The organism is Streptomyces sp. MAR4 CNX-425 (genome assembly GCF_048656465.1).
Classification (GTDB): Bacteria; Actinomycetota; Actinomycetes; order Streptomycetales; family Streptomycetaceae; genus Streptomyces.
This window is the reverse complement of sequence record NZ_JBMDLF010000018.1, coordinates 1-57,671: the sequence shown is the minus strand read 5'-3', so window position 1 is coordinate 57,671 and position 57,671 is coordinate 1. Positions and strand designations below refer to the sequence as shown.

Here is a 57,671-nt window from a genome sequence, read left to right as displayed (position 1 = left end):
GGGCAGGGTGCGGGACACGGCGGGCAGCCCGCGGTCCGCCAGCCTGGCCAGCAGCACCTCCACCGCCTCCTCGCCCAGGCGGCCCATCGGCTGCCGGACCGTGGTGAGCGACGGGCTGACCGCCCCGCTCAGCGGGATCCCGTCGAAACCCGTGACCACCATGTCCCCCGGCACGGCGATCGACCGCTCGGCCAGCGCCTGCAGAGCGCCCGCGGCCATCTGGTCGTTGGCGCACACCAGGCCCCGCGGGCGCGGCCCGTCCCGGTCCAGCAGCTCCGCCACCGCCTTGCGCCCCGCGGCCAGCGTCAGGTCTCCCCGCGTGTCCGGCTGCTCCGGCAGCTCCAGCCCCGCTTCCAGCAGCGCCGCCTGGAACCCGCGGAACCTGGCCTGCGCGTCCGGGGAGTCCTCGGGCCCGCCGAGGAAGGCGAGCCGGTCGAGCCCGTGATCGGTGAGCAGGTGGCGGGTGAGGGTCAGCTGGCCGTCGAAGTTGGCCACCTCGACCCGGTCGAGCCCGGCGTGCCGCTGCCCGGCCAGCACCACGAGGGGCAGCCGGCGCGCGACGATGTCCAGCTCCGCGGCGGGCCACTGCTGGGCGAGCAGCGCCAGCCCGTCGACGCGGCCGGCGATCTCCGCCATCGACTCCCCGGCCCGGTCGGCGGCCGAGGCCGAGATCAGCAGGGCGTAGCCGCGCCGCCGGGCGGCCCGCTCCATGCCCCGGATCACCTCGTCGCCGTACAGGCTCAGCTCCGCGTCCGGGGGGCCGGCGGAGTCGTCGGCGGCGGGCTCGGCGAAGTCGGGAAAGCACAGCCCGAGCACCCCGGTGACCCGGCTGGCCAGCCCCCGCGCGCTCGCACTCGGCACGTACCCCAGCTCCCGGGCGGCGGACAGGACCTTCTCCCGGGTCTCCGCACGCACGGTGTCCGGGCTGCGGTACACACGTGACACCGTCGCGATGGACACGCCGACATGCTCGGCGACGTCGTACACGGTGGGACTGCCCATGGAGTCTCTATCCTCGGCCCGCGGACTGGTCGGATGGAAGCGCATTCAGGATAGCGCAGCCGCCCGGTGGCCCCGAGCGGAATCAACCCCGGAACCGGTGGGTGCCGGGGCCGGCCCGCTCGGCCGTGCCGCTGCCGGGCAGCCACACCTCGGCGGTGGTGCTGGGCGGGACGGTGTCGACGACGTCGGCGCGCCGGCGGTCGCGATGAACCTGCACACCGAAGGCGCCGTCGACCTCGTCGGGTTCGGCGTCAACGCGGACAGCGAGTGGGGCGTGCGCTGCGCCTCGGTGTTCCGCCACGTCTACGGCCTCGACTTCCCCGTCGGCGTGCGCGGCGGCATCCTCGACGAGCCGGACCGCCGCGACTACGTGCACGCCCGGGCCGGCCGAGCTGGGACCCGCTGACCGTCTACGCGGCCGCGTACCCGCACACCCGCCTGATCGGCTGGAGCGAACCGGGCCGGGTCACCGTGGCCGCCGACGGGACGAACCACCGGCCGCCGGACCCGGCCGGCCGGCACCGGTACGCCGTCCCCCGGGCGGGCCGGGAGGAGACCGCGGCGGTGCTGGACGGCATCCTCCGCCTCCCGCCCCTGGTCTCCGCCGAACGCGCCGCCGAGGTCCGGGCGATGACCCGCGCCTGGACATCGCTGCCCCGGAACGAGAGGTGGGCCCGCCGGTGACCCCGCCACGCACCCGCCGCCCGGCCGCAGGCCCACCGGGAGAGGCGGTGAGCGGCTCGTGATCGCCGTCGTCGGCAGCCTCAACCTCGACGCCGTGACCCGGGTGCCCCGGCACCCCGTCCCCGGCGAGACGGTCCTCGGCGGCGACACCTCCCACTACCCGGGCGGCAAGGGCGCCAACCAGGCGACGGCCGCCGCCCGGCTGGGCGGCGAGGCCGCCCTCGTCGGCCGGGTCGGAGCGGACGAGGCGGCGCGGATCCTGCTGGACGCGGCCCGGCGGGAGGGCGTCGGTACCGGCCACGTCACACCCACGCCGGGAGCGCGGACCGGCCGCGCCCTGATCACCGTGGACCGGGCCGGTGAGAACGCCATCGTGGTCAGCCCCGGCGCCAACGCCCGCGTCACGGCGGCCGGCTGCGAAGCCGCCGCGGCCGTGCCGGCCCCGGCCGCCGTCGTCCTTCTGCAACAGGAGGTGCCCGACGCGGCCAATCACGCCGCGGCCCGACTGGCCGCCTCCGGCACGGTCGTCTACAACCCGGCCCCGGCCACCCCCGGCGCCGTCTTCGCCGCCCGGCGCCGACGTGCTCGTCCCCAACCGTACGGAACTGGGCGCCCTCGCCGGCACGCCCGTACCCGGGTCGCTGGACGAGGTCGCGTCGGCGGCCCGGAAGCTCGCCCGTACGGGCGCGGTGGTCGTCAACCTGGGCGCGGAGGGGGCGCTCGTCCTGGACGGCCCCACGCTGATGCACATCCCCGTCTTCCCGGTACGGCCGGTGGGCACCACGGCCGCTGGCGACGCGTTCTGCGCCGCCCTCGCGGTCGCCCTGGCCGAGGGCCGCCCCCTGCCCGACGCCGCCCGCCGGGCCTGCGCGGCGGCGGCCCTCGCCACGACCCGCAGCGGCGCGCAGCCGTCGTTGCCGCGCCGGGACGACGCCGACGCGCTCTTCAACCGGTCCGCGTGACCGGCGCGTTGGCGACGGGCGCTGTTCACGCCGGGGGCGCACGGGCGTCCCGGAGAGCCACCTCCGCTTAAGATCCGGCGCATAGGAACAGACTCTCGTCGCAGGGGTGGAGGCCATGGACCGGGATCAGCCGGGGCGGGAGAACTTCCGGGTCGGCCAGCGGCTGGCCAGCCAGCGGCACATCGGCCACTGGACGGTGCTGGACGTGCGCCGCGGCGGGTTCGGCGTGGTCTACGTGGTCCGCTCCAGCGACACCGGCGGGCGCAAGGTGCTCAAGACCTACGACACCCGGCTGCTGTGGAGCGACGCGGACCGGGCCCGCTTCGAGCGCGAGGCGCTGACCTGGGTACGGCTGCGCCCGCACCCGCACGTCGCGCCCGCCGAGCACGTGGAGTGGATCGAGGGGCTGCCCTGTGTCGTCACCGAGTACGCCGAGGGCGGCGACCTGGCCGGCCTGCTGGCGGCCGGGCCGCTCCCGCCCGCCGGCGCCCTGCGGTTCGCCCGGCACCTGTGCGACGGCCTGCGCCACGCCCACGACCAGCTGGGCCTGGTGCACCGCGACGTCAAACCGGCGAACTGCCTGCTGACCGGCGACCTCACGCTGCGCGTGACCGACTTCGGGCTGGCCCGCGCCTTCGACACCGGCGACGCCGGTCCCCCCGCCGCCCCCGGCGAACCGCCGCCCGGCACGGGGGCGCCGCACACGTCGGTGGCCGGCACGCCGCACTACATGGCGCCCGAGCAGTACGTCCCCGGCGCCCCGCTCGACACCCGCGCCGACGTCTACGCGTTCGGCGTGGTGCTCTTCCAGATGGTCACCGGCGAGCTGCCGCCCGGCGGCGGGCGGGCGAGGGCGTACGTCGACCGCGCCACCGGCTGGCGCGCCCGCCGCACCCGGCTCCACCGGCTGATCCGCGCGTGCACCGAACCGGACCGGGAGAACCGCCCGCCGGACTTCGCGGCCGTACGCGACCTGCTCGACGGGGCGCACCGGCAGGTGCTCGGCCGTCCCGCGCCTCCGCCGCCCGAGTCACCGGTCCTGACCGCCGAGGAGTACGTCTCCCGCGCGGTGGGCCTCGTCCACCTGGGCCGCTTCGACGAAGCGCTGGAAGAGGCGGCCCACGGCCTGCGGACGGCCGGGCGGGACGGCGACGGCGACGTCGTCCACGGCAAGCTGTGGCAGGTGCGCGGCATGGCCCTGGGCAGGCTGCGCAGCGCACAGGACGCGCTGGCCGCGTACGACCGCGCCGTCGAGCTGAACCCGGACGAGCCGAGCGCCTGGCTGAACCGCGGCAACCAGCTCCTCTCCCAGCAGCGCCACGAGGACGCCCTCGCGTCCTACGACCGCGCCCTGGAGCTGCGGCCCGACATCGGCAACGTGTGGGGGAGCAAGGCCAACGCGCTGACGGGCCTGGGCCGCTACGAGGACGCCGAGGAGGCGGCCTCACGCGCCGTCGAGCTGCGGCCCCGGGACCCGAACATCCTGGTGATCCGGGCCCTGCTGCGGGGCCGGCAGTACCGGCACGCCGAGGCCCTGGCGGACCTCGACCGTGCCCTGGCCGTCGAACCCCGCTCGGTCGACGCGCTCGCCAACAAGGGCAACACGCTGCTGCTCCTGTCGCGCCCCGCCGAGGCCCTCGACGTCCTGCGCCGGGCGGACGACCTCCGCCCGGACGACCCGAACATCTGGTGCAACCTCACGCTCGCGGCCTACCGGCTCGAACGCTACGAGGAGGCCCGGGACTGCTGCGAGAAGGCACTGCGCCTGGCCGGGGACACGGCCGAGCTGCTGGTGCACCGGGGCCTGCTCCACGGCAGGCTGGACGGCCCCGGCGAAGACGAACTGGCCTGCTACGACCGCGCCGTCGCGGCGGCGGACGCCGACGACCACTGGCGGGCCACGGCGTGGGGCAAAAAGGGCGCCGCCCTGGCGGCGCTCGGACGTCTTCAGGAGGCGCTGGCCTGCTACGACGAGGGCCTGGAGATCCTGCCGGACACGTCCTGGCTGCGGGACGGCAGACGCGCCGTCGCCGCCCGCCTGACCCCCTGAGCGGGGCCGTACGGCGCGGCGGCCGGTGTGCGTGCCCCGAGTGCGTCGGGTCACCCGAGGTACGAGAATGGACGCAGCTGCGGAGGTGAGACGGATGGGGCTGGCCGAGGTGCTGGCCGCGGCGGCGGACGCCGCGCCGATGGCCTCCCTCAACGTCGTGGCCGACGAGCTGCGGGACCGGTTCGGCGCGCGGGACGTGTCGTTCCTGTTCGTGGACATCGTCGGCCGGCGGCTGGTGCGGGTCGGTGAGGAGGCGGCCTCCCGGGGCGGGCAGATCGAGCAGTTCCCGCTGGCCGGCAGCGACTACGACGAGGTTCTGCGCACCCAGGAGCTCACCGCGGCCCCCGGGGACGGCCCGCTGCGGCGGGTGCTGGCCCCGGTCAGCAACCGCGGCGACACCATCGGCATTCTGGAGCTGTATCTCCCCGACGTCCGCGCGGAGGTCCTGGAGCGGGTGGAGGAGGCCGCGCACGCGCTGGCGTACATCGTCGTCACCGACCGCCGCTTCACCGACCTGTACCAGTGGAGCCGGCGGACCACGTCGGTCAGCCTGGCCGCGGAGATCCAGCGCGAGCTGCTGCCGTCCGCCTCCTCCTGCGAGGCGGCCGAGTTCGCCCTGGCGGCCGCGCTCGTCCCGGCCGACAGCGTCGCCGGCGACACCTACGACTTCACCCTCGACCGCCACAGCCTGCACCTGTCGGTCACCGACGCCATGGGCCACGACACCGAGGCCGCCCTGACGGCCACCCTGCTGGTCAACGCCTCGCGCGGAGCCCGCCGCGCCGGCGCCGACCTGGCCGAGCAGGCCCGCCGGACCCACCGGGCCCTCCTCGACCACGCCCGCCACGCCTTCGGCACCGGCCTGATGCTGCGCGTCGCGCTCGACGGCGGCGGCGCGCGGCTGGTCAACGCCGGGCACCCCTGGCCGCTGCGGCTCCGCGACGGGCGCGTCGCCGAGGTGCCGCTCGCCGTCGACATGCCTCTCGGAGTCACCTACCAGGGCGCGTACCGCGTGCAGGACCTCGACCTGCGCCCGGGGGACCGCCTGGTGCTCTACACCGACGGCATGCAGGAGCGCCGGGCCGAGCACGTCGACCTGCCCGGCCTGGTCCGGGAGACCGCGGCCGGCCACCCGCGCGAAGTCGTACGCGACCTGACCTCCGCGGTCGCCGACGCCTGCCGGGACCGCATGGACGACGACGCCACCGTCGTCTGCCTGGACTGGCACGGCCCGGCCGCCGGGCGGCAGCACGCCGGCGCGGGCGCGTAGCAGGCCCGGCGCGCAACGCCCGCCGCGCTTGCAAGGGACCGGCGGCAGGCCGCCTAGGGCGTGTGGGGGGTCTCCGGGTGGGTGCGGGCGCGTTCGGGGTCGGAGCCGGTGACGAAGGCGTCGCGGGGGTGCTGGACGGACTGGAGGGAGACGATGTCGCGGCCGAAGAGGGCGGCGGTGCTCCACACGGCGAGGACGCGGATCTTGCGCTCCCAGGTGGGGACGGCCAGGACGTGGTAGCCGCGGTGCATCAGCCAGGCCGGGAACCCCTTGATCACGACGCGCTTGTACTGGAAGATGCCCCGCCCGATCCCCAGGGTCGCCACCGTCCCGAGGCTGTCGTGGCGGTACGGGCGGATCCGGCGGCCCCGCAGCGCGGCCAGGATGTTCCTGGCCAGCTGCTTGCCCTGCCGGACGGCGTGCTGGGCGTTGGGGATCGTCAGTGCGCCCGGCGCGTCCGCGGCCAGGTCGGGGATGGCCGCGTCGTCGCCGGCCGCCCACACGTTCTCGACGATCTCGCTGTCCGTGCCCACCCGCAGGTCGGGGCGGGTGATGAGCAGCCCGCGCTCGTCGACCGGCAGGTCGGTGCGGTTGTGCACGACCGGGTTGGAGGCGTTGCCGGTGGTCCACACGATCAGCGCCGAGTCGAACTCCTCGCCGTCGGACAGCACCACGTGCCCGCCCTCGGCGGACTCGACCTGCGTGTTCAGGTGCACCCGCGCGCCGCGTTCCGTCAGGGAGCGCACCACCCAGGCGCCGGGCTTGTCCGTCACCTCGGGCAGGATCCGGTCGCGGGCCTCGACCAGGTGGAACGACAGGTCGTCGGCGCTCAGCTCCGGGTAGGACTTGAGCAGCGCGTGGGCCAGCGACAACAGCTCCCCGAAGCCCTCGACGCCGGAGAACCCGCCGCCGACGAAGGTGACGGTCAGCAGCGCCCGCCGCCGCGGGCCCGCGGGCAGCGACGCGGCCTGGTCGAACGCGGTCAGCAGCCGGTCGCGGATGGCGACGGCCTCCTCCACGTGCTTCAGGCCGATCGCGTGCTCGGCCACCCCCGGGATGGGGAAGGTGCGGGTCACCGCGCCGGCGGTGACCACCAGCACGTCGTAGGAGAGCGGATAGTCCTCGCCCTGCTCCGGCCGGACGGTCACCGTGCGCTCCGCGTGCCGGATCTCCGTCACCGTCCCGGCGATCACCCGGCTGCGCCGCAGGTGCCGCCGCAGCGACACGGCCGCGTGCCGCGCCTCGATCGATCCGGCCGTCACCTCGGGCAGGAACGGCTGGTACGTCATGTAGGGGCGGGGGTCGACGATCGTGACCCGCGCCTCGCCCTTGCGCAGTTTCCTCTCCAGCCGCCAGGCGGTGTAGAAGCCCGCGTAACCCCCGCCGACGATCACAATCTCGCGCATGACTGCCTCCGGCCCTTCCCTCGGGGAGACGAGAGAGCGTACCCGGACGTGACGGCGCGTTCACCGCATCGGACCGCAGCCCGGTCGCCCGTCAGGGGCCCGGGCGGTCCTCCAGGTAGCGGGAGTGGGAGCGCTGGCGGCCGTCCTCCTCCGCGTGCAGGGCCGCCGCCAGGCCCTTCGCCTCCTTCAGCAGCAGCGTCAGCTGCCGGTCCAGGTGGGACTCCGGCGCGTCGGCGCCCGGGGACAGGCGGGACCACCAGCGGGCGCGCGCGTACGCGTCGACGGACTCCGGGAGGTCGCGGCGGATCATGCGGGCCAGGGCGTGCAGGGCCTCGGGGTGGCGGGGGAGGGCGTCCGCCGACCAGCGGGGGTCGAGCAGGGCGTCCAGGGTGGCGGTCAGGGCCCGCATCCGCCCGGCGGCCTCCGGCGGCAGGGCGGTCTCCGCGGCGTAGGCGGTGAGCGCGGTGAAGTCCCGGCGCAGCTCGCCCAGCTGCGTCGCCGGGTCCGGGAACGCCGGCGGGGCGACCCGCTCCGGCGGCGCGAGCAGCGCGCCCGCGCCGTACAGGCCCGCCACCACCGCCGGCCAGTACGGGCCGGCCGCGCCGGTGAAGGTCAGCGCCAGGCCGCCGAGTCCGGCGGTCGCCCCGGCCAGGTTCTTCTTCGAGCCCAGGTAGGCCAGGAGCCGGTCACTGATAGCCACGGATCTCCTCGAAGGCCGCGTCGAGCGGGCCCTTGGACGCGTCGAAGAGGCGGCCCCCGGTGAGGTCCGCGATGCCCGCCAGCTCGTCGCGGTCGGAGTCGCCGAAGACGATGGGGAACACGGGCGTGGCCCGCTGGTCGCGCGGCAGCGCGGTGTAGAAGCGGCGGAAGGCCGGCGCGTCGGCGCCGGTGGTGTTCTCGCCGTCCGTCATCAGGACGATCGTGGTGAGGTACGGGCCGTCGCCGGCCGCCCGCGCCAGGTGCCCGTACGCGGCCCGCAGGCTGCTGAAGATCGCGGTGTCGCCGTGCGCCGCCAGCGCGTCGACGTCGGCGCGGATCGCGGCGAGCGCGGCGTCCGGCCGGCCGGGGCGTACGACGTGGGTGCGGGTGCTCTTCACCGCCGAGCCGAACGGCATCAGCGTCACCTCCTCCCGGTCCCGGAACCGGCGCCCCGCGGGCGACGACGCGGTGCCGGTCAGCTCCGTCAGGGCCGCCTTCAGCGCCGCGAGCCGGCCGCCCGCCATGGAGCCGGAGGTGTCGAGCACGTACACGGTGCGCGCCGGGCGGCGCAGCTTGTGCTCGTACGACGCCAGCAGCGCGTCGGACACCGACCGGCTGCCCGGGTACGGCAGTTCGCGCCGCTTGCTCGCGGGCAGCGCGGGCGCGGGGCCGACCGCCGGGGACACCGGGCGGCGCAGGGTGCGTTCGGTGATCAGGCGCTGGGCGGGCTCGCTCAGCAGGTAGCGGGTCAGGGCGCGGACGGCGTCCCGGCGGCCGGGGCCGGCGGAGGTCAGCGCGGCCAGCGGGTAGTCGGCGGTGACCACCCCGTCGCGGGGGCGGATCACGGTGAGGCCCGCGTCATGGTCGCGGTTGAGCGACAGCAGCACGGACTCGTAGTTGACCAGCGCGTCGACCGTGTCGCCGCGGTGCAGGTAGGCGTCGGCCAGCCAGCCGGAGGAGCCCGAGGTCAGCGACTGGCCGGTGAAGAACTCCGCCAGCCCCGGCGTGGCCCGCCGCACGTCCGCGCCGGTCAGCGCCGACTGGGCGTCCGACAGGGCGGAGGCGACGGCGATGAGCGCGGAGTAGCCGGAGTGGGAGCGCAGCGGGTCGGTCATCCCGTACGTCAGCCGCCCCGCGGCCACCGCCCGCTGGATCCGCGCCCAGGTGACCCGCTCCGGGTCCGTCCAGCCGAGCCGGTCCGCGGCCCGCGCGCCGACCCCGAACGCGACCGGCGAGGTCATCACCGGCGTCTGCGACACCACCTTGCCGCCCGCGGCGGGACGCAGCCGCAGCTGGCCGGCCGACGCGGGCCAGACGGCGTCGTACGTCCCGTCCGCGCGGCCCGACGCGACGGCCTCGACGGCGTCGAGGGTGCCGCTGTAGGTGACGTCGACGCCGATGCCGGTGGCCCGGCGGGCGGCCTCCAGCACGGGCTCCATGTCGGCGAGTTCGCTGGCGGCCAGGACGCGCAGCGGCGCGCCGGGGTCCGCGGGCCCGTCCCGCCGGGCGCCGCCGTCCCCGTCCCCGTCGTCCCCCGTGCAGGCCGCCGCCGGCAGCACCGCGGCCGCCGCCAGGGCCGCGCCGAATGCGCGGCGGTTCACGCCGGCCCACCGCCCTCCGGCTCACCGCGGCCGCGGGTGCGCTCCAGGTGCGCGTTCGCCGCCTGCAACTCCTCCGTCAGCGACCGCACGGTCGCCGCCATCGACTCCGTCGCCTGCGCCTTGTACGCGTCGATCGCGTCCAGCGTCCGGTAGATCTGCTGGAACGCCCCGCGCAGCGTCTCCGCCCCCACCGCCGGATCCGCCGCGATCCGCTGGATCTCGCCGCTCTGCGTGGCCAGCATCTCCGCGTTGCCGCGGATCAGCTCCTCCGTCGTCCCGCGCAGCGCGTTCACCTGCTCGGTCACCTTCCGCTGGCTGTCCAGCGCGGCGGCCAGCGTCACCGCGATGCGCAGCGCCGAGACGGTGGTGGTCGCGGCCCGGTCGACGCCCTTGATCAGCTCGTCGTTGCCGCGGCGGACCACATCCATCGCCAGGTAGCCCTGGGCGCACACCGCCAGCTGGGTCAGCAGGTCCTGGTGCTTCTGCCGGACCGGGAAGAGGAGGTCCGCGCGCAGCGTGTCGGCCCGCGCCGGATCGGTGGCCTCCGCGGTGGCGACGCGCTGCTCGACCGCCGTGTCCAGGGCCTCCGTCAGCACCGCGGCCTCCTGGAGCTTGCCCATGGTCTCCCAGAGCCGGGTGCGCTCGGTGTGCAGCGCCGCGTTGTCGCGGCGCAGCTCGTCCTGGCCGCCGCGCAGGGCCGAGACGATGTGCTGCAAGGTGCCCTGGGCGGAGGCGTAGCGGGCGACGTGGTCGCGCAGCCGGTTGCCGCCGGGCAGCCGGGACAGCAGCCGGCGGGCGCCCCTGCCGGGCGTGTCGCGCGGGTCGAGGTCGTCGACCGTACGGCGCAGCTCCACCAGCGACGACGACACCCGCGACCGGGCGTCGCCGCCCCGGCCCGGCAGGGAGCGCAGGGTGCGGTCCAGCATCCGGTTCGAGGACTGGGCGGCGGCGCGGATCTCCCCCGCGCCCAGGGCGGCGACCTCGCCGACGCGCTCGGCGAACTCCGGCGAGCGGACGTCGAGGCCGGCGAGCCCGGCGAGGTAGTCGTCGGCGCGGCGCGCCAGCTCCTCCCGTACGGACTCCGCCAGCGGGACGAGGCCCGCGGCCCGCTCCGGCGCGATCGGCTCGACCGGCTCGGGCGGGGTGAGGGTGAAGGTCTGGTCGTCGGTCACGATCTACGCTCCTCACCGCGGGCCCGGGTCGCCATCTTGCGCAGCACCTCGGCCGTCGGGACGGGGGCCTGCCGGATGCCGGTCAGCTTCTGGTTGAGGTGGTCGGTGTGCGGGGCGGTGGCCGCGGTGAACTCGGCGGCGGCGCCCTGCGGGCGGAAGCCGTGCCGGACGGCGAGCGTGCGCAGCCGGTCGTCGGTGCGCAGGAGTTCGCCGAGCCGGCGGCCCTCCTCGGTGACGGGAACGACGGTGTGGTCGCTGGAGACGGTGGTGTCCGGGTAGAGGACGGTCAGGTCGCCCGGGTCGTACTTCGCCAGCAGCAGGCCGGCGACCTGCTGCTCGTAGACGAGCACGAGCGGGTTGCCGACGCCGCTGACGAAGTCCCGGAACGGGCCCTCGGAGCTGGGCTGCTGCGCCCCCTGAACCCGGGTCAGCTTGCGCAGCAGCCCCTCGGTGCGGTCCAGGCCCGCCGGGCCGGCCACCACCGTGCCGCCGTTGGCGACGAACGAGGCCGCGGCCAGGTACAGGGCGCCGGAGTTGGAGCTGAGCGGGTCGGTGGTGGAGACGAACAGCGTGCCGGTCAGCTCCTGCCGTCCGGCCGTGCCCTCCAGTTGCTGCCACGTCGTGTCCCGGCGCGCGGCGCGCAGGTACTCCGCCATCCGCAGCGTGCCGGTGGTCCGGTCCGGCCCGCTCAGCGTGGCCAGGCCGTTGTCGGCGAGGACTTCCGCGGCGGCCTGGTGGGCGACCACGACCAGCGGGGAGTAGAACGGCCGGATCAGCCCGCCGCGCACCTTCGTCCAGCGGCCCAGCTCCTCGGCCGCCGACGAGCTGGACGGGAAGGCGAAGTCGTACTCCTTCAGCGGCAGCTCCCGCATGCTCCACGAGCCGGCGGTCTCCACGCGCACGGTGAGGCCGTGGTCCGCCAGGGCCTCCACCACGTCGGGATCCTCGAAGAACGCGGCCTTCTCCGAGCCGATCACTCCGCGCACGGTCGTCGTTGCCGCGCGGGCGCCCTCCTCCTCGTCCCCCGTGCCGCGGCCCGCCACCACGGCGGCGGCGACGCCGCCGATCAGCAGGACGGCCAGGACGACTCCCAGAATTCGTCTCACGGGGGCACGATGCCCTCCGGAGTCAGCGATTCCGCCCGCCCCGGGTGAACGGCGGGTTGCCGGCCCGTCTCAGCTGCGCTGCGCGCCCCACGCGCGCGTGACGCGCCCGCGCCGCGCGCCCGCGGCCCCGATGTCGTACCCGCTGCGTAGCCTGCGTGACAGAACCCTGCGGGACAGAACGAGAAAGGACCCCGCCATGCCGCAGCCGCAGCAGCCCGTGACCGAACTGGACGCCCGCTACAGCGCCGCGCTCAACCCGCGCCCGGGCGCCGCGGACGTCACCGCGACCGACTGGGCCGAGACCCGGCGCCGGCTGGAGGACGCCGAGGTCTTCTGGATCACCACCGTCCGCCCGGACGGCCGGCTGCACGTCACGCCGCTGATCGCCGCCTGGTACGACGGCGCGCTGCACTTCAGCACCGGGGCGGCGGAACAGAAGGCGAAGAACCTCGCCGCCAACGCCCACTGCGCCCTCACCACCGGGGACAGCTCGCTCGCCGGCGGACTCGACGTCGTCGTCGAGGGCACGGCGGAGCGGGTGACGGACCCGGCGCGGCAGGACCAGGTCATCGCCGCGTTCGAGGCGCAGTACGGGGACCACCTCACGTCGCCGGAAGGGGTCTTCCACGGCTTCGGCGACAGCATCCGCACCGGCGCCGACCTGCTGTTCGCGGTGGCCCCCGGCACGGCGTACGGCTTCGGGCACGACGGCCAGGTGTTCAGCCACACCCGCTACACCTTCTAGCGGCCCCGCCGCTATCGCGGGTAGGCGCCCGCCTGGCCGCCGAGTACGTTCAGCAGCGCCAGCGCCTCCGCGCCCGGCGAGCCCGCCGGCGCGGAGTAGAGCACGAGGTGCTGGTCGCGGTCCGTGAGGGTGAGCTCGTCGCAGTCCACGGTCAGCTCCCCGACCGCCGGGTGCCGGATCGTCTTCGTGAGCGTCGGCCGCGCCTGCACGTCGTGCCGCTCCCACAGCCGGGCGAACTCCGCGCTGCCGTCGCGGAGTTCGCCGACGAGCCCCCGTACCGCCGGATCGGCCGGATAGCGGGCGAGGGCCGACCGCAGCCCCGGGACGACGTGCAGCCGGAACTCCGCGAGCTCAAAGGCGTCGTACCGCGCCGCCTCGGCGTCCCAGGGCCCGAGGAACGCCCAGCGCGCGAGGTTGCGCTCCTCGGGGGTGAGCGCCCCGAAGTCCGCCATGAGCGTGGCCGCGAGGTCGTTCCACGCCAGCACCTCGTACGCCGCGGAGAGCACGAACGCGGCCGTCTGCGGCAGCCGCTCCAGGAGCGCCAGGATGCTCGGGCGGACGTCGCGGCGGTGCAGCCCGCTGCGGCTCGGCGCCGTGCCCGCGAGGAGGTGGAGGTGGTCGGACTCGGCGTCCGTGAGCCGCAGCGCGCCCGCGATCCCCGCGAGGACCTCGCCCGACGGCCGCGGCGCCCTGCCCTGCTCCAGCCGGACGTAGTACTCGGTGGAGATGTGCGCGAGGACCGCCACCTCCTCCCGGCGCAGCCCCGGCGTCCGGCGCCGCGCCCCCGAGGGGAGCCCGACGTCCGCCGGCCGGAGCCGCTCCCGGCGGCTGCGGAGGAACGACCCGAGGTCCTTCTTGTCCATACGCCCAGTCTGCCCGCCGCACGGGGACGGATCCTGGTACCGGTTGTGCCTGTCTCCGGCCGCCGGCGCGGCCCGACACTGCGGTCATGACGTACGACACCGACACCACCACCAGCGCCCCCGCCACCCCCCTCGGCCTGCTCACCGGCAAGGCCGTGTTCGTCACCGGCGCCAGCCGCGGCATCGGCGAGGCCGCGGCCCGGCTCTTCGCCGCCGAGGGCGCCGCCGTCGTGCTCGCCGCCCGCGGCACCGACGCGCTCGACCGCATCGTTTCCGGTATCCGCGCGGACGGAGGCGTCGCCGACGCCGTCCCGGTGGACCTCGCCGACCCGGCGAGCGTCCGCGCCGCCGTCGACCGCGCCGGGGAGCTGCACGGCCGCCTCGACGGCGCGTTCAACAACGGCGCGGCGGTCCAGCGGCCCGGCCCGCTCGACACGACGAGCGACGAGGACATCGACGTGCAGTTCGCGGTGAACTTCCGCGCGCACTGGACCGCCATGAACGCCGAGGCCGCCCTCATGCGGCGAACCGGCGGCGGCGCGATCGTCAACACCTCCAGCGTCGGCAGCCGCCGCGCCAACCCCGCCCTCCCCGCCTACGGCGCCATGAAGCGCGCGCTCAACAGCCTCACCGAGACCGCGGCGGTGAGCTGGGCGGGCGCGGGCATCCGGGTCAACGGCATCACGCCCGGCGGCACCGCCACGGAGATGATCGACAGGTGGGAGGAGGCGACCCCCGGCGTCGTCGAGCGCATCAGCGCGTCGACGCCGCTCGGCCGCATGGCCGAGCCCCGGGAGGTCGCCGAGGCGGCCGCGTGGCTGCTCAGCGACCGGGCGTCGTTCGTGACCGGCGCGATCGTGCCGGTGGACGGCGGCGCGGGGGCGTGACCCGGTGGCGCGGTGACGCCGTGGGGCGCTGACGGTGAGGGGTGGCCCGGCGCTCAGCCGTCGCCGGGGGCGGGCATCCCGGCGCCGGCGAAGGTCGCCTGCGCGGCGATGACCCGCCAGTCCCCGCCGTCGCGGAGCCAGGTCCGGGTGTAGCGCATCCGCGCGGTCAACGGCCGCCCGCCGACCGAGCCCTCCAGCGCGCCGAGGAACCAGGTGACGCCGGCGTGCGGGGTGGCCCGTACCCGGAGGTCCTCCTCCTTGAGGGCGGTGAGCACCTGGTGGCCGGTCTCGTGGGCGCGCAGGTCGTCGGCCTTCGTGGAGAGGCTGCCGTCCGGGCCGGTGAACAGGACGTCGTCGGCGAGCAACTCGTCCAGGGCGCCGACGTCGGAGGCGAGCTGGGCGGCCTGGAGGCGGCGTTCGGCGGCGCGGAGGGTTGCGGCGTGGCCGGCGTGGTCGTCGTACGGCATACGCCCAGCCTGCGGGCCCGTGGGGCGGCGCACCAAGCCGTTCTGCCGCCGGCAGATCCCCGCGCCCCAGGCCCGCCCCGGGGGCCCTCCCTTGCCTCACCGCTACATGTTCATGCAAAAATCGCGATGACGACCGCACAACCTCGGGGGAGATCACGTTGTCAGCCGTCACGCAACGGAGAAGGCCGGCGCTGGTCGGCGGCATCGGCGGGGTGGTCCTGCTCGCCGGTGCCGGGATCCTCGCCCTCCTCCTGCCCGGCGCCGTGCAGGAGGGCCGCGACTACGACGCCGCCCCGCGCTGTCCTGCCCCGCAGCCGGAGCCGGAGTGCCGATGGCAGGGGCCCGTCACCGTCACGGACAAGGAGTACCGCTCCGGCAGGCCCGGCAGTTACCACCTCCAGCTCACCCGCGGCGGCCGGGCGCCGCAGTGGGTGAAGATGAAGGAGGGGGGCTTCGGCGGCGGCGACGTCTACGAGGCCGTCGACCCCGGTGACACGGCCGCCGCCACCTACTGGCGCGGGGGCGTGCGCGAGGTGGCGTTCGGGGAGCTGCGGCAGCGCACCGAGGACCATCCGGCGCTGGCCTACCGCCTGCCGTACGGCGGCGGACTCGCCCTGCTGTCCGTCGGGGCCTGCCTGCTCTCCGCCTACCGGCACGTCCGGCGCTTCGCGGGCCGGCCTCCGGTCCGCAACGACTGGCGCGTCAGCATCCCCGTGGCGTCCTGTGTGCTCTTCGGGGTGGCGAGCCTCGTCATCTCCATGTACGTCACCGACTCGCTCACGTCGGCCCTGGCCGGCAGCGCCGCCGCCGGTGCCGTCATCCTCGCCGTCGCCCTGCCCCGCGCCGCCGTGCAGCGCCGGCGGGAGAGGCGGCCGAGCCCGGCGATCCCTGTGCCGCCCCAGGTGCCGTACGGCGAGGTCGTCGTGCCGGGAAAGGTCCTCGGCGACGTCCCGTACGCGCTGCGGGGCCACACCCATCTCGTAGCCGCACCCGGGGTGCTGGCCTCCGTCCCCGGTGGCCGCCCGGCGGGGCGCGGCAAGTACCCGAAGCCGCTCCCCGGCCCCCGCGCCTTCCTGCCGCCCACGCTGATTCCGCTGCGGGTGCGCGCGCCCCGCGCCGAGGACCCCGCCGGCGGGCCGAAGAAGTGCCACATCATCGAGTGCCGGGACGGCGACCGGCAGGTCTTCCTGGCCGTCGACGAGCAGGCCACCGGCCAGGTCCTCGGCGCACTCACCTCCCGCAGCCCCGCCCCCATGCCCTGAGCCGCCGCGAGCGCGTGCGCAGGACCGCCACCGGCCCCGTACGGCCGGCCGAGACCATCCCAGAGGAATGTGCACCCATGACCGTCAGCCTCACACCCCGCCTGCTGGGAACGGCGCGCAGGAACGGGCAGGCCACCGCCTCCCCCCAGCCGCTCCGGGACACCGTCCACCTCGCGGGCGACGGGGTGCCGGAGACCCGGGTCCTCGCGTACGTGGAGCGCGAACTCCCGCCCGGCGGCGTGCCCGCGTACCGCGCGGCGCGGAAGACCGGTGCCCGCGCCATCGTGCTGTGGGCCGACGAGCACCGCGGCCGGCAGGTGGCGCGGCTCGTCACGCGGTCGGCGCAGAAGGGCCGTGCGACGTACGACGTGCTGGACCCGCACGGGCAGGTCATCGGCACGATCACGCGCCGCAAGGCGTTCCGGGGCGGCGGGCTGCGCACCCGCTGGACGGTGTCGCAGCCCGGGGGCCCGGAGGCGGTGGGCTACCAGGGGCGTCTCTTCTGGTGGGGCGTCTGCTGGCTGCTGTCGCCCCTGATCCCGTTTCTGTTCATCGGCGCGCTGTTCGAGAACGGCGACCTTCCCCGCGCCCCGCGGCGCGTGCGGTGGCGCGCGGGCGGCCGGACGGTCCTGGAGAACAAGCCCTCCTCGGAGGCGGTGCTGCTCCACGCGCCCGGGTCGGACCCCCGGACCGGCGCCGCGCTCGCGGCCCTGCTGGAGTCCTTCAAGGGCTGGTACCGCAGGTCGTGGGACGACCACAAGGAATAGGCCCGCGGCGGGCCGCGGCGATCAACGTTCCGATCGGTTCACGGCGTCGTCCCGGACCGGTTCCGGCACGGGCGCGGCGGGCCGGCGGCGGTTAGCCTCACGACCGCGGGAGCGGACACCCGTTCGGGGATGCCGCCTGCTCACTCTGCTGATCACACGACTTGACGGGGGATAGCGCATGCCGAAGAACCAGAGCGCGCCGGGAGGCATACCTTCGCGGCGGCGGATGCTGCGGCTGGCCGGCGGCGGCCTCGCGCTGACGGCCCTGGGAGCGGGAGCGGGCGGCTGCCGCGAGGATACGGCCGGCGCCCCCGGCGACGGTTCACCGGAGGCCACCGACGGCTCGTCCGTCGCTCCGGCCGAGGACGCGTCCGGCGCCCCCACCGAAGGCGGGCAGGCCGTCGCGCCGCTGTGGACGAAGACGACCTCGGCGCAGACCTACGGGGACAACGACGAACTGGTGGCCGTGGCCGGTGTGGTGATCGCCACCGGCGATCCGCTCACCGCCCGCGACGCGCGGACCGGCGACCAGAAGTGGTCACCGCCGGACGGTGCCGTCCCGGGCGCGCCGTTGCTGCTGGGCGACGGCACCCTGTACCTGGCCAGCGGCACGTACGACGGCTCGGTCCGCGGGTACGACCCGGCGTCGGGCGAGCAGACCTGGCGCAGCCGTCTGGGCGAGGGGTACCGGCAGCCGAGGCCGATCGCGGTGGACGGGGACCAGGTGTACGTCGTCGCCGAGATCCTTGAGGCCGACGGCTCCTCCCACACCAACGTGATCGCCGCGCTGAGCGGCAGCACCGGCAGGGTGGTGTGGAAGGAGCAACGGGACCTCGGCACCGAGCAGAACGGCATCCACGCCGCCGTCGTGGGCCGCCACCTCGTCTACACCGACTTCAAGCAGAACCTCACGGTCCGCGACACCGCGAGCGGCGGTCAGGTGTGGACGCAGAAGACCAGCAAGACGAACTACGGTGCCTTCGCCGTTCACGGGGATCTGGTCATCGTTCCGCAGGGGAACAGACTCCAGGCCTTCACCCTCGCCGACGGGGCCCCGCGGTGGTCCGTGAAGACCGACCGCTTCAGCAGCTTCAGCGAGCCGGCCGTCCTGGAGGACGGGCTCTTCGTCGCGGACAGCGGCAAGACGCTGTGGCACCTGGACCCGCGGACCGGCGGGGAGGTCTGGCGGTCCCGGGACCTCGCGGACGCGCACGCCCCGGCTCCCCGGCAGTTCGTCCTCGCGGGCGGCACCCTCTACGGGGCGACGGACCTGGACAGGCGGGGCGGCGTGCACGCGTTCGACGCCGGGACCGGTGCCCTGCGGTGGACGTTCAACGACGGGACCGGTGACTACCACGCGTGGCTCGTGGCCACCGACGGCACGCACGTGTACGCCCTGCACGGCAGGAAGCTGCACGCCCTGCCCGTCTAGACGCGGTCGCGGTTGCCGGTCCGGGCGTCGCCGGCCGCCGCGCGCGCACCGGCCCGGTGCCGGGGGCGGCACCGGGCCGGTACTTGGCGCACCCGCCTGACGGGGGTCAGCGGGTGCCGGGCGGGCGGCCGGGGGCAAGGCCCCGGGTCACTCGCCCGCGTACGTGGTGATCTGGGTGGTGTGCGGCATGTCCAGCGTGGTGATCTGGGTGGTGTGGCCGGGCTCGGGGACCTGGGAGACGGACAGGTCCTCCGCGGTGGCGTAGGCGGTGTAGCCCTCGATCAGTTCTGCCGCGTTCATGGCACTCCTTGAATTCAGCGAGGAATGGGGGAAATCCATTTCCGGAGAAAGGGATCCCCCCGCAGACACAGGCAGTCAAGCACGAATGCTTCTCCCGATGACAGGGGGTTCCGGAAGAACGTATGCGGCGCGTATGTGTCAGCGCGCAAGGTTCTCCAGGGCCGCCGGGAACGGCGAATGGAGATTCCGGTAATACGCGTCCGGCGCTATGCCCGCGGCGCGTACCTGTTCCGATACGTGCTCGTGCAGCGTGCGTTCCGGGTTCCGTTCCTGTGCGTGCGCCAGCACCGCGTCGGCGATGACGGTGGCGCGGTGCTGGCCGAAGCTCATTCCGCGGTAGCCGGGGCGGTCGTCCTCGGGCTCCCAGGCGAGGGCCACCCCGGGGGCGACGGCTCTGGCGAAGGCCGAGGTGCGGGGGTGGGGCCCGTTGGTACGGGCGGGGGGTGCCGCCGCGACGATCAGGGGTGCCGCCCGCCAGGCCGCCGGGCCCAGGTAGACCACCAGGCCGTCGCGGCGCGGGTAGAGCGGGCGGGCCGACAGCACCTTGGCGCGGTACGGGACGGCGGAGTCCTCCAGCGCGCGCGTGACGGCACGCCAGGTCCGCACCGCTTCCGCCGGGTCGCCGACGTGCACGTAGACCCGCAGCACCGGACGCCGGGCCGCCCCCCGCCCGCGGGAGCCGTCGACGAGGAAGTAGCCGGGGGAGAGGGCGGGGCGGTGGGCGGGGAGGCGTACGGGCTCGCCGGGGGAGGCCGGGGCGTCCGGCAGGCGGACCCGGACGCCGTCGACCAGGACGACGCCGGTGCCGGCCCGTGGGGCGGCCGCGAGCGTGGTGGTGTGCGGGGTGGCCGCCTTCAGCTCTGCCTCGAAGGCGCGGTCGCGGACGAGGGGGGCGGGCGTCTCCCCGGGCCGGTGGCCGGAGTGGAAGGTCTCGTAGAGCGCGTTGACCAGCCGGCGGTGCAGCTCCCGGGCGTTGTCCGCGTGCAGGTCGCGGCCGGCGACGGTGGCGTGCCGCAGCCCCGCGGCCACGCTCACCCGGGCCAGGACCGGCGACAGGTGCGGCGTCGACTCCATCTCACGCCTCCAGGCCGAGCGCGGCGGTGAACTTCTCGGGGTGCAGGACGGCGGACCGCCCGATGCCGGCGGCGGCGCGGTCCACGGCGGTCAGCGCGGGGCGGGTCTCGGCCGCGGCGAACATGCGGTCGATGAGGTGCCAGCCGGCGAACGCGGCCGCGCGGACGGCGAGTCCGGGGTCCGCGGCGGGCCGCGTACGCCGGTAGCCGTCCCAGAAGGCGGCGGTTCTGGTGCGCAGCCGGGCCAGCTCCCGCACGCCGCGTGCGACCACCTCCTGATGGGACAGCGGGCGGGACCCGGCCCGGGCGGGGTCCCCGTCCGGGCCGTCGTCCTCCTGGGACGGGACCTCCAGCACGGCCCGGTACAGCCACTCGCCGGCGAAGGCGCCCACGTCGCGCGCCGGGTCCGCCGGCCGGAACTCCTCCCAGTCGCAGAGGTGGAGGCGGCCCTCGAAGCGGAGGAACTGGTCGAGCCGCAGGTCGCAGTGGGCCGGGGTCCGCGGGGCGCGGCTCTCCCGGGCACGGAGGTCGCGGAGCGCGGCGGCGAGGCCGGTGTCCGGCTGGAGCATGCGCCACCCCTCCAGGCAGGCGCCGCTGGCCTCGGTGAAGTAGTCCAGCGGCAGGTGGTCGAAGAGGGCCACCGGCGGGAGCCGCGGCGGGTCGGCCGCCGGGTCCGCCGCCTGGTCCGCCGCCGGGTCGGGGTCCCGCTCGGGCGCGAGGGAGTGGAGGGTGCCGATCATGTGTCCCGCCGTACGGGCCAGGTCCTCGTCGAACTCGCCCGCCGCCGCCAGGTCGTGTCCCGAGCGGGCGCCGCCGAGCCACTCCCAGGCGACCACGAGCGCGTCCTCGTCCCAGCCCAGGCAGGCCGGGGTGGGCAGCCCCGGCGGGCGTCCGCCGGCCGCGACGGTCTCCTCGAAGCGCCGCAGCCGCCCGAACCGCCGTACGGCCTCGGGGCGGCCGCCCCGCAGGCGCTTGACGAAGACGCGGTGCCCGGTACTGGTCGTACCGGCGTGGTTGTCGTTGCGGCCGGGAGGGGATTCGCCGTCGCCGGGGTCCAGTTCACCGAGGCCGAGGCGGTCCAGGAGAGCGCGGGCGTGGTCGAGCGTGCCGACGGTGGTCATGCGGGCGGATCACCTTCGCCTTTCCTGGTGGAATTCCCGGGTCGATTACTCGGCGGTTTCCGGTTGCAGCGTGCCGGTGAGGATCTGCCGCTGGAGCTGCTTGAGCGACTGCATGGGCTCCAGGCCGAGTTCGGAGACCAGGTGACGGCGGAGCGTGTGGTAGACGCGCAGGGCCTCGTGCCGGTGCCCGGCGAGGAAATAGGCCCGCATCAGCAGGGCGTGGGCGTGTTCGCGCACGGGGTGGTCGGCGGTCAGCGAGCCGAGCTGGAAGATGGCCTCGGAGTGGCGGCCGGCGGCCATCAGCGCCTCGCCGCGCTCTTCGAGGGTGCGCAGGCGCAGCTCCTCCAGGCGGGCGGCCTCGGCCGTCAGCAGGGCGCCGCTGGTGCCGCCGAGCGCGGTGCCGCGCCACAGCCCCAGGGCGGTGTCGTACGCCCCGAGGGCGCGCCGCGGGTTCCGGGCGGCCAGCGCGGCGTGCGCCCGGTCGACGAGCGCGGAGAAGCGGTCGAGGTCCAGCTGGCCGGGGGCGACGCGCAGGGTGTAGCTGGACGGGAGGGTGCGGAGGGTGCCGGGCGGGGCTTCGCGGAGCTTCTTGCGGAGTTCGGACACGAGGGTCCGTACGCGCATGTCGGGCGCCGCGGGCAGCGCGCTGCCCCACAGCGCGTCCATGATCTTCGGCACCGGGACGGACTCGTTGGCGCGCAGCAGCAGGAGCGAGAGCAGGGAGCGCTGCTTGCCGTTCAGGTTCGGGCGGCGGGTTGCGGTGCGGACCTCGACGGCACCGAGGACCTGGTACTCCACATCGTGCGTCATCGCGATCTGCTCCGGTGGGGCCGTGGTGCCTTCGGCGTTCAGCGTGCGGCAGCGGGGCGGGCGCTGTCGGGCTGATTCGGGCTGGGGTGAACAACGACGTACCCGGGCGGCCGGAACGTACCGGCACGATCCGCCCCCGGCCGCGGCGTGTCGCGCTGCGTGGTCAGCTCGCCGGCCCGCCGGGCGGTGAGGTGAGGACGGCGAGGCCGAGGGCGGTGGGGCTGTGGAGGGCGGTGTTGCGGTACCGGACGGTGCGGACCAGGCCCGCGGTGCGCAGCGTCGTCGCGTGCTCGCTGGCGCTGGAGGGCAGGATGCGGGCGAGCGCGGCGAGTTCGCGGGTGGAGCAGCCGGGGTGTTCGGCGATGGTCTGGAGCACGGCGGCGCGGGTGGGGCCCAGGAGCGACGCCACCGCCGACCGGGCCCGGGAGGCGGCCGGGGCGGGCCCGGCGGCCGGCCCGTCCGGTGGCGTACCGCCGCCGGACGGGCCGCCGCCGACCGGGTAGCGCAGCACGGGCTGGGGGTCGGCGTCGATGTCGACGGCGGGCGCGCCGGCTCCGAAGACGGAGGGCGTGAGCAGCAGCCCGCTCCCCTCCAGGCGCAGGTCGCCGTCGTATCCGGAGGGCAGCGCGACCTCCAGCACCGGCGACCGCCACCGGATGCTCGGCGGGTGGAGCTGGCCGAGCAGGTGCGCCACGCCGCCGGTGAGCACCTGCCGCATCCGCAGCCCCCGGTCCGCGACCGCCTCGTCGGTGATGTGCGCCCAGTGCGGGGACAGCAGGACGTCGTACACGTGCGCCACGCTGTCGCAGAGCCGGCGCAGCAGCGCGGGGTCGTCGGCCAGGCCGCGCGCCCACGGGGGGAGCGGCTGCCACTCCGCCACGTGGGCCAGGTCCCGGCGGATCTGCGAGCGGGGCGTGGCCCGGATACGTTCCAGCAGGTCGGCCGGGTCGCCGGGGCGGGCGGCGGTCAGGAAGGTGGGCGCCCAGCCGCGTGCGGGCACCAGGTCGAGCACCATGCGCGCCTCCGGCCGGAGGCAGGCGAGCGCCGCGTGCCGCCACGCGCCGAAGTGCAGCGGGTGGCCGCGCGTCTGGAGCGTGCGCACGGCCGCGCCCAGCTCCAGCAGCGGCAACGGCTGCGTCACGCGCGTGCGCGCGAGGTCCTCGGTCGTGAAGTGAATGCGGTACGCCATGGCCGGTCCACTGTTCCCCCTGCCCGCGGCTGCCTCCCGGATTCCCCCCGGATTCCGCGTGCGGGCCGCGTCCAGGCTAGGAGGCCCGCGCGGGGGCCGGGGGCGCGCGTGCGCAGGTTGGCCGAAAGCCGCCCGCGGGGTGGGGCGGCGGCGGTCGCCCCCCGTGCCCAAAATACCCCCCGGGGTAATTGTGCTACGGTCGGCTGTATACCCCCCGGGGTAATCAGCCACATGAAAGGAGTGCGTCGTGTTCTTCGTCGACACCATCGAGGTGCCGGGCCTCGGCAACCGCGGCTACCTCGCCGGCGGCGCCCGCACCGCCGTAGCCGTCGACCCGCCGCGCGACATCGACCGGGTCATCGGCGCCGCCGCGCGGCGCGGGGTGCGGATCTCGTACGTCGTCGAGACGCACCTGCACAACGACTACGTCACCGGCGGGCTGGAGCTGGCGCGGACCGCCGGGGCCCGGTACCTCGTGCCCGCCGGCGCCCGCGTCGCCTTCCCGCACGAGCCCGTACGCGACGGGGACACCGTCGACGTCGACGCCGGCCTCCGGCTGCGCGCGCTGGCCACGCCCGGGCACACCCCGCACCACACCTCGTACGTGCTGGCGGAGGACGGCGCCGCCGTCGCCGTGTTCACCGGCGGCTCGCTGCTCATCGGCACGGTCGGGCGGCCCGACCTCGTCGAGCCGCGGCTCACCGAGTCGCTCGCCCGGGCCCAGCACGCCTCCGCGCACCGGCTGGCGGCCGAGCTGCCCGAGGAGGCGGCCGTGCTGCCCACCCACGGGTTCGGCAGCTTCTGCTCCGCCGCCGGGTCCGGCGGCGGGGGCGAAGGGACCACCATCGGCCGGGAGAAGGCGGCCAACGAGGCCCTCCTGCGGGACGTGGACACCTTCGTCGCCGACCTTCTCGCCGGCCTCGACGACGCCCCCGCGTACTACGTCCACATGAGCCCGGTCAACGCCGCCGGCCCCGCCCCCGTGGACCTGACCCCGCCCGCGCCCGCCACCGCCGACGAGATCGCCGCCCGGCTGGCCGCCGGGGAGTGGGTCGTCGACCTGCGCGGCCGCGTCGCCTTCGCCGCCGGGCACGTGGCCGGCTCGGTCAACTTCGAGGCCGACGGGCAGCTCGCCACCTACCTCGCCTGGCTGATCCCCTGGGGCCGGCCCGTCACCCTGCTCGCCGAGTCCCCCGGTCAGCTCGCCGACGCCCAGCGCGAGCTGGTGCGCGTGGGCATCGACCACCCGGCCGCCGCCGCCACCGGCGGCCCGGCCGACTGGGTGCCGGACGGTGACGCCCCGGCCTCCTTCCCGCGCGGCACCTTCGCGGAGCTCGCCGGCCGGGCCGCGGACGTCGTCGTCCTGGACGTGCGGCGGGACGCGGAGCGCCGCGCCGCCGGGCACGTCGAGGGGTCGGTCCACATCCCCGTCCACACCCTGCACCGGCGCCTGGGCGACGTGCCCGCCGGCGAGGTGTGGGTGCACTGCGCGGGCGGCATGCGCGCCGCCATCGCCGCGTCGCTGCTGGACGCCGCCGGGCGGGACGTCGTCGCCGTCGACGACTCCTTCGCCGCCGCCGCGGACGCGGGCCTTCCGGTACGGGCCGGCTGACGTGCCCGCCGACGTGCCCGCGTACGGCCCCCGGAGCGCAGCCCCGTGAGCACGCTCATACTCGCCCTCGCCGCCGGCGCCCTCACCGGCCTCGCCCTCGGCGCGCTCGGCGGCGGCGGCAGCGTCCTGGCCGTGCCCGCGCTGATCTACGTGCTCGGCTACGGCCCGGTCGCCGCCACGACCGCGAGCCTGGTCATCGTCGCCGTCACGTCCGCCGCGGCGCTGGCCGCGCACGCCGCCGCGGGCCGGGTGCGGTGGCGTACGGGGCTGCTCTTCGCGGCGGCCGGGGCGGGTCCGGCGATGCTCGGCGGGGCGCTCGCCGAGCGGCTCCCGGCGGCGGTGCTGACGGCGGCCTTCGCGGGGGTCGCGGCGGCGGCCGCGGTGTGCGTGCTGCGCTGCCGCCGGGGGGCGCGGGGCGGGGCGGAGGACGCCCCGCGGACCGCCCCGGGAAGCGCCCCCGGGAGCGCCGCGCGGCGCCCCGCCGCCGTACGTCCCGGGCGGGCCGCCGCGGCCGGGGCGGGGCTCGGCGCGGTCACCGGTGTCGTCGGCGTCGGCGGGGGCTTTCTCGCCGTACCGGCGCTGACCGGCGTGCTCGGCCTGCGCATGCGGGTGGCGGTCGGCACCAGCCTGCTGGTCATCACCGTCAACTCACTGGCCGCGCTCGCCACCCGCGCCGGTCCGCTCGGGAGCCTCGACTGGGCGGTCGTCGGGCCGTTCACCGGCCTGTCGGTCCTCGGCGCGTGGGGCGGCAAGCGGCTGGCCGGCGGGGTCTCCGGGGAGACGCTGCGGCGGATCTTCGCGGTGACGCTGCTCGCCGTGGCCGCGGTCATGCTGGCCGACGCGGCGGTGCGGGCGTGAGCCGGGCGTACGGAGGGCTCACGCCAGCGACAGGAAGAGCTTCTCCAGCCGCGCCCGCATCGCCTCGGGGTCCTCCCCGTTCTTGCGGCCCGACTCCATGTCGAGCACGCACTGTTGCAGGCCCGTCGCGATGATCGCGAACCCGGCCCGGTCCAGCGCCCGCGAGGCGGCGGCCAGCTGCGTGACGACGTCCTCGCAGGCGCGGCCCTCCTCGATCATCCGGATCACCCCGGAGATCTGGCCCTGGGCCCGGCGCAGGCGGTTCAGCACGGCCTTCAGGTCCGCGCCCTCCAGCTCCAGTTCCATGCTCACTCCTCCGCCGAAAATACCCCTAGGGGTACTGTACGTCCCGGCCCGGGACGCCGTCGAACCACGAACGCCACCCGAACAGTAAGGACCGCACCCGCCATGACCCGCACCCCCGCACCCGCCACCCTCGGCCCGGACCAGGCGCGCACACGCCTGGACGACCTCGTCGTCCTCGACGTGCGCACCCCCGCCGAGTACGCCGCCGGCCACGTGCCCGGCGCCCTGAACATCCCCCTCGACCACGTCCGCCGGGCGCTGCCCGACATACGGGCCGCCGCCGAGCGCCGCGACGTCCTCGTCGTGTGCGCCTCCGGCGCCCGGTCGGAGAGCGCCTGCCGGCTCCTCGCCGGGCAGGGCGTCGCCGCCGCCGGCCTCGCCGGCGGCACCGCCGCCTGGGCGGCGGCCGGTCACGACCTGCACACCCCCGGCCCGCGCACCCCGGCCGCCGGCGCCGCCCGGACCGGCTGGAGCATGGAGCGCCAGGTCCGCGGCACCGCCGGCGGCCTGGTGCTGCTCGGCCTCCTGCTCGGCGTGCTCGTCCACCCGGCGCTGCTGCTGGTGCCGGCGGCGATCGCGGGTGGCCTGGTCTTCTCCGCGCTGACGGACACCTGCGGCATGGCGGCCGTCCTCGCCCGGCTCCCGCACAACCGCCCCCGCGGCGCCGACCTGGAGGCCGCGCGCGCGTCCCTCCGCGGCGTCTGAGCCGCGGGCGCGCGCGGCCGTCAGGTCACCAGGCCCTGACGGTAGGCGTAGACGACGGCCTGGACGCGGTCGCGCAGGTCGAGTTTGGTGAGGATGCGGGACACGAAGGTCTTGACCGTCTCGGGGCTGAGCTGGAGCTCCGCGGCGATCTCGGCGTTGGACAGACCGCCCGCGAGCAGCCGGAGCACCTCCAGTTCGCGGGGCGTCAGCGGGATGTCGCGCGGGGTGTCGTCGGCGGGGCGGATGCGGGCGGCGTAGCGGCCGACCAGCCGGCGGGTGACCTCCGGGTCCAGCAGCGCCGCGCCGGTGGCGACGGTGCGTATGCCGTGCAGCAGCTGGGCCGGCGGGGCGTCCTTGAGGAGGAAGCCGGCGGCGCCGGCGCGCAGCGCCTCGTAGACGTACGAGTCCAGGTTGAACGTCGTCAGCACCAGCACCTTCGCGGGGTGCGGCACCCGGGCGCCGGCCAGCCGGCGGGTGGCCTCGATGCCGTCGAGCACCGGCATGCGCACGTCCATCAGCACGACGTCCGGCCGCAGCCGGCCGGCGAGGTCCACCGCGGTCCGGCCGTCGCCGCACTCGCCCGCCACCTCCAGGTCGGGCTGGGCGTCGATGATGGTCACCAGGCCGGTGCGGACGAGGTCCTGGTCGTCGCAGATCAGCACGCGGGTCGGCGCGGTCACGGCGCGCCGCCCGCGCGCGCCGGTATGCGGGCCCGTACGACGAAACCGCCGCCCGCGCCGCGGCCCGCGGTGAACTCGCCGCCCAGGACGTCCACCCGCTCGCGCAGGCCCGCCAGCCCCCGGCCGCCGCCGCCCGGGGAAGAGGCCGGGGCGGCGGTGCCCTCCGTGCTCACGGCCACGGTGATCTCGCCCGCGCCGTGGTGCACCTCGACCGACGTGCGGCTGCCGTGCGCGTACTTCAGGGCGTTCGTCAGCGCCTCCTGGACGACCCGGTACGCCACCAGGTCGGCGCCGCCCGTCGACTCCGGCGGCGTGCCCTCCTCCGTGAACTCCACCGGCTGCCCCGCCAGCCGCGTCTGCTCCACGAGCGTCAGCAGCCGGCCCACCGACGGCTCCGTCGACGACGGCCCGGCCGCGCCGCCGTAGTCGGGGTTGAGCAGGTCGAGCAGGTGCCGCAGGTCGGTGATGGCGCGGCGGCCGGTGTCGGTGACGGCGGTCAGGGCGGTGTCGAGGCGGTCCGGCGCGGCGGTCAGATAGCGGGCCGCCTCGGCCTGCACGACCATCGCCGTCACGTGGTGGGTCACGACGTCGTGCAACTCGCGGGCGATGCGGGTGCGTTCGGCGGTACGGGTGTCCTCGGCGACCCGGCGCCGGTGCGCGGCCTCCGCCGCCCGGGTGGCGCGCAGCCACGACCCCGTGCCCCACACCAGCGCCATCGCCAGGTAGTACAGGACGAACTCGCTCGGCCCCTCCGTCCCGCCGGCCCCGACGAGCGCGAGCGCCAGCGCCACGTACGCGACGGAGAACGCCAGCGCCACGGCGCGGCGGTGGCGCTCCAGGTGGGCGCCGGCGCTCAGCAGGGCGATCGCCTGGGCGGTGCCGGCGAGCGAGTGGTAGCCGCGGAGCTGGTCGACGGCGAACCCGGCCGTCACCAGCACCAGGCAGACGAGCGGCCGGCGGCGGCGGATCGCGAGGGGCAGGCACTGGAGCGCGACCGCGGCCACGGCGAGCGCGTCGAACTCGCGGCCGGGGAGGCCGCCGAGCTGGGTGCCGTGGGTGTGGGACGCCGGGAGCAGCGCGGCGACGAGGATGAGCAGCCCGAGCGGCAGGTCCCGGACCGTGACGTCGAATCGGCGCCACAGCTCCTTCAGTCGGCGCGCACTCGTCACCGGGGGAGTGTAGCCGCGGCCCGGGCGGGCGCCGCGGGCTCGTCGCCGTACGGGCCCCGCCCGCTCCGGCCGCCCGCGCCGCCCCCGCACCGCCGCCTACTCCTTCGGCTCCGCGCCGGTCGCCGCCCGCGACGTGACGCGCCGGATCGCGCGTACGGCGACGTCGGGCTCGTCGGCGTAGATGTGGTGCCCGCTGTTCTCCGCGGTGCTCAGCGAGCTGCGCTCGGACAGCGCCAGCCACTTGCGCTGCCCGGCGAGCCAGGCGCGCTCCAGCCCCGGCCCGTACTCGGGCACCTGCGCGAGGTACTCCTTGCCGTGCCGGATCACCTCGACCGGGATGTCGCCGGCGGAACGCACCTTCCCGTCCCGGACCGTCAGCTTCTCCGGGCCCCGGCCGCCGAGGATCGCGAGGGTCTGCTCGCGCAGTTCCACGGCCGGGCCGGTGGCGGACTCGGGGATCTCGCGGACGAGGTCGGCCTTCTGGGTCGGCGAGGTGGCGTCCATCAGGACCAGCCCGCCGACGCGGCCGGGGTGGCCGGGCGCGTAGCGGGCGGAGATCAGCCCGCCCAGCGAGTGCCCGGCGAGGACGGCGGGCCGGCCGCCGGCGACGCGGTCGAGGACCCCGGTCAGCACCTCGCCGGTGGTCGCGATGGTCTGCGGCCCTGCGGGCTTGTCGCTCGCGCCCTGGCCCAGCCGGTCGTACGAGCAGACCCGGTCCTTCGCGCTCAGCTGCTGCTGGAGGCCGGCGAGCTTGGTCAGGTCGTCGCCGCCGCCGGAGAGCAGGACGACGACGGGGCGGCCGGGCACGGGCGTGCCGGAGCACGAGACGTTCACCGACCGGCCGCCGACGTCGATCTTCTCGGTGCCGGTGAGGAGAGCGTCGCCGTCGCGTTCCCCGGAGGCGGCGGGCTTCGCGCCGTCGGAGTCCCGCGAGCCCTCCGAGCCCTCCGGGTCCTCGGAGCAGCCGACGAGCCCGGCGCCGGCCGCCGCGCAGCACAGCCAGACGAGTGCGGTCGCGGTACGGGTGGTGCGGGTGCGGGGGGTACTGCCGAACACGGTGTCCTCCGGGCTACGGGAATCGGGAATCGGGGCCGCCCAGAACGCTAGGGACCGGGCGGCCCCGGAATCGTCACCGCCGGGAGGACACCTGCGCGTAGCTCGCGCGGGGGACAGGGGCGCCGGCCGGGCGCCCGCGGTCAGCCGCGGGCCATGGCGATGACGCCGGAGAGGCGGCCGCCGGCCTCGTAGATCATGTACGGCACGCCGCGGTCGGTGCCGAACGCGGGGGCGGCGGCGCGGCCGTTCTCCGGGGCGGCGGCGCCGGAGTCGTAGAAGACGCCGAGGTGGTCGCGGCGGGAGAAGTCGGCGCCGACCTCGGTGATGAGGATGTTGCCGCCGCTGCCCTTGTCGGTGTGGTAGACGACGTAGGTGCGGCCCTTGCGGCGCAGCAGGTGCGCGCCGGAGACGTCGGAGGCGCCGACGGCGGCGTGGTCGATGAGGGGCTCGGGGTCGAAGGACCAGGTGCGGCCGTCGGGTGACCAGCCCCAGCCGATGTCGCGGTGGTTGGCGCGGTCGTTGCGCATGAACACCATGACGTAGCGGGCGCCGCGGCCGGGGATCTCGTGGGGGAAGACGCGGGCGTACGAGGTCTCGGTGGTGCCGGCGGGGAGCATCGCGGTGGTGAGCACGGCCTTGTCGTACCGGAAGTGGATGCCGTCCTTGGAGCGGGCGAGGCGGGTGGTGTTGTTCTCGCCGTGGAAGTAGAGCCACATCTCGCGGCGTCCGGCGTGCCACATGACGTGCGGGGAGGAGACGTGGCTGACGTCGTAGTGCGGCCTCCAGACGTTGCCGACGATCGGGTTGCGCGGGTACTCGGTGAACGGGCCCTCCAGGGAGTCGCCGTAGGCGAGGCAGATGCCGCCGGGCCGGTCGTGGGGGGCGTAGTAGAGGTAGTAGCGGCCGAGGGGCGCGGGGAGGCGGTCGTAGACGCCGCGGACGCAGGGGAAGATGATCTCGCCGGTGGGGTTGTAGGAGAGGTCGCCGGGGACGAGCAGGGTGCGTACGTAGCGGTAGTCGGGGAAGCCGCCGGGCGCGGCGAGCGCGGTGGCGGCGGGCGCGGGGGCGGCGCCGGCGGCGGTCTCGCCGAGGGCGAGCAGGGTGCCGCCGGCGGTGGCGGTGGCGGCGGTGCGCAGGAAGCGGCGTCGGTCGAGTGTCATGGCGGGGTGACTCCTTGTCGGCTGCGGGGCTGGGGCGGCTGCGCGACGCGTGGTGCTAATGCGTATTACCTAGGGAGCGGCGCCCGGTGGGGCGGGAGCTGTTGTGGATGAGCAGGACTGTGCCGCCGCACCGCGAACCCCGTCAAGACGAGCCGCGGGCTAATCACGGGTAATCTCCGGCCGGGTGCGGTGCGCGGGTGCCGTCCGGGCGGGGCGGCGGGGGCCCGGTGGTCCGCGGGGGAAGGGCCGGATAGTCTCGACTTCCCTCGTGCGCCGGCCAGTTCGGACGTTCCTGAGACTGAGGAGAGTGGGCGATGACGCCTGACGAAGGACCCGCGATACCCGGCATCCCGACCGACCGCCCGACCTCCGCGCGCGCCTACGACTGGATGCTGGGCGGCAAGGACAACTACGAAGTCGACCGCGACATGATCCGCGCCGGATTACCGCGGTTCCCCGAGGGCGTGGACATCACCCGGCAGAATCGTCTCTTCCTCTACCGGGCGGTGCGCTACCTGGCGCAGGAGGCCGGGATCCGCCAGTTCCTCGACATGGGCTGCGGCCTCCCCACGGACAACAACGTCCACCAGGTCGCCCAGGAGTTCGACAAGGACACCCGCGTCGTCTACGTCGACATCGACCCCATCGTCCTCGCCCACGGCCGCGCGCTGCTCGCCGACGACGACTCCACCGTCGTCATCACCGCCGACATGCGCGACCAGGAGGTCGTCCTCGGCCACCCCGAACTCCAGCGGCTCATCGACTTCAACGAGCCGCTCGCCGTGCTCTTCCTCTCCGTGGTCCACCACCTGCGCGACGAGGACGACCCGCGGACCATCCTGCGCACCGTCATCGACCGCGCCGTGCCGGGCAGTTACCTCGCGCTGTCCCAGGTCGTCACGGACGACGAACAGCACGCCAGGGTGTCGTCCGAGTACATGAACAACAACAAGGTCCCCTGGCAGACCCGCACCCCGCAGCAGGTCGACGCCTTCACCGACGGCCTGGTGCCGGTCTCCCCGGGCATGGTCAACCTCGCCGAGTGGCGTCCGGACCCGTTCCAGCCGCCGCTGCAACCGGTGCCGGCGGAGCTGAAGGAGTACGTCGGCCGGACGAAGGAGAGCAACCGGCTGTACGAGTACGGCGGGCTGCTCCGCAAGCCCTGACGGCGGAACCGGAGCGGCGGTGAATCTCAGAGAGTTCTGAGTCCGCGCCGCTAGCGTCCGGTCCATGACGCGTACCCAGCCCGAGCAGTTCCCCGGCGGCGTCCTCGACCTCCTGGAGGACGCGGGCCGCCGGACGGTCTTCGAACACGCCGGCCGGACGGTGTCCGGGGCCCTGCTGCTGGCGGCGGTGCGCCGCGCGGCGGCCGGGCTGCGGCGGCACGGCGTCGGTCCCGGGGACGGCGTGGGCGTGCTGCTCGGGGTGAGCCCGGAGGCGTTCGCCGCCGTGATCGCGGCGCACGCCGTGGGGGCCCGGGTCGTCGGGGTACGGCCGGGGCTGACCGGGCCGCAGCGGGAGCACCTGCTCGCGGACACCGCCTTCGTCCTCACCGAGGCGCCGGACGGCCACCCGGCCGCCGGCCCGCCGGGCGGCTCCGCCGCCGGGCGGCCCCGTTCCGTACTCCCGCTCCACGACCTGCTCGCGGCCCCCGACGACGGCCGCCGGCCGGAGGTCTCGGCGCGGCCCGCGGACACCGCCCGGCTCATCCACACCAGCGGCAGCACCGGCCTCCCCAAGGCGTGCGCGCAGACGTACGCGGCGATGACGGCCGCCTGGGCGCTCCGCCCGGACGCCTGGCCGCCCGTCATCCGCGAACTCGCCCCGCGGCTGGAGCGGTTCCTGGTGTTCGGCACCCTGGCCAGCCAGGTGATGCTGGAGTACGGGCTGCTCTCCCTCGCCGCCGGCGGCACCCTGGTGGCCGCCGACCCGGCCGACCTGTCCGGCGGCCTCGCGCGGCACCGGGCCACCGGCAGCGTCATCACCGCGGCCCGGCTGACGCGGCTGGTCGCGGAGCGGCGCGCGTCGGCCGCGGGCGCGGGCGCGCTGCGCGCGCTGATGCTGTCCGGCTCGCCGGTCCCCCCGGGGCGGCTGCGCGAGGCCGAGGCCGTGCTCGGGCCGGTGGTCTTCCACGGCTACGGGCAGACCGAGACCGGCATGATCTCGATGGCCGCCCCCGGCGAGGAGCCCGGCTGCCTGGGCGTGCCGCCCGTCGACGTGGAGGTCCGCGACGCCGGCGGGCGCGCGGTCCCGGCCGGGGAGGACGGGGAGCTGTTCGTCCGTACGCCGGGACAGTGCGCCGGCTACTGGAACGAACCCGGCCGCACCGCCGAGGTGTTCACCGGCGGCTGGGTGCGTACCCGCGACCTCGGCCACCTGGACGCCGCCGGCCGGCTGTGGCTCACCGGGCGGACCCGCGACGTGGTCATCGTCAACGCCAACCTGTACTACACCGGCCCCGTCGAGCGGGTGCTCGCCGCCCACCCCGCGGTGGCCGAGGCGTACGTCGTCGCCGTGCCCGACGACGCCACCGGGGAGGCCGCCCACGCCTACGTGGTGCCCGCCGACGGGCACGTACCGCAACTCGCCGGGCTGCGCGCGCTGGTGGCGGCGGAGCTGGGCGGGGAGTGCGCGCCCGCGCGGCTGACGGTGATCGAGTCGGTGCCGCTGACCCCGGCGGGCAAGCCGGACAAGCGGCGGCTGGCGGCGGCGGCGCGGGCGGCGGCCGGGGCGTAGCCCCCGTACGGACCGGCCGCCGGGGCGGAGCCCCCGGGGCGGGGGCTCCTGGTCGGGGGCCCCGGGCCGCGGCCGGCGGGCGGGCGTACGGGGGCTCAGCCGCGGTCCGCCGCCAGCCCGTGCGACCGTGCCTCCCGGCGCCGCTCCACCCGCTCGATCAGCGCGATCAGCGGCGTCGCCGCGACCGTGGTGACGAGGGCGACCACGACCAGCGCGCTGAAGATCGCCTGGGTGACGATGCCCGCCGCCAGGCCGAGGTTGAGCGCCACCAGCTGCATCAGCCCCCGCGCGTTCATCAGCGCGCCGACCCGCAGCGCGACCCCGTTCGGCTCCCCGGCGGCCCGGGCCGCCAGCCAGCAGGCGCCGAACTTCCCGGCCACCGCGACCGCCACGCACCCCACCGTGAACAGCAGCACCGGGCCGTCGCCCAGCAGCGTGAAGTCCGTGTTCAGCCCCGAGTACGTGAAGAACAGCGGCAGGAACGCCGCGCCCACCGGCGTCAGCTTCTCGACGGTGTGGTCCAGCCGCTCCGAGCGCGGGAACACCAGCCCCAGGCTGAACGCGCCGAAGACCGCGTACAGACCGACCGAGTCGGTGTACCAGCCCACCAGGAACAGCGCGCCGACCAGCCCGAGCAGCAGGTTCTCCGGCGCCACCCGCTCGGCGAGCCGCACGGCCCGGCCCCGGGCCCGCGCCACCAGGGCCAGCAGCACGACGAGCCCCACCCCGCCCGCGACCGCCTCCGAGACCAGCGACGGGGTGCCGCCGGCGAGGCTGAACACCCCCGCCAGCAGCACCCACGCCACCACGTCGTCGACCGCGCCGGCGCCGAGCGACAGCGCCCCGTACCGGGTGCCGCCGAGGCCCCGTTCCGTGATGATCCGGGCCAGCATCGGGAACGCCGTCACCGCCAGCGCGACCCCGACGAACAGCGCGGACACCGTCAGCGACACGCCCGGGGCCAGCGCCCCGGTCCGTTCGCCCGCGACCAGCGTCAGCCCGGCGCCCAGCGCCACCGGCGCCGCCATCCCCGCCGCGGAGACCTTCAGCGTCGACCCGGCGACGCCGCGCAGCCGGTCCACCCGGAACTCCCAGCCGACGTGGAACATGAACGCGACGAGGCCGATCTGCCCCACCACGTAGAGCACCGGCCGCAGCTCCCCGGGGAACAGCTCCTCCTCGACGCCGGGCAGCAGCGCCCCGAGCACCGAGGGCCCCAGCACGACGCCGGCGAGCATCTCGCCGACGACGGGCGGCTGGCCGACCGTCTGGAGCAGCCGGGTGACGAGGCGGCAGACGACGAGGATGACGACGACGGCGAGGAAGAACGCGGGCGCGAGCTCCGCGGGGGTCACGTGCCCTCCCCCTCCGGACGGGCGGCCGGACAGGACGCCGGCGGGCCGCCCGCTTGCGGACCGGACTCCGGTGGGGGCGCGCCGGGCGGGCGGGTCGCGAAGTAGCGCGCCGCCGGCCGCAGCCGCCGGGCGTGCAGGACCATGACGGTGCCGAGCACCAGCTGCCGTACGCCCCGCGTCACGTCCTCCGCCGCGTCGCGCCGCCGGACGAACGCGCGCAGTGCCGCGAGCCGCCGCGGCCGGGGCGGGAGCCCGCGCGGTATCAGCAGGCAGGGCGCGCGGTGCGGGAGGGACCGGGTGTGCGAGGCGGTCGAGTCCAGGCGGAAGCGGCGCAGCACCTCCCGTACGGCCGCGCGCAGCACGAGCGGGGAGATCCGCCAGGCCGGGCAGGGGCGGTTCGCCGCCACGCCGAAGGGGATGTGGTGGGCGTCCTTCGCGGAGAGCGTGGCCCACCGGTCGGGGTCGAACTCGTCGGGGCGGTCGTATCCCGTGGCGTGGTAGTCGGGGTAGCTGAAGCAGACCACGGACCCGGCGGGCAGGGTCGTGTCCGCGTCGAGCGGGACCGGGCCGGTGGTGATGCGGTGCGCGATGCCGAAGAGCGGGTACAGCCGCATCGTCTCGTCGAGTACGCGGCCGAGGTAGCGGTCGTCGTCGGGGCGCTCCGCGACCCGCCGCTGCACCCGGTGGTGCGTGGCCAGCGCGAGCAGCACGTGCGCGGTCGCCTCGGACAGCTGCACGACGGCGGTGTTGAAGAACGTCCCCTGGAGGTAGTGCACCTGCTCGGACGGCGACAGCGAGGCGGGCAGCCGGTGCGGTACGTCGCCGGCCGCGACCCGGGCGCGCAGGTACGCGGTCAGCCGCGCCCGGCGCCCCGGGTGGCGCAGCCCGGTGCACTTCAGGGAGCTGATCACGTCGCTCGCGTGCGCGGTGATCAGCTTCCGGGCGGGCGGCGGGCACGGCTCGCGGAAGACCAGCTCGTAGGCGAACTCGGCCCAGGCGGGCATCACCAGGTCGCGCAGCCGGACGAGGCTGACGCGGCCGGCGGGGAGCGCGTCGAGGAGGCGGGCGAAGACGGCGGCGGCGGCCGCGGTGTGGGCGGCGGAGTCGCCGGCGAGGATGCGGCGGGTGGTGGCGGCGACGTCGTCGTAGCGCGGCCCGGGCTCCAGGTGCTCCTGGTGGACCTCGGAGCCGGGCGCCAGCCAGTACCAGAACAGGTCGGACAGGGCGGCGCCGGCGCTGCGGCCGTCGACGGCCGGGTGCGCGTAGACGCGCTCGAACACCTCGGGGCCGTGGGCGGCGTTGGGGAGGGTGAGCGTCCGCTCGCCGTTGACCCGGGCGAAGACGCGGCCCCGCAGGGCCACGACGCCGCGGGGCAGCCACCAGGAGCCGGCGGCGGCGGCCCGGTCGGCCCCGGTCACCGCTCGGCGCCCCGGCGGACGACCATGTCCCGCGTCAGATCGGCGTTCCGCCGCCCCCCGCACAGGGCCAGGGTGTGGTCGTACCCGTCCAGCAGCGCCGCCAGCACCCGCCGTACGCCCGCCTCACCCGCCGCGGCCAGCCCCCACAGCACCGGCCGCCCCACCCCCGCGGCGGCCGCGCCCAGCGCCAGCGCGACGGCGACGTCGCTGCCCCGCCGCACCCCGCCGTCGAGCAGCACCGGCACCCGGCCGGCGACCGCCTCGGCGACCGCCGGCAGGCAGTCGACGGCCGCCGGGACCGCGTCGCACTGCCGGCCGCCGTGGTTGGAGACCAGCACGCCCGCCGCGCCGTGCTCGACCGCCAGCCGGGCGTCCGCCGGATGCAGAACTCCCTTGACCAGGACGGGAAGCGCGGTCGCCCGCAGCAGCGCGGTCAGCTCCGGCCAGCCGACGCCGGCCGACATCGGGATGTCGGTGAGCCCGCCCGGCGGGGCGCCCGGCAGGTCCCGCATGTTCTCGGCGGCGTAGCCGGGCGGCAGGTCGGTGAACCCGTTGCGCACGTCCCGGGGACGGCGGCCGAACACCGGCGCGTCGGCGGTCACCACCAGCGCCGTACAGCCCGCGTCCTCCGCACGGCGCGCCAGCGCCTCGGTGACCTCCCGGCGCGGATGCAGATACAGCTGGAACCACACCGCGGGGTCCGCCGCCGCCTCCCGGGCCGCCGCCACCACGTCGGCGACCGCGGTGGTCGCGGCGGCGCCGGTCACCAGCACGGCACCCTCGGCCGCGGCGGCGCGGGCGGTGGCGCGCTCGCCGTCCGGGTGCAGCAGCCGGTGGAACGCGGTCGGCGCCACCACCACCGGCGCCGCGCGCGGCGCGCCGGGGAGCGCGGCGGTACGGTCCCGGGCCCCCGCGCCGCGGAGCACGCGGGGCAGCAGGGCGTACCGGTCGAAGGACCGCTCGTTGCCGGCGAGGACGCGTTCCTCGCCGGCGCCGCCGGCGACGTAGTCGTAGGACGCGGTGTCCAGCGCCCGGCGCGCCGCGTCGTGCAGCTCGCGCAGCACGTACGACTCCCCGAGCCGCTCCGCGTCCCCGAAGCGCTCGGCGTCCCCGAGCCGCTCCGCGTCCTCGCGCCGCCGCACGTCCGCGCGCCGCCCCGCCCCGCCGCGCTCCCGGACCGTCACCGCGCGACCGGGGCGACGGGCCCGCGGCGGGCGGCGAGGAACGCGCGGAGCGGGGCGCGGTGGACGACCTCGTCGTCCCACTCGTTCTCCAGGTTCTCCGTCACGTGGTGCGTGCCGACGAGCTCGCCCGCCCGGTACCAGCGCACCACCGGATGCAGATACCGGCCGTCGAGCCCCGACACGTCGCGCATCGACGGGCGGCTCGCGGTCACGTCGAACGGGTCCACCCGGTCGTGGCCCGCGCCGTACTCCAGGGTGATCACCGCGTACGCGGCCACCTCCCCGAACTCCCCGTCGTGCACCGCGTGGGGCACGTGCCCGACCGGGACCTCCTCGGCGTAGCGCATCGCGCCGTCCGGTGCGACCAGCAGCACGTCGCCGAGGACGGAGTGCTGCTGCCACAGGGCGGAGGACCGGTTGACGCGGTCGAGGACCGCCCCGACGGCCCGCTCGGGGTCGTCCGACAGGTCCGTCACCGGCCACGGCTCACCGTGGTGCCGCAGCCGCAGCGTGCGGTACAGCGCGCGGACCGAGTAGCGGAAGCCGTGGATGAAGCCGGTGGTGGAGCGGCGGAAGTCGGGGCCCTGCATGACGGTGCCGGCGAAGTACAGGCCCGGCACGTTCACCGACTCGCCCACGGGCGTGACGGCCGGGAAGCGGTCGTTGACCATCAGCGCCGGCGCGCAGTCGCCGTCGAAGAGCGAGGCGTCGAAGCGGAAGCCGGTCGCCAGGATCACCCGGTCGTAGTGCAGGTCCCGGGCGACCTCGTCGACCCGCTCGAACGCGACGGGCACGGTGAAGCCGCCGCCGGGGGCGCGGCGGATGGCGAGCGGGCGGCCGTCGAGGAGGGCGTTCTGCGACTTCAGCTGGTAGGTGTCGAGGAAGTTGTTGTTCACGGCGCGCAGATGGCCCACGTAGTGCGTACGCCAGGCCAGCGGCAGCGAGCCGGAGCCGACGACGTGGATGACCGCGGCGGTCTCCATCAGGCTGTCCGCCGTCTCGAAGGCGGAGTTGCCGCGGCCGACGATGAGGACGCGCTGGTCGGTGAAGGTCCCGGGGTCGGGGTCGAACGTGTCGTAGCGCTCGGCGAGTTCGACGCCCGGCAGGGACGGCAGGTGGGGCAGGGTCATCCCGGTGGCGACCACGAGCCGCCGCGTGTGCCGTACGTGGCCGGTGTGGTCGGTGACGGCGAAGCCGTCCGGGGTCCGGCGGACCCGCTCGACGGCCGTGTCGTAGCGCACCGCCACGCGGGTGCGGGCGGCGAAGTCGCCGAGGTAGCGGACCATGTCGTCGGCCGGGGGGAAGTAGCGGGGGCTGTAGCGGGTGAAGAGCAGCTCGGGGTCGTCGCTCAATAAGGAGTTCCAGTCCATCCGCAGCCGCAGCTCCGGATCGTCGTAGCCGGTGTGGACCTTGTTGCTGGAGATCAGGCGGCGGTGGCGGGGGAAGCGGGTGAAGAACGCGCCGGGGACGCCGTCGCGTTCGAGAACGACGTAGTCCGCACCGTCGCGCTCCAGGAACGAGGCGAGCTGCAGCCCCGCGGGCCCTGCTCCGATGATGAGGTAGTCGTGGGTCATATTCCGGACGTTAGCCGCCGGATTTCAGAGCCCTCTGAGATTCCCCGCCTAGGCTCCCCGGCGTGCTGACCACCACGGACACCGTCTCGCTCGCCGGCTCGCCGGACACCGCCACCCTGCGCCGCGCGGCGGCGCCGCTCACCGTCACCGTGGACGACGGGACCCGCGCCCGCATCGAGCGCGGCCGGCGCCTCTTCCGCGACCTGCGGCACGGACCGCCGGGCGCCGGGTCCGGAGACGGCGACGGAGGCGGCGGCGTCGACGGCGACGGCGGCGGCGGCGGCGGCACGGGAACGCGGATCTACGGCGTCACCACCGGCTTCGGCGCCCTCGTCGGGTACGCCGGCCGCGCCGACGAGGCCGACCAGTGCGACAACACCCTCGCCCACCTCGGCGCCGGCCAGGGCCCCGACCTGCCGCACGAGATCGCGCGGGCGGCGCTGCTGCTGCGCGCCTTCTCGCTCGCCCGCGGCCACTCCGGAGTGTCCGCCGAAGTCGTCGACCGGCTCGCCGCCATGTTCGCCACGACGTTCACGCCCGCCGTCCCCCGCTACGGCTCCGTCGGCGCGAGCGGCGACCTCATCCCCCTCGCCTACGCCACCCAGGCCCTCCGCGGCCGCGGCCACGCCTACCTCGACGGCCGCCGCAGACCGGCCGCGGACGCCCTCACCGCCGCCGGCCTGCGGCCCCTCACGCTCGACGGCCGCGACGCCCTCGCCCTCGTCAACGGCACCTCCGTGACCACCGCGGCCACCGCCCTCGCCTGCGCCGCCGTCCGCGCCGCGCACCGTTCGCTCACCGCCCTGACCTGCCTGCTCGCCGACCTCCTCGGCTGCGACCCCGGCTTCGCCGACGACGACCTCCTGCGCGCGTACGGGCACGCGGGCGCCGTCGACGTCGGCGCCCGCATGCGGCGTACGCTCGCCGGCCTCCGCCCCTCCGGCACCCGGCCGCTCCAGGAGCCGTACAGCATCCGCTGCGCGCCGCAGCTGCTCGGCGCGGCGGAGGACGCGCTGCGGTACGTGGACCGGGTGGTCGCCGCCGACCTGGGGGGAGTCAGCGACAACCCGCTGTTCTTCGCCGCGGACGACGGCGGGGACACCGGGGCAGGCGGGAAGGTGGTGCACGGCGGGAACTTCTTCGGGCAGCCCGCCGCCTTCGCCGCCGACATGCTCGCCTCCGTCACCGCGCAGCTCGGCAACCTCGCCGAGCGCCAGCTCGACCTGCTGGTGGACCCGGCCCGGAACGGCGGGCTGCCGCCGATGCTCACCCGCACGCCGGGCGCGCAGCACGGGTTGCAGGGCGTGCAGCTGGCGACCACGGCGTTCGTCGCCGAGATCCGGCACGCGGCGACGCCCGCCGGCACGCAGAGTCTGCCGACGAACCTGCACAACCAGGACGTCGTCCCCTTCGGCACGCAGGCCGCGCTGCGCTCGTACGACACGGCGCAGCTGCTCGGGCTGCTGTGCGGATCGCTCGCGCTCGGCCTGCGGCAGGCGGCGTACGCGGGCGCCCGCACGCCCACGGCCGCACGCTGCGGCGAACTCCTCGACGCCCTCGCCGCGCTCATCGCGCCGGTCGACCCGGACCGCCCGCTGGACGCGGACGTCCGGGCCGCGGCGCGGCTGCTGGCGGCGGGGGAGGGGGGCGTGGGGGAGGTCTGAGCGGGGGCGCCGCCGCCCGCGCCCGCGGGGGAGCGCGCGGCGCCGCCTGTGCGGGGCCGCCTGTGCTGGAGCACCCGCACGGGTCCGCCCGGGCGGACCCGACCGCAGGGGCCGCCCGCGCAGGCCCCGAGCGGGAGCTCCCGTGCGGGGCCGCCTGCACGGGAGCGCCCGAGCAGGGCCGCCTGCCCTGGAGCGTCTACGCAGGACCGCCTGTGCTGAGGTACCCGGGGGCGCCCACGCGGGACCGCCCTACGAGGGAGCACCCGCACAGAGCCGCCCCTGCGGGGCCGCCCGCGCTCCCTCCCCCCTCCTTACGGGCGTCCGCCCGGCGGCACCCGCGCTCGCTGCCGGGTCACCTGCATCACGTGACTCACCGGCGTACCGCGCCGACCGCCCCCGCCGCACCCGTACCCGCTCCCGCCTCCGCCCCCGCGGCATCCGCGGACTCCGGCAGTTCGATCGTGAACCGCGCGCCGCGCCCCGGCCGCCCGGCGGCCGTGACCGTGCCGCCGTGCGCCGTGACGACCTCCCGCAGCAGCGCCAGCCCGAGCCCGTACCGGCCCCCGGCACCCCCGCGGTGGAACCGTTCGAACAGCCGCTCCGCCTCCGCCGGGTCGAAGCCCGCGCCGGTGTCGGTGACGGACAGGCCGACCGTGCCCGCGGCCCGTGTCAGCGTCACCTCGATCCGGCCGCCCGCCGGGGTGTGGCTGATCGCGTTGGACAGCAGTTCGCCGACCGCGCGGCGCAGCGCGGACTCGATGCCGTGGACGAACAGGGAGTGCGGCGGCCCGGCCACGCTGACGGACAGGCGGGCGCCGCGCGTGTACTCCGCCACCTCGGCCGCCACCGACCGGGCCAGCGCCGCCAGATCGACCGCCCGGCGCTCGGCGGGCCGCGCCGGGTCCGCTTGCAGGCTCGCGGACAGCAGCAGGTCGTCCAGTACGTCGCCGAGCCGGCCGACCGAGCCGACGAGCCGGTCGAGGCCGTCGCGGTACGGGCCCGGCAGTTCCTCGGCGGCGGCCCGTCGCGAGAGCAGCTGGGCCCGCGCGTACACCTGGGTGATCGGGGTGCGCAGCTCGTGGCTGGCGTCCGCGACGAACCGGCGCTGCCGGGCGAGCGCCTCGGCGAGCGGGGCGACGGACAGCCGCCCGAGCACGATCCCGGTCACCGTGGCGGCGGCGAGCCCGACGAGTTCGGCGACGCCCAGGGCGTACCAGAGGTGTCTGCGGTCGGCGAGCTGGAAGCGCATGTCGAACACCGCCTGCACGACGCGGCCGTCGGCGCGGACGGTCGAGCGCACCCGGTAGACGGTGTCGTTGCGCTCGACGGTGCGCTCGACCGCCGCGCCGGTGCGGCGCGCCCGGTCCATGTCGGCGCGTACCGGGAACCCCTCGGGGGCGTTCGCCAGCGGCTCCGCGCCGGGTGTGAACAGCCAGGTGCACACCGGTGGGCTCGACGGGTCGGCGCGCTCGGCGCCGTAGCGCAGCTCGCGCCACACCTGCTCGCTCTGGGCGTGCGTCATGACCGCGTCGGCGACGCCGCCGACGACCGCGAGGAGCAGGGTGATGGTCGCCGCGGTGATCACGCCGATCCGCAGCCGCGCGCGGCGTACGGCCGACAACTCCGCGGACGCCGAGGACGACTTCGGCTCGGCCACCGGCACGGACCTCGTAGCGAACGGGGACCTCACAGCGCCCCCAGCCGGTAGCCGAGGCCGTGGACGGTCCGTATGACCCGGTGGCCGAGCTTTCGGCGCAGGTAGTAGACGTAGGTGTCGACGATGGACTGGGCCGACGCCTCCTGGAAGACCAGCCCCCGCAGCTGCGCCCGGGAGTAGACGAGGTCGGGGCGGGCGGCGAGCGCCCACAGGAGCGCGAACTCGCGCGCCGCGAGCCCGACCCGCTCCCCGTCGGCCAGCTCGACCTCACGCGCGCCGATGTGCAGGCGCCCCGCCCCGATCCGCAGCACGCCGGCGCCCTCGTGGCCGCGTCGGCACAGGACGCGTAAGCGGGCGCTCAGCTCGTCGAAGGCGAAGGGCTTGGTGACGTAGTCGTCGGCGCCGGCGTCGAGCCCGTCGACCCGGTCGTGCACGGTGCCCATCGCGGTCAGCAGCAGCACCGGCGTCCGTACGGCCCGTGACCGCAGTCGGCGCAGCAGGTCGAGCCCGTCGAGCACCGGCAGCCGCCGGTCGATGACGAGCACGTCGTACGGCCGGGTCAGCCCCAGGTGCAGCCCCCGCTGCCCGTCCCTGGCCGCCTCGACGACGTACCCCTCGCCGCTCAGCACCTCGACGAGCATGGAGACCAGCTCGCAGTCGTCCTCGACGACCAGCAGCCGCCGAGGATCCCGTACATCTTGAACCGCCACGTCGGCACTCCTCAGTCCCAGGCCCCTCGGCTGTTGCACGGGAGGTACGTAGGAGACGGGCGGTCTGTTCAGGCGGCACGAACTCATGCCCGAAATGCGCAGACGTGACCGATCTCTGAGTCGAACCCGCCGTATGACGTGAAGATACTGTGACGTAAGTCTCGGAAGTGCCGTGAAGAATTGCCCGGATTATCGGGAGTTGTGGTCTCGTCCAGGCATGATCGGTGTCGCTAGGTTGACGCGACGTTACGTTCAGTCGTCTCAGGGGTGGGGCTCTGTGGTGTCGCGTGGTCGTGGGCGGGGTTGTCGGGCGTGGTTGACGGCGGGGTTGGGCACGGTGCTGCTGCTGGGCACGGCGCCGGTCGTGGAGGCGAGTGAGACTCCGGGCAGTGCGCACGTGCCCTCGGCGGTTTCGTCGGACGCCGGTGCGACTGCGGGGGGTGCGGCGGGTGCGGCGACGGAGGGCGAGGCGGCGGCGCGGGCGGAGCGGACCGGTGAGCCGGTGGAGATCCTGTCGTTGCGGGGTGAGTCGAGCGAGGTGTTCGCGACTCCGGACGGGTATCTGGAGGCGCGCGAGTATCTGCGGCCGGTACGGACCAGGGTGGGCGGCGCGTGGAAGCCGATCGACACCGGGCTTGCCGCGGCCGCGGACGGCATGGTGGCGCCTGGGGCGACCACGGTGGGGCTGGAGTTCTCCGGTGGCGGGCAGGGGCCGTTGGTGCGGATGGCCAGGGCGGGGCGCGAACTGTCGCTGTCGTGGCCGGGCGGGTTGCCGCAGCCGCGGCTGGAGGGGGATACGGCGGTCTACCCCGAGGTGCTGCCGGGGGTCGACCTGCGGATGGGTGTGCAGGCGGACGGGTTCACCCAGTTGCTGGTGGTCAAGTCCGCCGAGGCGGCGGCCAACCCGGAGCTGGCGCAGCTTCGGCTGCACTTGGACGCGGCCGGGATGGCCGTGCGCGAAACCGCGGTCGGCGGGTTGGAGGCGGTCGACGCCGGGGCCGGAGGGGCGGTGTTCGAGGCGCCGCAGCCGATGATGTGGGACTCCAGCGGAGGCGCCGCCCCCGCCGCCCGGGCTACGGCTGACGGCGATCCGGGGGCGGGGGAGTCGGGCAAGCTCGCGCCGGTCGGCGTGGAGGTCGCCGAGGCGTCCGGGCAGTTGGTGCTGACGCCGGACGCGGGGGTGCTGCGGGGTGCGGACACGGTGTATCCGGTGTTCATCGACCCGCAGTGGTATACGCCGGACGCGTCGGCGTGGACGTTCGCGTCGAAGTACTGGGCGTCGTCGCCGCAGTGGCGGTTCAACGGCGATTCCAACGCCGGGATGGGGTATTGCGGCTGGGACTACTGTGCGCCGCACGACACCAAGCGGGTGTTCTACCGCATCCCCACCTCCAGGTTCGCGGGCAAGTCGGTGTTGTCGGCGGAGTTTGTGGTGCGCAACGTGTGGTCGGCGTCGTGCTCCGATCGCGGCGTGGAGTTGTGGCGTACGAAGGACATCAGCTCGTCGACCACGTGGAACAGCCAGGATGCCGGGTCGGGCTTCTGGCTGGACAAGCTGGACACGCGTTCCTTCGCGCACGGCTACGACGGCTGTGCTTCGAAGGACGCCGAGTTCGGCATCAGATCGGCGGTGCAGCAGGCGGCGAACAAGAAGTGGTCGACGATGACGTTCGGTCTGCGGGCGGGCAGTGAGTCGGACAAGTACGCGTGGAAGCGGTTTGCGGATAGGGCGTTTTTGCGGGTGAAGTACAACCGGCCGCCGCCGCAGATCAAGATGGCGCAGCTGACGATGCAGTACGGCGGGGTGTGCAAGCGGCCCGGTGAGAAGGCCCGTATCCGCACGCTGGGCAGGATCTACGCCCGGGATGTCACCGATCCGGACGGCGACAGCGTCGCGGTGCAGTTCCAGGCCAAGTGGCAGGGTTCGGACGGCACCATCGAGCGGTGGAAGCCGGAGCGCAGTACGTTCAAGCGGTCGGGTTCAACCTTTGCTCCGTCGCTGCCGTCCAGCATCCCGCGGGACACGAACGTGCACTGGTACGCGCGCGCCTATGACGGGGCGCAGTGGTCGCCGTGGTCGTATGCGGGGGATACGAAGACCGGCTGCTATTTCGTCTACGACACGAATGTGCCCAAGGCGCCCACCGTCACCTCGGGGCAGTATCCGGAGTCCGATCCGGAAAACCCGGACGACCCCTGGCTCGACGGAGTGGGCCGGTACGGGACGTTCACCTTCGACTCGCCGGATTCGGATGTGGACCGCTACCGCTACGGCATCAACGGCGACCCCGACCCCGGCAACGAGGTCTCCACCTCCGGCGGCGCGGCCAGGGACGTGAAGATCCTCCCGACCCGGCCAGGACTGAACTTCGTCACCGCCGAGTCCTTCGACACCGCCGGAAACAGGAGCAGCGAGGTCCGTACCTATATGTTCCGGGTCAAGGCCGGGCAGCCGGAGCGCGCGACCTGGCAGCTCGATGAGCCCGCCGGGGCTGCTCAGGCCGAGGGCTCCACCCCGCCCAGGACGTTGGACCTGCGCGGTGGTGCCACCACGGGGGCGGTGGGGGCGCGCGGAAACGCGATCGCCTTCGACGGCGTCGACGGCCATGTGGCCACCGATATCCCGGTGGTGGAAACCACCACAGCACATGCGGTCTCGGCGTGGGTGAAGCTGGACGAGATACCTCAGGGCAATGCGATGGTCGCCTCCCACCCGGGCAACTCGCGCTCCAGTTTCGCGCTGTTCTACCACGCCGGGCTGCAGCGGTGGGTGTTCAACCACCATGCCGCCGACGCGCCCGGCGGTGTCACCCGGGCCATGGCCGATGCCCCCGGCGGCGTCACCGCAGGGGAGTGGACGCACCTGGTGGGCTCCTACGACGGGCACAACCAGCGCATCGAGCTGTTCGTCAACGGGCAGCTCGCCGGCCAGGCCGACGTCACCGGCTTGTGGGACGCCAGGCGGGGGCTGATGCTCGGGGCGAGTACCAGCGACGGCAGCCCGGCGCACTTCCTGCCCGGCGCGCTGGATGAGGTCCAGCTCTTCGACCGTCGGCTGAACCCGGAGGACGTCGCCAAGCTCTATCAGCACCAGATGGTCGGCGACGACCCCAGCCGCCCGGCGGTGGCCGTCTTCGACCTCGATGAACCGGCCGGCGCCACCCGGGTATCGGGCCAGGCCGAAGTGATCCCCGCCACCTATCACGGTGGCGTGACCACCGGGACTGCCGGGGTGGCCGGCAAGGCAGCCTCCTTCAACGGCACCGACGGCTACGCACAGATCGGCCAGAACCGGGGTACCCCCTTCGACAGCCGCCGCAGCTACGCCCTGGCCGCCTGGGCGAAGATCACCCCCGGCTCGTACCAGGGCCGCAAAGCCGTCATCTCGCTGCTGGACAACCAACGGCCGGTGGTCAGCCTCTTCTACGCCGCCGACAAGGACCGGTGGGCCGTGGGCGGATTCGACGCCGACACCACCGACGCGCAACTGATCTACGCCGGACAACCCGACGGCGCCGCCCACCAGGACACCTGGGCCCACATCGTCGGCGTCCACGACGCCGTCACCCAGACGATCACCCTGTACGTCAACGGCGACCGCATCGCCCGGGCGGCGTGGACCAACGCCCGCTTCGCCGACCGCCCCCTGCTCATCGCCGCCAGCGAACTGTCCGGCACCACCGGCGAGTACTTCCCGGGCACCATCGACGACGTCCGCATCTTCGACCGCCCGATCTCCACCCCCGAAGTCCAGCAGCTCTACAAGCACCGTCCCCTGGTCAAGGGCCGGTGGAAGCTGGAGGGCACCGATGGTGCGACCCCTCCGGTCACGGCGGACGACTCGCCGGGCGGTCACGACATGACCCTGCACGGCGGTGCGGCGATCGGCTCCGGCTGGGTCGACACCGGCGCGATGGACCTTGATGGAGTGGGCGCCTATGCGGCTACCTCCGGGGTGCCGGTGGACACGGGCGGGAGCTACACGGTCACCGCCTGGGCACAAGCCGCCGCTCTGCCAGACGGCCCGGCCTCGCTCGTCAGCGCCACGGGTAGCAGGCAGAGCGCGTTCGCGGTGCGGTACGTACCAGCCGCAGATTCCGCAGCCGGCGCGGGGAGCTGGCAGATAGCGCTGCCGGGGGCCGACACCGACACCGCAGGCGTGGTGCGTGTGCGGAACGAGCAGTTCTGGGATGTGCGGGAGTGGAACCATCTCGCCTTGGTCTACGACGGCTTCGCCAAGGAGGCGCGGCTCTACGTCAACGGCGAACTGGAGGAAGTGGCCTGTGCCGACGCCGACGGCGACGGGACAGCGGACGATCCTGCCTGCACGGACCGGCTCTCCTGGGCCCAGGATGTGCTGACCTTCACCGCCGGCGAGTCCTTGCAGATCGGCCGGAGCAAGACGGGCGGTGCGTGGGGCGAGTACTGGCCCGGCGCGGTCGACGACGTGTGGGTCTTCCAGGGGGCGCTGACCGGCGGCCAGGTCGCCCTGCTTGCGCTCGGTATGCCGGACGTCGTCACCGACGTCCCTGACAACAGTTGATATCGCACTCCGCCCGGCGCTGCCCCCAACGGCGCCGGGGCTCTCACCCCATTCACCAGCACCCGGCTTCCACCGGCGGCCCGCACGCGGGCGATGGTGGCGCGGCAGCGGAGACGAGGACGACGGGATGAACCGGAAGGTCAGCAGGCGCGTCAGATGGACGAACGGCAAGGTGGCGTTGGGGGCGGCGGCCCTGATGGTCGCCACCCTTCTGCAGAGTGTCACGACGACGCCCGACGCGGTCGCGGACGGCGGCAGCGGCAGTCCGGACGTGCCCCGGGCGGAGCAGCCGGTCGCCGGTGAATCGGCGACGAAGATCAAGCCGCGTCCGCGGCCGGATGGTCCGAGAACGCCGCGGAAGGAGCCTGACGCCGCTTGGCCGGAGCCGGCGACCGCCCGGGTCGAGCTGAGTTCCGCGGGTGTCAGGAGCACCCAAGATCTGCCGAGCGCCACGGCCCTTCCCCTCTCCTTGGACGTGCCCTCCGCGGACGGTGGGCATCCCGCGGCTGCGGCGGAGGCGGCAAAGGGCGCCCGGGGCACGGTGACCACGCGCGTCCTGGGCCGTCAGGCGGCCCGGCAGGCGGGCGTCGACGGGGTGCTGTTCGCGCTGGAGTCCGAACCCGGCTCCCAGCGCGCGGCGGGTGAGGTACGCGCGACGGTGGACTACGCGGCCTTCGCCGAGGCGTTCGGCGGCGACTACGCCTCCCGGCTCACCCTCGTCGAGATGCCGGCCTGCGTCCTGGACACGCCCGACAAGCCCGGGTGCCGCGCGAGCGAGCCGCTGCCGACGGCCAACGACGCGGAGAAGCGGACGCTCACCGCCGACACGGTCCACCTCGGCACCCGTGAACCGACGGTGCTCGCCGCCGTCGCCGCCGAGGAGGGCGGGAAGGGGGACTACAAGGCCACGTCGCTGGCGCCGTCGTCGTCGTGGAAGGTGAACCTCAACTCGGGGGATTTCTCCTGGTCGTACGGTATTCCGGTCCCGGAGGTGCCCGGAGGGCTACAGCCGAGCGTGGGCATGTCGTACTCGTCGGGCGCGGTCGACGGCCGCACCGGAGGAACCAACAACCAGTCGTCCTGGGTAGGCGACGGGTTCAGCTTCTGGCCCGGGTACATCGAGCGCCAGTACAAGCCGTGCGCGGACGACGGTGTCAAGCACGCCGACGGCAGCAAGCCGGGCGACCAGTGCTGGGGCCACGACAACGCGTTCATCTCCTTCAACGGCAAGGGCGGCGAACTCGTCCCGGCCGGCAACGACCAGTGGAAGCTGCGTGACGACGACGGCACCCGGGTCACCCGCCTGGACTCGGCCGCCCGCGGCAACGGCGACAACAACGGCGAGTACTGGCGGGTCACCGATCCGCAGGGCGTGCGCTACTACTTCGGCTACAACCGGCTGCCGGGCTGGACCGAGGGCAAGGAGACCACGGGTTCGGCCTGGAACGTCCCGGTGTTCGGCGACGATTCCGGCGAGCCGTGCCACGACGGGGCCGGCTTCGGCTCGTCCTGGTGCCAGCAGACCTGGCGCTGGAACCTCGACTACGTCGTCGATCCGCACGGCAACGCCCTCGCCTACTACTACCACCAGGAGAAGAACTCCTACGGCCGCAACCTGAAGGCGGAGAACAACACCCGCTATACCCGCGGGGGAACCCTGGACCGCATCGAGTACGGGCTGAAGCATTCCTCGGTGTACGGCACGAAACCGCTGGCCAAGGTCGACTTCAGCAGCGGTGAGCGGTGCCTGCCCAATGCGCAGACCGACTGCTCGTCCATCGGCACCGACGCGGCCTACTGGTACGACACCCCCTGGGACCTGAACTGCGGAGAGACGGCCGACTGCGATCAGGGCCGGTACGCGCCCAGCTTCTGGAGCCGCAAGCGACTGACCAAGGTAACCACCCAGGTGCTCAAGGGCGACGGAACGTACGGCACCGTCGACTCCTGGAAGCTGGCACACCGCTGGGGAATGGCCGACACCGACTACCAGCTGCTCCTCGACTCGATCCAGCGCACCGGCCACACCGCCGCGCCGGCGATCACTCTGCCGAAGACCACGTTCGTCTACACCCAGCTGGCCAACCGGCTGGACAAAACGGGGGACGGCTACGCGCCGTTCATCAAGGCCCGGCTGTCGTCGGTCGCGGACGAGTACGGCGGCCGGATCGACGCCAACTACTCCGCCGCTGCCTGCGACTGGAGCGCGCTGCCCACCCCGCAGACGAACACCACCCGCTGCTTCCCCCAGTACATCGGCGGCAGCGACACCGCCGACCCGGAGCGGCAGTGGTTCAACAAGTACGTCGTCACCTCCATGACGGAGACCGACCGGACCGGCGGCGCTCCCGACTCCGTCACCCGCTACGAGTATCTGGGCGGGGCGGCCTGGCACTACGACGATGACGACAGTCTGACGAAGGAGAAGTTCAAGACCTGGTCGCAGTGGCGAGGCTACGGCCGGGTGCGGGTCAAAACAGGCGGGCTGCTCGGCGAGGCGGCCATGGTGTCGCAGTCCGACACCTACTTCCTCCGCGGCATGCACGGAGACCGCGAGAGTCCCACCGGCGGCACCAAGAGCGTGTCCGTCAGCCTCGGTGCCGGGGAGGGCGACCCGATCACCGACCACGAGTCGGCCGCCGGCTTCGCGTACAAGACCGTCGACTTCACCGGCCCCGGCGGCAAGGTCCTGAACAAGACCGTCAACCGGCCCTGGCACCACCGGACGGCGAAGAAGGAACGCTCCTGGGGCACGGTCACCGCCAACCTCACCGGCACCGCGCGCACCAAGACCTGGACCTCCCTGGACAACGGCGTTGGCAACGACTGGCGGGTGACGTCGAAGGCGAACACCCACGACACGGTCGCCGGCCGGCTGACCGAGGTGAACGACTTCGCGGACAACTCCACCGCGGCCGACAACCGGTGCACCCGCACCACGTACGCCACCAACGCGGACAAGAACATCCTCACCCTGCCCGCGCGGGTGGAGACGGTCACCAAGGCGTGCGGCGACCCCGTGGACCGCACTAAGGACGTCCTCACCGACGTCCGCACGGCCTACGACGGGTCGGCGATCGACGCCACTCCGACTCCGCCGACGAGGGGCGACGCCACGGCCACCGCCGTGCTGAAGTCCCGTACCGCGGACGAGGCCGTCTACCTGGAATCCACCGCAGAGTACGACGCCTACGGCCGCGAGCGGGCCAGCACCGACCTCACCGCGAACCTGGCCTTCGACGCGAGCGGGCAGCTGAAGTCGCGCGACGCGCGCACGGACGGACGCACCTCCACCACCGCCTACACACCTACGACCGGCCTCGTCACCCGTGTCGAGGAGACCACGCCGCCGGCCACCCCCGGCGATGCCACCACGGCGCTGACCTCCACCACCACCTACGCGCCGGCACGCGGGCTGCCGCTCACCCAGGCCGACACGAACGGCAAGACCACCACGTCGGCGTACGACGCCCTGGGCCGTACGACAAAGGTGTGGCTGCCCGACCGGCGCACCAGCCTGACGCCGAACTACGAGTTCACGTACCAGGTGACCGAGGGGAAGCCGGTCGCGGTCGGCACCAGGACCCTCGGCAACTCGGGCGCCCAGCGCACCTCGTACACCCTCTTCGACGGGTTCCTGCGCGAACGCCAGACCCAGGCACCCGGGCCCGGCGGGGGCAGGCTACTGAGCGACATCTTCTACGACGAGCGGGGCCTGGTCGGAGAGACCTTCGCGCCGTACTACACGGACAAGCTGCCGTCCCCGGAACTTTTCCTCCCGCAGGACACGATCACCGTGGACACCCAGTACCGGCACACCTACGACGGTCTCGGACGCAGTATCCAGACCCAGCAGGTGGGCGGCAGCGGCGACGGACACACCGTTCTGGCGACGACCACCACCCAGTACCGCGGCGACCGCACGACGGTGATCCCGCCTGACGGCGGAACCACCACGACATCCCTCGTCGACGCCCGGGGCCGGACCACAGCCGTGCGCCAGCACCACGCGCCGAGCCCAGAGTCCACGTACGACGAGACCGGCTACCGGTACACGCCGCGCGGCGAGCTGGCGAAGGTGACCGACCCGGCCGGGAACTCATGGACGTACCGCTACGACCAGCTCGGACGCCAGATCGAGGCGAACGACCCGGACAAGGGCACCACCACGACGGTCTATGACGACCGCGGCCAGGTCGTCTCCACCACCGACGCCCGCGGGACCAAGCTCGTCAGCCTCTACGACGGCATCGGGCGCCAGACCGAGCTGCGGGAGTCCTCACCCACCGGCATCCTGCGCGCGTCCTGGACGTACGACACGGTCAGCGGTGCCAAGGGGCATCTGGCCTCGTCGACCCGCTACGTGGACGGCGAGGCGTACACGAACAAGGTCGTCGCGTACGACCGGCAGTACCGGGTGCTTCGCTCCACGGTCACCATTCCCGCCTCCGAGGGCGCGCTGGCGGGGACGTACCTGTCCTCGACGACGTACAACGTCTCCGGCACCGTGCAGGCGGTCGGCTTCCCGAAGGCCGGGGCGTTGCCGTCGTCGGGTGTCACGTTCACGTACGAGGACGAGACCCTCCGCCCGATCGAACTCGGCGGCGACCAGGGACTGAAGGCGACCATCAGCTACACCAAAGACGGCAAGCCGCAGCTCTACGAGCTGTCGAACAGCGGCAGCAAGACCGTCACCGTGGCGAATGTCTACGAGCGGGGGACGCAGCGCCTCGCCACGTCGCGCGTCGAACGACAGGACGTGCCCGGCGTCGACCAGCACAACACCTTCACGTACGACGCGGCCGGAAACGTGCTGTCCGTGGCCGACGTCTCCCGGTCCGGCACGGACAACCAGTGCTTCGACTACGACTTCGCCCGTCGGCTGACGACGGCCTGGACCGAGGGCGACACCGAGTGCTCCGCCCAGCCGACGGCCGCGGCGGTGGGCGGGCCGGCACCGTACTGGCACTCCTACACCTACGGCAAGGCGGGCAACCGCCTCACTGAAACCCGGCACGACACCGGCGGCGACACCGCCAAGGACACGGTACGCACCTACGCCTACCCGGCCTCGGGCAGCCCGCGCCCGCACAGCCTCACGTCCGTCACCAGCAGCGGACCCACCGGCACGGCGCAGGACACCTACACCTACGACGCCGCCGGCAACACCGCCACCCGCAACCTGGGGGGCGACACCCAGACCCTCGAATGGGACGCCGAAGGCCACCTGGCCAAGGTCACCGAGCCGGTCGAGGGCGGCGCCGACAAGGTCACCAGCTACCTCTACGACGCAGGCGGCAACCGCCTCATCGCCCGCACCCCCACGGAGACCACCCTCTACCTCGGCGCCACCGAGGTCACCCTGCCCAAGGGCGCCACGGCGGCGAAGGCCACCCGCTACTACGACCTCGGCGGCGGCCACCAGGCGGTCCAGGAGGACGACGGCAGCGTCTCGTTCACCCTGGCCGACCACAACGGCACCGGCCAACTGGCCGTCGACGCCGCCACCCAGACCCTCGACCAGCGCCGCAGCCTGCCCTTCGGCGCCCCCCGCGGCCCGGAACCCGCTTCCTGGCCGGGCACCCGAGGCTTCGTCGGCGGCACCGACGACACCGCCAGCACCGGCCTGCAACACCTCGGCGCCCGCGAGTACGACCCGGACCTGGGCCGCTTCATCAGCGTCGACCCACTCCTCGAACTCGACAAACCCCAAACCCTCAACGGCTACACCTACGCCGCCCAGAATCCGCTGACGTTCAAGGACCCCACGGGCCTGGGACTGGACTGCGGCAGAGGATCCCCGAGCGGTGTCAGCTGCGGCAACGCGCAAACCCGCGCGGACGGCAGCCGCGGTGACGGCATGAACCAGACCGGCGGCGGCGTCATGGGCAAACCGTCCGTGAACCACCCCCACAACGGCAACACCTCGTCGCAGGGCCCGAGCCAGACCATCCACATCACCCAAGAGGACGGCGTGGTGTGGATGGAGGGTTTCCGCCTGCCCTCAGCCCTCGAACTGGAGCGGATGTACCCAACGCTCAGCAACGAGGAGGACCGGCTGGACCACCACATCCGGGCGTCGTGTGATCCGGGAGAGATTGCTCCGGGCAGTAAGGACTTCTGCGCCGTCGCAGGCGACCTCGGCTGGCTCGACCGGCCACAGACCGCCTTTGACCAGTTCGTCCTCTCGATCGTCGCACCCGACATCGGCGCCTGGAAGGAATGCCTGAAGAACCCGGGCTTCACCAGCGCCTGCGGCTCTGCCGCCCTCGACCTGCCGTGGGCCAAAGCACTCAAGCCGATCAAGTTCCTCAAGGCGGCGAAGAAGTGTCACAGCTTCATCCCCGGCACTAAAGTGCTGCTGGCCGACGGTAGCTCCAAATCCATTGAGGACCTTAGAATCGGCGACAAAATTGTCGCTACCGACCCGGAGACCGGCAATACCACCATCCGCGAGGTCGTCGCAACGATCAACACTGAGGACGACAAGAACTTCGTCGATCTCAGTATCAAAGCCGACGGCCGGACCACCACCCTGACCTCCACCACCACACACCCGTTCTGGGTAGAGGAACTGAACGGGTGGGCCAACGCCGGCAACCTCGCTGTCGGCCAGACCCTACGCACGCCGGACGGCGCCACCGCCACCATCCAGGGCGTCCGCCACTACACGAAGCGCCAACGCACGCACGACCTCACGATCAACGACATCCACACGTACTATGTGCTGGCGGGGGCCACGCCGGTACTCGTTCACAACAGCAACTGCGGCGTCGCCCGTAACGAGAAGGGGCAGTTCACGTCTGGGGAGAATGCGGACGCGGCCCGTGGCCGTCAGACACACTTGAACTACAAGAATGCCTTGGGGGCCGGGTACGACTTCGAAGTCAGGCTTCCGAACAGGCTCCGGCCTGATGCGGTCGACTGGAAGAACCGTGTCGTGCGTGAGTTGAAGTCGGATGCGCCGAGCAGCCAGGCGGCGGGGCGGCGACAGTTGCAGAAGTACGTCGCCGAGTTGGAGGATATGACCGGTCAGAGCTGGACTGGCCATCTCGACACGTATAAGAGGTTCGGCTGATGGTTAACTCTATTCTCCTGGAGACTCTCAATGAAGTCTTCAAGCCGCTGGGTTTTCGAAAGAAGTCGGCGAACTGGTACAGAGTGTCTGGCGATCTCTACTGTGTAGTTGGCGTCCAGGAGTCCCGCTGGGATGAGTCGTGCTACGTAAATGTCGGATTCGCGCCAGCGGTCAATGCCAAGGCGGGGTGGCTCCCGGAGTCGAAATGTCTCGTCAGGTTCAGGGCGGACGCAATCACCTCCATTTCCCGCGACGATCTCGACCTCCTATCTGGACAAGCAGCGGAGGCGCGTGGTGAGGATTCCCTTCGAATGGACCTTGTCGAAAAGATTGCAACTCCAGTAGCGCGGGCGGTCAATCCGATTGAGAGCATTCAGGGCTTGAAGTCGCTGCTGCGTACGAGCGTTAGCGATCAGGTGTTCATTCATCGTGAAATCAGGGGTGAATTGCTTGAAGAGGGGTGACGCAGCGTCCTTGATTCCGAGCCGACAGGTTCACTTGCGTGGTCAGGGACGGTCGAGGGAGTTGCCGAGTGCGGTCAAGGCGTCCTGTTGGAGGCGGAGCCGTACGTGGGCGTAGACAGTGGCGGTGACGCCGATGTGGGGCGTGGCCGAGGAGTTCCTTGATCATGACGAGTTCGACGCCCTGTTCCAGGAGCGGGGTCGCAGTCGAATGGCGGAGGTCGTGAAAGCGGATGCGGCGGAGGCCGCCCTGACGGAGGAGCGTGGTGAAGGCGCGGCTGAGGTTGGTTGGGTCGAGCGGTGTGCCCTGCGCAGTGGTGAACACGTGCCCGCTGTGCTGCCACGCGGCGCCTGCGGCCTCCCGCTCGCGCTGCTGCTGCTCACGGTGGAGATTCAGAAACCGGACGCAGCGGGCGGGGAGGGCGATGCGGCGCTCGGAGGCTCGCGTCTTGGTGGGCAGCGTGGTGAGACCGCCGGTACCGGTGCGCTGGAGTGTGCGGCGGATGGCGGCGGTGCCTGCGTCGAGGTCGACGTCTCCCCAGTGGAGGCCGAGGAGTTCGCCCTTGCGGAGTCCGGTGTGCAAGGCGAGTTCGAACAGGGCATGCAGCCGGTGGCCTTGGGCCGTGGTGAGGAGCTGACGGGCTTCGTCGACAGTGAGGGGTTCGAAGCGCCGGGGCCGTGGGGTGCCGGTGCGGACGTTGCGGGCGACATTGCGGGGGATCTCTTCCTCGCGTACGGCGTGCTCCAGGGCGGACTTCAGTACGGAGTGGATGTAGGTGAGCGTCAGCGGGGAGAGCAGCTTGTGGCAGCACTGGCCGGCGGCACAGCAGCGGGGCTCATCACGCCGGGCATTGATGCCGCGCGTGCAGCACTGGCAGGTGGTGCGGAGCCGGTCGAGCCAGGTGCGGACGTCCTTGGCGGTGAGCTTGGCCAGCTTCTTCTTGCCGAGGCCGGGGATCAGGTACCGGTCGATGCATGCGGCGTACCGCCTGTGGGTGTTCTCGCGGAGGTGGTGTACGGCGATACGGCGACTACATGCCGGACAAGTGGAGGGCGATACGGGGAAATTTATACCGAACAGCAAATTGCGGGGCGTCAAGAGATGATCGAGACTACCGACGAGTTCGTACGGCTGCGCAACAGCTCAGATCCACAGGAATGCCGCAGGGCGGCAGTTGAGGAGGCGCCCGCGCAGGTATGGATGGAGGTCGTCGATCGATATCCGGAAGAACGGGTGGCAGTTGTCCAGAACAAGACGGTGCCGTTGGCTGTTCTCGAAATACTGATCGACGACCCAGATACTCGCGTCCGCTTCATGGTGGCCATGAAGCGGAAACTGTCACCGGACCTTCTCGAGCGCCTCGCTCACGATGAGGACGAATCAATCAGAATGAGGGTTGCGCAGCACAGGAATACGTCGAGGGAGACATTGGAATCCCTTCGGCACGACCCCTGGAGCGAAGTTCGCGCGGCCGTGGACGACCGACTGGGCGGCACCGGCAGCGATCTCCTTTGAGGTGAGTCGATCGGCCTGAAGAGCCCCACCGAGTTGTGTTTCGGTGGGGCTCTTCAACGGTTTGACGGCAACGCTGACGGCAACGTCAGCGAACGACGGCTGTGGTGGATGGGTCGTCAGGGAGGTCGGTGACCCCGCCGAGTGCGACGTTGAGGGTGTCGATGGCCTCGCGTTGGAGGCGGAGGCGGACGTGGGCGTAGACGCCGGCGGTGACGCCGATGTGGGCGTGTCCGAGGAGTTCCTTGATGACGACGAGGTCGACGCCTTGTTCCAGGAGCAGGGTGGCGGTCGAGTGGGAGGTCGTGGAAGCGGATCGTCCGGAGCCCTGCGCTGTTGAGGAGGCGGCGGAAGCGGTGGGTGAGGTTGGTGGGGTCGAGCGGCTTGCCCTTCGGCGTGGTGAAGATGAGGCCGTTGTCCGTCCAGCTCGTTCCGGCTGCCTGGCGCTCTTCTTGCTGCTGTTCCCGGTGGATTTTGAGGGAGTTGATGCATTCGGTGGGGAGGGCGATGCGCCGCTCGGAGGCCAGGGTCTTGGTGTGTAGGACGGTCAGGCCCTGGGTGCGGGTGCGCTGGAGGGAGCGGTGGATGGTGGCGGTGCCGCAGTCGAGGTCGAGGTCTTTCCAGTGGAGGCCGAGGAGTTCGCCCTGGCGGAGTCCGGTGCGCAGGGCGAGTTCGTACAGGGCGTGAAGCCGGTCGTCGCCGGCCGACTGAAGGAACTGCCGGGCTTCGGTGGCGGTGAGGGGCTGGAAGCGCCTGGGGCGGGGCGTGGTCGTCTTGACGTTCCGGGCGGCGTTGCGCGGCAGTTCGTCCTCGTGGACGGTGTGTTCCAGGGCGGACTTGAGGACGGCGTGGACGTACGTCACGGTAAGCGGCGAGAGCCGCTTTCCGCAGTACTGGCCGATGGCGCAGTAGGACCGTCGGGCGGTGTCCCGTTTCTGGGCGCAGCACTGGCAGGTGGTGCGGAGTCCGTCGAGGAAGGTGCGGATGTCGCGGGTGGTGAGCCGGGCGAGCTTCTTGGCGCCGAGGCCGGGGTTGAGGTGGAGGCGGATGGCGGCGGCGTAGCGGGTGTGGGTGTTCTCCCGCGGGTGGTGTATGGCGACGCCGTTCAGCCAGTAGGTGAGGTAGGCGCTCACGGTGCTGTCGGCCGCTGCGATGGGGAGGCCGCGGTTGGTGGCGGCGATCTTCTCGGTGAGTTTGGTCATCGCGTCTTTGCGGGTGGTGCCGTAGGCGCGGATGCGCTTGCGGGTGTTGCCGGGGGCGAGGACGTATCTGGCGGCTTCCCAGCGGCTGTCCTTGCGCTGGTAGATGGTCCCGTCGCCGTTCGCACGGGTCCGGGAGCGGCGGGAAGAAGTGGGGCGGGGCAG

45 protein-coding genes and 3 pseudogenes (1 of these 48 running past the window's edge) are annotated in these 57,671 nt (G+C 74.1%); 21 read left to right on the top strand and 27 right to left on the bottom strand.

Annotated elements, in window-relative coordinates; all coding sequences use genetic code 11:
- Together ACHZ99_RS32405 and ACHZ99_RS32400 are read right to left on the bottom strand one after the other, a co-directional pair.
- Positions 1-1,002, bottom strand: partial view of a LacI family DNA-binding transcriptional regulator gene (locus ACHZ99_RS32405; RefSeq protein ID WP_420308409.1) — the 5' portion only. The gene continues 42 nt to the left of window position 1, outside the view; 1,002 of the gene's 1,044 nt are visible here — the first part of the coding sequence; the start codon lies at positions 1,000-1,002; its stop codon lies beyond the left edge, outside the window.
- Positions 1,003-1,084: 82 nt separating this feature from the next.
- Positions 1,085-1,219, bottom strand: a complete 135-nt coding sequence (locus tag ACHZ99_RS32400; RefSeq protein ID WP_420308408.1) for a hypothetical protein — start codon at positions 1,217-1,219, stop codon at positions 1,085-1,087.
- Here ACHZ99_RS32400 and ACHZ99_RS32395 point away from each other — a divergent pair.
- The 6 genes and pseudogenes from ACHZ99_RS32395 to ACHZ99_RS32370 all read left to right on the top strand — a co-directional run bounded on the left by ACHZ99_RS32395 (position 1,208) and on the right by ACHZ99_RS32370 (position 5,968).
- Positions 1,208-1,408: a hypothetical protein gene (locus ACHZ99_RS32395; RefSeq protein ID WP_420308407.1), complete on the top strand. Its 201-nt coding sequence runs from the start codon at positions 1,208-1,210 to the stop codon at positions 1,406-1,408. The genes ACHZ99_RS32400 and ACHZ99_RS32395 overlap by 12 nt on opposite strands.
- 65 nt (positions 1,409-1,473) lie before the next feature.
- Complete coding sequence (locus ACHZ99_RS32390) at positions 1,474-1,686, top strand: hypothetical protein (protein WP_420308406.1); 213 nt, start codon at positions 1,474-1,476, stop codon at positions 1,684-1,686.
- Positions 1,687-1,744: 58 nt separating this feature from the next.
- Positions 1,745-2,173: pseudogene (locus ACHZ99_RS32385) on the top strand (PfkB family carbohydrate kinase); the annotation flags it as partial.
- Between the two features lie 94 nt (positions 2,174-2,267).
- A complete protein-coding gene (locus tag ACHZ99_RS32380) occupies positions 2,268-2,648 on the top strand; it encodes a PfkB family carbohydrate kinase (RefSeq protein WP_420308405.1) in 381 nt (126 codons plus the stop codon).
- Positions 2,649-2,763: 115 nt separating this feature from the next.
- Positions 2,764-4,698: a tetratricopeptide repeat protein gene (locus ACHZ99_RS32375; protein WP_420308404.1), complete on the top strand. Its 1,935-nt coding sequence runs from the start codon at positions 2,764-2,766 to the stop codon at positions 4,696-4,698.
- A 94-nt stretch (positions 4,699-4,792) separates the two neighbouring features.
- Positions 4,793-5,968: a SpoIIE family protein phosphatase gene (locus tag ACHZ99_RS32370; RefSeq protein WP_420308420.1), complete on the top strand. Its 1,176-nt coding sequence runs from the start codon at positions 4,793-4,795 to the stop codon at positions 5,966-5,968.
- A 53-nt stretch (positions 5,969-6,021) separates the two neighbouring features.
- Here the strand turns inward: ACHZ99_RS32370 and ACHZ99_RS32365 are convergent, their stop codons facing one another.
- The 5 genes from ACHZ99_RS32365 to ACHZ99_RS32345 all read right to left on the bottom strand — a co-directional run bounded on the left by ACHZ99_RS32365 (position 6,022) and on the right by ACHZ99_RS32345 (position 11,952).
- A complete protein-coding gene (locus ACHZ99_RS32365) occupies positions 6,022-7,374 on the bottom strand; it encodes an NAD(P)/FAD-dependent oxidoreductase (RefSeq protein WP_420308403.1) in 1,353 nt (450 codons plus the stop codon).
- A gap of 91 nt (positions 7,375-7,465) precedes the next feature.
- Complete coding sequence (locus ACHZ99_RS32360) at positions 7,466-8,074, bottom strand: hypothetical protein (RefSeq protein ID WP_420308402.1); 609 nt, start codon at positions 8,072-8,074, stop codon at positions 7,466-7,468.
- A complete protein-coding gene (locus tag ACHZ99_RS32355; RefSeq protein ID WP_420308401.1) occupies positions 8,061-9,674 on the bottom strand; it encodes a substrate-binding domain-containing protein in 1,614 nt (537 codons plus the stop codon). The genes ACHZ99_RS32360 and ACHZ99_RS32355 overlap by 14 nt, the downstream gene beginning before the upstream one ends.
- The gene (locus tag ACHZ99_RS32350) at positions 9,671-10,849 is read right to left on the bottom strand and encodes a toxic anion resistance protein (protein WP_420308419.1); all 1,179 of its coding nucleotides are present in this window, start codon (positions 10,847-10,849) and stop codon (positions 9,671-9,673) included. The genes ACHZ99_RS32355 and ACHZ99_RS32350 overlap by 4 nt, the downstream gene beginning before the upstream one ends.
- Positions 10,843-11,952: a hypothetical protein gene (locus tag ACHZ99_RS32345; RefSeq protein ID WP_420308400.1), complete on the bottom strand. Its 1,110-nt coding sequence runs from the start codon at positions 11,950-11,952 to the stop codon at positions 10,843-10,845. The genes ACHZ99_RS32350 and ACHZ99_RS32345 overlap by 7 nt, the downstream gene beginning before the upstream one ends.
- Positions 11,953-12,148: 196 nt before the next feature.
- On the opposite strand from ACHZ99_RS32345, the gene ACHZ99_RS32340 reads away from it, so the two are divergent.
- The gene (locus ACHZ99_RS32340; protein WP_420308399.1) at positions 12,149-12,697 is read left to right on the top strand and encodes a pyridoxamine 5'-phosphate oxidase family protein; all 549 of its coding nucleotides are present in this window, start codon (positions 12,149-12,151) and stop codon (positions 12,695-12,697) included.
- A gap of 11 nt (positions 12,698-12,708) precedes the next feature.
- Here the strand turns inward: ACHZ99_RS32340 and ACHZ99_RS32335 are convergent, their stop codons facing one another.
- The gene (locus tag ACHZ99_RS32335) at positions 12,709-13,560 is read right to left on the bottom strand and encodes a helix-turn-helix transcriptional regulator (protein ID WP_420308398.1); all 852 of its coding nucleotides are present in this window, start codon (positions 13,558-13,560) and stop codon (positions 12,709-12,711) included.
- A gap of 86 nt (positions 13,561-13,646) precedes the next feature.
- On the opposite strand from ACHZ99_RS32335, the gene ACHZ99_RS32330 reads away from it, so the two are divergent.
- On the top strand, positions 13,647-14,447 hold the full coding sequence (locus ACHZ99_RS32330; RefSeq protein ID WP_420308397.1) for an SDR family NAD(P)-dependent oxidoreductase: 801 nt from the start codon (positions 13,647-13,649) through the stop codon (positions 14,445-14,447).
- Positions 14,448-14,500: 53 nt separating this feature from the next.
- Here the strand turns inward: ACHZ99_RS32330 and ACHZ99_RS32325 are convergent, their stop codons facing one another.
- On the bottom strand, positions 14,501-14,914 hold the full coding sequence (locus tag ACHZ99_RS32325) for a nuclear transport factor 2 family protein (protein ID WP_420308396.1): 414 nt from the start codon (positions 14,912-14,914) through the stop codon (positions 14,501-14,503).
- 158 nt (positions 14,915-15,072) lie between these two features.
- Between ACHZ99_RS32325 and ACHZ99_RS32320 the strand changes: the two genes are divergently transcribed.
- The 3 genes from ACHZ99_RS32320 (at position 15,073) to ACHZ99_RS32310 (ending at position 18,375) form a co-directional block, all read left to right on the top strand.
- Complete coding sequence (locus ACHZ99_RS32320) at positions 15,073-16,176, top strand: hypothetical protein (RefSeq protein ID WP_420308395.1); 1,104 nt, start codon at positions 15,073-15,075, stop codon at positions 16,174-16,176.
- Between the two features lie 77 nt (positions 16,177-16,253).
- Positions 16,254-16,943 (top strand): hypothetical protein, encoded by a 690-nt coding sequence (locus ACHZ99_RS32315; RefSeq protein WP_420308394.1) that lies wholly within the window; start codon positions 16,254-16,256, stop codon positions 16,941-16,943.
- 178 nt (positions 16,944-17,121) lie between these two features.
- Positions 17,122-18,375 carry a PQQ-binding-like beta-propeller repeat protein gene (locus ACHZ99_RS32310; protein ID WP_420308393.1) on the top strand — a complete coding sequence of 418 codons (1,254 nt, stop codon included), beginning with the start codon at positions 17,122-17,124 and terminating at the stop codon, positions 18,373-18,375.
- Positions 18,376-18,522: 147 nt separating this feature from the next.
- On the opposite strand, the gene ACHZ99_RS32305 is transcribed toward ACHZ99_RS32310, so the two are convergent.
- From ACHZ99_RS32305 to ACHZ99_RS32285, 5 genes are all read right to left on the bottom strand, one after another.
- Complete coding sequence (locus tag ACHZ99_RS32305) at positions 18,523-18,675, bottom strand: hypothetical protein (protein WP_420308392.1); 153 nt, start codon at positions 18,673-18,675, stop codon at positions 18,523-18,525.
- A gap of 138 nt (positions 18,676-18,813) precedes the next feature.
- Positions 18,814-19,749 (bottom strand): T3SS effector HopA1 family protein, encoded by a 936-nt coding sequence (locus ACHZ99_RS32300; protein ID WP_420308391.1) that lies wholly within the window; start codon positions 19,747-19,749, stop codon positions 18,814-18,816.
- A gap of 1 nt (position 19,750) precedes the next feature.
- Positions 19,751-20,869 carry a class V lanthionine synthetase subunit LxmK gene (gene lxmK, locus ACHZ99_RS32295; protein ID WP_420308390.1) on the bottom strand — a complete coding sequence of 373 codons (1,119 nt, stop codon included), beginning with the start codon at positions 20,867-20,869 and terminating at the stop codon, positions 19,751-19,753.
- Positions 20,870-20,914: 45 nt separating this feature from the next.
- A complete protein-coding gene (locus ACHZ99_RS32290; protein ID WP_420308389.1) occupies positions 20,915-21,679 on the bottom strand; it encodes an AfsR/SARP family transcriptional regulator in 765 nt (254 codons plus the stop codon).
- Between the two features lie 163 nt (positions 21,680-21,842).
- Positions 21,843-22,868, bottom strand: a complete 1,026-nt coding sequence (locus ACHZ99_RS32285; RefSeq protein ID WP_420308388.1) for a winged helix-turn-helix domain-containing protein — start codon at positions 22,866-22,868, stop codon at positions 21,843-21,845.
- A 247-nt stretch (positions 22,869-23,115) separates the two neighbouring features.
- On the opposite strand from ACHZ99_RS32285, the gene ACHZ99_RS32280 reads away from it, so the two are divergent.
- Both ACHZ99_RS32280 and ACHZ99_RS32275 read left to right on the top strand, forming a co-directional pair.
- On the top strand, positions 23,116-24,480 hold the full coding sequence (locus ACHZ99_RS32280) for an MBL fold metallo-hydrolase (protein WP_420308387.1): 1,365 nt from the start codon (positions 23,116-23,118) through the stop codon (positions 24,478-24,480).
- A gap of 45 nt (positions 24,481-24,525) precedes the next feature.
- Positions 24,526-25,338, top strand: coding sequence for a sulfite exporter TauE/SafE family protein (locus ACHZ99_RS32275; RefSeq protein WP_420308386.1), 813 nt, complete (start codon positions 24,526-24,528; stop codon positions 25,336-25,338).
- A gap of 18 nt (positions 25,339-25,356) precedes the next feature.
- Here the strand turns inward: ACHZ99_RS32275 and ACHZ99_RS32270 are convergent, their stop codons facing one another.
- Positions 25,357-25,644: a metal-sensitive transcriptional regulator gene (locus tag ACHZ99_RS32270; RefSeq protein WP_420308385.1), complete on the bottom strand. Its 288-nt coding sequence runs from the start codon at positions 25,642-25,644 to the stop codon at positions 25,357-25,359.
- 102 nt (positions 25,645-25,746) lie between these two features.
- Between ACHZ99_RS32270 and ACHZ99_RS32265 the strand changes: the two genes are divergently transcribed.
- Positions 25,747-26,349: a rhodanese-like domain-containing protein gene (locus tag ACHZ99_RS32265; protein ID WP_420308384.1), complete on the top strand. Its 603-nt coding sequence runs from the start codon at positions 25,747-25,749 to the stop codon at positions 26,347-26,349.
- Between the two features lie 20 nt (positions 26,350-26,369).
- Here ACHZ99_RS32265 and ACHZ99_RS32260 read toward each other — a convergent pair whose 3' ends face one another.
- The 4 genes from ACHZ99_RS32260 to ACHZ99_RS32245 all read right to left on the bottom strand — a co-directional run bounded on the left by ACHZ99_RS32260 (position 26,370) and on the right by ACHZ99_RS32245 (position 30,414).
- Complete coding sequence (locus ACHZ99_RS32260; protein ID WP_420308383.1) at positions 26,370-27,029, bottom strand: response regulator; 660 nt, start codon at positions 27,027-27,029, stop codon at positions 26,370-26,372.
- Entirely contained in the window at positions 27,026-28,198 is a 1,173-nt protein-coding gene (locus ACHZ99_RS32255) for a sensor histidine kinase (RefSeq protein WP_420308382.1), read from the bottom strand. The genes ACHZ99_RS32260 and ACHZ99_RS32255 overlap by 4 nt, the downstream gene beginning before the upstream one ends.
- Positions 28,199-28,294: 96 nt before the next feature.
- Positions 28,295-29,254 carry an alpha/beta fold hydrolase gene (locus tag ACHZ99_RS32250; protein ID WP_420308381.1) on the bottom strand — a complete coding sequence of 320 codons (960 nt, stop codon included), beginning with the start codon at positions 29,252-29,254 and terminating at the stop codon, positions 28,295-28,297.
- A gap of 140 nt (positions 29,255-29,394) precedes the next feature.
- On the bottom strand, positions 29,395-30,414 hold the full coding sequence (locus ACHZ99_RS32245) for a hypothetical protein (RefSeq protein WP_420308380.1): 1,020 nt from the start codon (positions 30,412-30,414) through the stop codon (positions 29,395-29,397).
- A gap of 314 nt (positions 30,415-30,728) precedes the next feature.
- Between ACHZ99_RS32245 and ACHZ99_RS32240 the strand changes: the two genes are divergently transcribed.
- Both ACHZ99_RS32240 and ACHZ99_RS32235 read left to right on the top strand, forming a co-directional pair.
- On the top strand, positions 30,729-31,580 hold the full coding sequence (locus ACHZ99_RS32240; protein WP_420308379.1) for an SAM-dependent methyltransferase: 852 nt from the start codon (positions 30,729-30,731) through the stop codon (positions 31,578-31,580).
- Between the two features lie 64 nt (positions 31,581-31,644).
- Complete coding sequence (locus tag ACHZ99_RS32235; RefSeq protein WP_420308378.1) at positions 31,645-33,150, top strand: class I adenylate-forming enzyme family protein; 1,506 nt, start codon at positions 31,645-31,647, stop codon at positions 33,148-33,150.
- Between the two features lie 95 nt (positions 33,151-33,245).
- Here the strand turns inward: ACHZ99_RS32235 and ACHZ99_RS32230 are convergent, their stop codons facing one another.
- The 4 genes from ACHZ99_RS32230 to ACHZ99_RS32215 form a co-directional block, all read right to left on the bottom strand.
- Positions 33,246-34,505: a cation:proton antiporter gene (locus ACHZ99_RS32230; RefSeq protein WP_420308377.1), complete on the bottom strand. Its 1,260-nt coding sequence runs from the start codon at positions 34,503-34,505 to the stop codon at positions 33,246-33,248.
- Positions 34,502-35,923 carry a cytochrome P450 gene (locus ACHZ99_RS32225; RefSeq protein WP_420308376.1) on the bottom strand — a complete coding sequence of 474 codons (1,422 nt, stop codon included), beginning with the start codon at positions 35,921-35,923 and terminating at the stop codon, positions 34,502-34,504. Before ACHZ99_RS32225 ends, ACHZ99_RS32230 begins: the two co-directional genes overlap by 4 nt.
- The gene (locus tag ACHZ99_RS32220) at positions 35,920-36,987 is read right to left on the bottom strand and encodes an alpha-hydroxy acid oxidase (protein ID WP_420308418.1); all 1,068 of its coding nucleotides are present in this window, start codon (positions 36,985-36,987) and stop codon (positions 35,920-35,922) included. Before ACHZ99_RS32220 ends, ACHZ99_RS32225 begins: the two co-directional genes overlap by 4 nt.
- 116 nt (positions 36,988-37,103) lie before the next feature.
- Positions 37,104-38,681, bottom strand: a complete 1,578-nt coding sequence (locus tag ACHZ99_RS32215; protein WP_420308375.1) for an NAD(P)-binding domain-containing protein — start codon at positions 38,679-38,681, stop codon at positions 37,104-37,106.
- Positions 38,682-38,743: 62 nt separating this feature from the next.
- On the opposite strand from ACHZ99_RS32215, the gene ACHZ99_RS32210 reads away from it, so the two are divergent.
- Positions 38,744-40,345 carry an aromatic amino acid ammonia-lyase gene (locus tag ACHZ99_RS32210; RefSeq protein ID WP_420308374.1) on the top strand — a complete coding sequence of 534 codons (1,602 nt, stop codon included), beginning with the start codon at positions 38,744-38,746 and terminating at the stop codon, positions 40,343-40,345.
- A 370-nt stretch (positions 40,346-40,715) separates the two neighbouring features.
- Here the strand turns inward: ACHZ99_RS32210 and ACHZ99_RS32205 are convergent, their stop codons facing one another.
- Complete coding sequence (locus ACHZ99_RS32205) at positions 40,716-42,002, bottom strand: sensor histidine kinase (RefSeq protein ID WP_420308373.1); 1,287 nt, start codon at positions 42,000-42,002, stop codon at positions 40,716-40,718.
- Positions 42,003-42,031: 29 nt separating this feature from the next.
- A complete protein-coding gene (locus tag ACHZ99_RS32200) occupies positions 42,032-42,712 on the bottom strand; it encodes a response regulator transcription factor (RefSeq protein ID WP_420308372.1) in 681 nt (226 codons plus the stop codon).
- Positions 42,713-42,929: 217 nt separating this feature from the next.
- On the opposite strand from ACHZ99_RS32200, the gene ACHZ99_RS32195 reads away from it, so the two are divergent.
- From ACHZ99_RS32195 to ACHZ99_RS32185, 3 genes are all read left to right on the top strand, one after another.
- Positions 42,930-47,255, top strand: a complete 4,326-nt coding sequence (locus ACHZ99_RS32195) for a LamG-like jellyroll fold domain-containing protein (RefSeq protein WP_420308371.1) — start codon at positions 42,930-42,932, stop codon at positions 47,253-47,255.
- A gap of 196 nt (positions 47,256-47,451) precedes the next feature.
- A complete protein-coding gene (locus tag ACHZ99_RS32190) occupies positions 47,452-54,333 on the top strand; it encodes a polymorphic toxin-type HINT domain-containing protein (protein ID WP_420308417.1) in 6,882 nt (2,293 codons plus the stop codon).
- Positions 54,333-54,797, top strand: a complete 465-nt coding sequence (locus ACHZ99_RS32185; RefSeq protein ID WP_420308370.1) for a DUF4304 domain-containing protein — start codon at positions 54,333-54,335, stop codon at positions 54,795-54,797. The genes ACHZ99_RS32190 and ACHZ99_RS32185 overlap by 1 nt, the downstream gene beginning before the upstream one ends.
- Before the next feature lie 42 nt (positions 54,798-54,839).
- Here ACHZ99_RS32185 and ACHZ99_RS32180 read toward each other — a convergent pair.
- Positions 54,840-55,818 (bottom strand): annotated as a pseudogene (locus ACHZ99_RS32180) (tyrosine-type recombinase/integrase); the annotation flags it as partial.
- A 78-nt stretch (positions 55,819-55,896) separates the two neighbouring features.
- Between ACHZ99_RS32180 and ACHZ99_RS32175 the strand changes: the two are divergent.
- Positions 55,897-56,310 (top strand): hypothetical protein, encoded by a 414-nt coding sequence (locus ACHZ99_RS32175; protein ID WP_420308369.1) that lies wholly within the window; start codon positions 55,897-55,899, stop codon positions 56,308-56,310.
- 85 nt (positions 56,311-56,395) lie between these two features.
- Here the strand turns inward: ACHZ99_RS32175 and ACHZ99_RS32170 are convergent.
- Positions 56,396-57,671: pseudogene (locus tag ACHZ99_RS32170) on the bottom strand (tyrosine-type recombinase/integrase).

Coding starts and splice junctions, on each gene's coding strand:
- ACHZ99_RS32395 (WP_420308407.1), top strand. CDS start 1,208: ATGAACCTGCACACCGAAGGCGCCGTCGACCTCGTCGGGTTCGGCGTC.
- ACHZ99_RS32375 (WP_420308404.1), top strand. CDS start 2,764: ATGGACCGGGATCAGCCGGGGCGGGAGAACTTCCGGGTCGGCCAGCGG.
- ACHZ99_RS32370 (WP_420308420.1), top strand. CDS start 4,793: ATGGGGCTGGCCGAGGTGCTGGCCGCGGCGGCGGACGCCGCGCCGATG.
- ACHZ99_RS32365 (WP_420308403.1), bottom strand. CDS start 7,374: ATGCGCGAGATTGTGATCGTCGGCGGGGGTTACGCGGGCTTCTACACC.
- ACHZ99_RS32340 (WP_420308399.1), top strand. CDS start 12,149: ATGCCGCAGCCGCAGCAGCCCGTGACCGAACTGGACGCCCGCTACAGC.
- ACHZ99_RS32335 (WP_420308398.1), bottom strand. CDS start 13,560: ATGGACAAGAAGGACCTCGGGTCGTTCCTCCGCAGCCGCCGGGAGCGG.
- ACHZ99_RS32330 (WP_420308397.1), top strand. CDS start 13,647: ATGACGTACGACACCGACACCACCACCAGCGCCCCCGCCACCCCCCTC.
- ACHZ99_RS32325 (WP_420308396.1), bottom strand. CDS start 14,914: ATGCCGTACGACGACCACGCCGGCCACGCCGCAACCCTCCGCGCCGCC.
- ACHZ99_RS32315 (WP_420308394.1), top strand. CDS start 16,254: ATGACCGTCAGCCTCACACCCCGCCTGCTGGGAACGGCGCGCAGGAAC.
- ACHZ99_RS32310 (WP_420308393.1), top strand. CDS start 17,122: ATGCCGAAGAACCAGAGCGCGCCGGGAGGCATACCTTCGCGGCGGCGG.
- ACHZ99_RS32305 (WP_420308392.1), bottom strand. CDS start 18,675: ATGAACGCGGCAGAACTGATCGAGGGCTACACCGCCTACGCCACCGCG.
- ACHZ99_RS32300 (WP_420308391.1), bottom strand. CDS start 19,749: ATGGAGTCGACGCCGCACCTGTCGCCGGTCCTGGCCCGGGTGAGCGTG.
- lxmK (WP_420308390.1), bottom strand. CDS start 20,869: ATGACCACCGTCGGCACGCTCGACCACGCCCGCGCTCTCCTGGACCGC.
- ACHZ99_RS32290 (WP_420308389.1), bottom strand. CDS start 21,679: ATGACGCACGATGTGGAGTACCAGGTCCTCGGTGCCGTCGAGGTCCGC.
- ACHZ99_RS32285 (WP_420308388.1), bottom strand. CDS start 22,868: ATGGCGTACCGCATTCACTTCACGACCGAGGACCTCGCGCGCACGCGC.
- ACHZ99_RS32270 (WP_420308385.1), bottom strand. CDS start 25,644: ATGGAACTGGAGCTGGAGGGCGCGGACCTGAAGGCCGTGCTGAACCGC.
- ACHZ99_RS32265 (WP_420308384.1), top strand. CDS start 25,747: ATGACCCGCACCCCCGCACCCGCCACCCTCGGCCCGGACCAGGCGCGC.
- ACHZ99_RS32245 (WP_420308380.1), bottom strand. CDS start 30,414: ATGACACTCGACCGACGCCGCTTCCTGCGCACCGCCGCCACCGCCACC.
- ACHZ99_RS32240 (WP_420308379.1), top strand. CDS start 30,729: ATGACGCCTGACGAAGGACCCGCGATACCCGGCATCCCGACCGACCGC.
- ACHZ99_RS32235 (WP_420308378.1), top strand. CDS start 31,645: ATGACGCGTACCCAGCCCGAGCAGTTCCCCGGCGGCGTCCTCGACCTC.
- ACHZ99_RS32215 (WP_420308375.1), bottom strand. CDS start 38,681: ATGACCCACGACTACCTCATCATCGGAGCAGGGCCCGCGGGGCTGCAG.
- ACHZ99_RS32195 (WP_420308371.1), top strand. CDS start 42,930: ATGATCGGTGTCGCTAGGTTGACGCGACGTTACGTTCAGTCGTCTCAG.
- ACHZ99_RS32190 (WP_420308417.1), top strand. CDS start 47,452: ATGGTCGCCACCCTTCTGCAGAGTGTCACGACGACGCCCGACGCGGTC.
- ACHZ99_RS32185 (WP_420308370.1), top strand. CDS start 54,333: ATGGTTAACTCTATTCTCCTGGAGACTCTCAATGAAGTCTTCAAGCCG.
- ACHZ99_RS32175 (WP_420308369.1), top strand. CDS start 55,897: ATGATCGAGACTACCGACGAGTTCGTACGGCTGCGCAACAGCTCAGAT.